This window comes from Marinagarivorans cellulosilyticus (assembly GCF_021655555.1).
Lineage (GTDB): Bacteria > Pseudomonadota > Gammaproteobacteria > Pseudomonadales > Cellvibrionaceae > Marinagarivorans > Marinagarivorans cellulosilyticus.
Genome location: NZ_AP023086.1, coordinates 3,567,301 through 3,624,971, shown reverse-complemented (window position 1 = coordinate 3,624,971; position 57,671 = coordinate 3,567,301). Strand labels below are relative to the sequence as shown.

General features: G+C 46.8%; 48 protein-coding genes (2 of these 48 only partly in view). 17 read left to right on the top strand and 31 right to left on the bottom strand.

Annotation, left to right across the window (positions count from 1 at the left end; all coding sequences use genetic code 11):
• From mltB to MARGE09_RS14600, 7 genes are all read right to left on the bottom strand, one after another.
• A protein-coding gene (gene mltB / locus MARGE09_RS14630; protein ID WP_236983082.1) for a lytic murein transglycosylase B crosses the window boundary here: on the bottom strand, nucleotides 1–522 show its 5' portion. 486 nt of this gene lie to the left of the window's left edge; 522 of the gene's 1,008 nt are visible here — the first part of the coding sequence; it begins with the start codon at nucleotides 520–522; its stop codon lies beyond the left edge, outside the window.
• Between the two features lie 59 nt (nucleotides 523–581).
• Nucleotides 582–1,736 (bottom strand): rod shape-determining protein RodA, encoded by a 1,155-nt coding sequence (gene rodA, locus MARGE09_RS14625; RefSeq protein ID WP_420828072.1) that lies wholly within the window; start codon nucleotides 1,734–1,736, stop codon nucleotides 582–584.
• Entirely contained in the window at nucleotides 1,733–3,640 is a 1,908-nt protein-coding gene (gene mrdA, locus MARGE09_RS14620) for a penicillin-binding protein 2 (protein WP_236983080.1), read from the bottom strand. Before mrdA ends, rodA begins: the two co-directional genes overlap by 4 nt.
• A 50-nt stretch (nucleotides 3,641–3,690) precedes the next feature.
• Complete coding sequence (gene rlmH, locus MARGE09_RS14615; protein ID WP_236983079.1) at nucleotides 3,691–4,158, bottom strand: 23S rRNA (pseudouridine(1915)-N(3))-methyltransferase RlmH; 468 nt, start codon at nucleotides 4,156–4,158, stop codon at nucleotides 3,691–3,693.
• Between the two features lie 30 nt (nucleotides 4,159–4,188).
• Entirely contained in the window at nucleotides 4,189–4,536 is a 348-nt protein-coding gene (rsfS, locus tag MARGE09_RS14610; protein ID WP_236983078.1) for a ribosome silencing factor, read from the bottom strand.
• Nucleotides 4,533–5,213: a nicotinate-nucleotide adenylyltransferase gene (gene nadD, locus MARGE09_RS14605; protein WP_236983076.1), complete on the bottom strand. Its 681-nt coding sequence runs from the start codon at nucleotides 5,211–5,213 to the stop codon at nucleotides 4,533–4,535. The genes rsfS and nadD overlap by 4 nt, the downstream gene beginning before the upstream one ends.
• 61 nt (nucleotides 5,214–5,274) lie before the next feature.
• Entirely contained in the window at nucleotides 5,275–6,528 is a 1,254-nt protein-coding gene (locus MARGE09_RS14600) for a glutamate-5-semialdehyde dehydrogenase (RefSeq protein ID WP_236983075.1), read from the bottom strand.
• Between the two features lie 201 nt (nucleotides 6,529–6,729).
• Here MARGE09_RS14600 and MARGE09_RS21755 point away from each other — a divergent pair, with 201 nt between their 5' ends.
• Complete coding sequence (locus MARGE09_RS21755; RefSeq protein ID WP_420828071.1) at nucleotides 6,730–7,812, top strand: methyl-accepting chemotaxis protein; 1,083 nt, start codon at nucleotides 6,730–6,732, stop codon at nucleotides 7,810–7,812.
• A 63-nt stretch (nucleotides 7,813–7,875) separates the two neighbouring features.
• Here MARGE09_RS21755 and slyD read toward each other — a convergent pair whose 3' ends face one another.
• The 12 genes from slyD to gyrA form a co-directional block, all read right to left on the bottom strand.
• Nucleotides 7,876–8,355 (bottom strand): peptidylprolyl isomerase, encoded by a 480-nt coding sequence (gene slyD / locus MARGE09_RS14585; protein ID WP_236983074.1) that lies wholly within the window; start codon nucleotides 8,353–8,355, stop codon nucleotides 7,876–7,878.
• Nucleotides 8,356–8,426: 71 nt separating this feature from the next.
• Entirely contained in the window at nucleotides 8,427–10,358 is a 1,932-nt protein-coding gene (acs, locus tag MARGE09_RS14580; protein WP_236983073.1) for an acetate--CoA ligase, read from the bottom strand.
• A gap of 143 nt (nucleotides 10,359–10,501) precedes the next feature.
• Nucleotides 10,502–11,473, bottom strand: a complete 972-nt coding sequence (locus tag MARGE09_RS14575; RefSeq protein WP_236983072.1) for a zinc transporter ZntB — start codon at nucleotides 11,471–11,473, stop codon at nucleotides 10,502–10,504.
• Nucleotides 11,474–11,527: 54 nt separating this feature from the next.
• Complete coding sequence (locus MARGE09_RS14570) at nucleotides 11,528–13,030, bottom strand: sensor histidine kinase (protein WP_236983071.1); 1,503 nt, start codon at nucleotides 13,028–13,030, stop codon at nucleotides 11,528–11,530.
• On the bottom strand, nucleotides 13,023–13,739 hold the full coding sequence (locus MARGE09_RS14565; RefSeq protein ID WP_236983069.1) for a response regulator transcription factor: 717 nt from the start codon (nucleotides 13,737–13,739) through the stop codon (nucleotides 13,023–13,025). Before MARGE09_RS14565 ends, MARGE09_RS14570 begins: the two co-directional genes overlap by 8 nt.
• Nucleotides 13,740–13,812: 73 nt before the next feature.
• Nucleotides 13,813–14,529 (bottom strand): spondin domain-containing protein, encoded by a 717-nt coding sequence (locus MARGE09_RS14560; RefSeq protein ID WP_236983067.1) that lies wholly within the window; start codon nucleotides 14,527–14,529, stop codon nucleotides 13,813–13,815.
• A gap of 8 nt (nucleotides 14,530–14,537) precedes the next feature.
• A complete protein-coding gene (locus MARGE09_RS14555; RefSeq protein ID WP_236983065.1) occupies nucleotides 14,538–15,248 on the bottom strand; it encodes a spondin domain-containing protein in 711 nt (236 codons plus the stop codon).
• Between the two features lie 207 nt (nucleotides 15,249–15,455).
• Complete coding sequence (gene cysN / locus MARGE09_RS14550; protein WP_236983063.1) at nucleotides 15,456–16,877, bottom strand: sulfate adenylyltransferase subunit CysN; 1,422 nt, start codon at nucleotides 16,875–16,877, stop codon at nucleotides 15,456–15,458.
• Between the two features lie 19 nt (nucleotides 16,878–16,896).
• Entirely contained in the window at nucleotides 16,897–17,820 is a 924-nt protein-coding gene (gene cysD / locus MARGE09_RS14545) for a sulfate adenylyltransferase subunit CysD (RefSeq protein ID WP_236983061.1), read from the bottom strand.
• A gap of 134 nt (nucleotides 17,821–17,954) precedes the next feature.
• Nucleotides 17,955–18,872 (bottom strand): prephenate dehydrogenase/arogenate dehydrogenase family protein, encoded by a 918-nt coding sequence (locus MARGE09_RS14540; protein ID WP_236983059.1) that lies wholly within the window; start codon nucleotides 18,870–18,872, stop codon nucleotides 17,955–17,957.
• A gap of 2 nt (nucleotides 18,873–18,874) precedes the next feature.
• Complete coding sequence (gene pheA, locus MARGE09_RS14535) at nucleotides 18,875–19,984, bottom strand: prephenate dehydratase (RefSeq protein ID WP_236983058.1); 1,110 nt, start codon at nucleotides 19,982–19,984, stop codon at nucleotides 18,875–18,877.
• A 3-nt stretch (nucleotides 19,985–19,987) separates the two neighbouring features.
• Nucleotides 19,988–22,549, bottom strand: coding sequence for a DNA gyrase subunit A (gyrA, locus tag MARGE09_RS14530; RefSeq protein WP_236983057.1), 2,562 nt, complete (start codon nucleotides 22,547–22,549; stop codon nucleotides 19,988–19,990).
• Between the two features lie 375 nt (nucleotides 22,550–22,924).
• On the opposite strand from gyrA, the gene MARGE09_RS14525 reads away from it, so the two are divergent.
• Together MARGE09_RS14525 and MARGE09_RS14520 are read left to right on the top strand one after the other, a co-directional pair.
• On the top strand, nucleotides 22,925–24,070 hold the full coding sequence (locus tag MARGE09_RS14525) for a DnaT-like ssDNA-binding domain-containing protein (protein WP_236983056.1): 1,146 nt from the start codon (nucleotides 22,925–22,927) through the stop codon (nucleotides 24,068–24,070).
• The gene (locus MARGE09_RS14520) at nucleotides 24,033–24,647 is read left to right on the top strand and encodes a replication protein P (protein WP_236983055.1); all 615 of its coding nucleotides are present in this window, start codon (nucleotides 24,033–24,035) and stop codon (nucleotides 24,645–24,647) included. Before MARGE09_RS14525 ends, MARGE09_RS14520 begins: the two co-directional genes overlap by 38 nt.
• Before the next feature lie 27 nt (nucleotides 24,648–24,674).
• Here MARGE09_RS14520 and MARGE09_RS14515 read toward each other — a convergent pair whose 3' ends face one another.
• The 3 genes from MARGE09_RS14515 to MARGE09_RS14505 all read right to left on the bottom strand — a co-directional run bounded on the left by MARGE09_RS14515 (nucleotide 24,675) and on the right by MARGE09_RS14505 (nucleotide 27,350).
• On the bottom strand, nucleotides 24,675–25,376 hold the full coding sequence (locus tag MARGE09_RS14515) for a spermidine synthase (protein WP_236983054.1): 702 nt from the start codon (nucleotides 25,374–25,376) through the stop codon (nucleotides 24,675–24,677).
• A gap of 215 nt (nucleotides 25,377–25,591) precedes the next feature.
• A complete protein-coding gene (locus MARGE09_RS14510) occupies nucleotides 25,592–26,260 on the bottom strand; it encodes a fused MFS/spermidine synthase (protein ID WP_236983053.1) in 669 nt (222 codons plus the stop codon).
• 349 nt (nucleotides 26,261–26,609) lie between these two features.
• A complete protein-coding gene (locus MARGE09_RS14505) occupies nucleotides 26,610–27,350 on the bottom strand; it encodes a hypothetical protein (RefSeq protein ID WP_236983051.1) in 741 nt (246 codons plus the stop codon).
• A 366-nt stretch (nucleotides 27,351–27,716) separates the two neighbouring features.
• On the opposite strand from MARGE09_RS14505, the gene MARGE09_RS14500 reads away from it, so the two are divergent.
• Nucleotides 27,717–28,445 carry an NAD-dependent deacylase gene (locus MARGE09_RS14500; protein WP_236983049.1) on the top strand — a complete coding sequence of 243 codons (729 nt, stop codon included), beginning with the start codon at nucleotides 27,717–27,719 and terminating at the stop codon, nucleotides 28,443–28,445.
• A 261-nt stretch (nucleotides 28,446–28,706) separates the two neighbouring features.
• Nucleotides 28,707–29,438, top strand: coding sequence for a fumarate/nitrate reduction transcriptional regulator Fnr (fnr, locus tag MARGE09_RS14495; protein WP_236983047.1), 732 nt, complete (start codon nucleotides 28,707–28,709; stop codon nucleotides 29,436–29,438).
• Nucleotides 29,439–29,482: 44 nt separating this feature from the next.
• Here the strand turns inward: fnr and MARGE09_RS14490 are convergent, their stop codons facing one another.
• Genes MARGE09_RS14490 through MARGE09_RS14475 form a run of 4 tightly spaced genes read right to left on the bottom strand, consistent with a single transcriptional unit; the run spans nucleotide 29,483 to nucleotide 33,051 of the window.
• Complete coding sequence (locus MARGE09_RS14490) at nucleotides 29,483–31,480, bottom strand: hypothetical protein (protein ID WP_236983045.1); 1,998 nt, start codon at nucleotides 31,478–31,480, stop codon at nucleotides 29,483–29,485.
• A gap of 18 nt (nucleotides 31,481–31,498) precedes the next feature.
• On the bottom strand, nucleotides 31,499–32,149 hold the full coding sequence (locus MARGE09_RS14485) for a PilW family protein (protein ID WP_236983043.1): 651 nt from the start codon (nucleotides 32,147–32,149) through the stop codon (nucleotides 31,499–31,501).
• Nucleotides 32,150–32,153: 4 nt separating this feature from the next.
• Nucleotides 32,154–32,573, bottom strand: coding sequence for a hypothetical protein (locus MARGE09_RS14480; RefSeq protein ID WP_236983041.1), 420 nt, complete (start codon nucleotides 32,571–32,573; stop codon nucleotides 32,154–32,156).
• Nucleotides 32,551–33,051: a prepilin-type N-terminal cleavage/methylation domain-containing protein gene (locus MARGE09_RS14475; protein ID WP_236983039.1), complete on the bottom strand. Its 501-nt coding sequence runs from the start codon at nucleotides 33,049–33,051 to the stop codon at nucleotides 32,551–32,553. The genes MARGE09_RS14480 and MARGE09_RS14475 overlap by 23 nt, the downstream gene beginning before the upstream one ends.
• 470 nt (nucleotides 33,052–33,521) lie before the next feature.
• Between MARGE09_RS14475 and MARGE09_RS14470 the strand changes: the two genes are divergently transcribed.
• Entirely contained in the window at nucleotides 33,522–34,514 is a 993-nt protein-coding gene (locus MARGE09_RS14470; protein WP_236983037.1) for an HDOD domain-containing protein, read from the top strand.
• A 285-nt stretch (nucleotides 34,515–34,799) separates the two neighbouring features.
• Here MARGE09_RS14470 and MARGE09_RS14465 read toward each other — a convergent pair whose 3' ends face one another.
• Nucleotides 34,800–39,620, bottom strand: a complete 4,821-nt coding sequence (locus MARGE09_RS14465) for an NAD-glutamate dehydrogenase (RefSeq protein ID WP_236983035.1) — start codon at nucleotides 39,618–39,620, stop codon at nucleotides 34,800–34,802.
• A gap of 250 nt (nucleotides 39,621–39,870) precedes the next feature.
• Between MARGE09_RS14465 and MARGE09_RS14460 the strand changes: the two genes are divergently transcribed.
• From MARGE09_RS14460 to MARGE09_RS14430, 7 genes are all read left to right on the top strand, one after another.
• A complete protein-coding gene (locus MARGE09_RS14460; protein ID WP_236983033.1) occupies nucleotides 39,871–40,833 on the top strand; it encodes an AAA family ATPase in 963 nt (320 codons plus the stop codon).
• A 2-nt stretch (nucleotides 40,834–40,835) separates the two neighbouring features.
• Nucleotides 40,836–41,804, top strand: coding sequence for a DUF58 domain-containing protein (locus MARGE09_RS14455; protein ID WP_236983031.1), 969 nt, complete (start codon nucleotides 40,836–40,838; stop codon nucleotides 41,802–41,804).
• Nucleotides 41,801–42,355 carry a DUF4381 domain-containing protein gene (locus tag MARGE09_RS14450; RefSeq protein WP_236983029.1) on the top strand — a complete coding sequence of 185 codons (555 nt, stop codon included), beginning with the start codon at nucleotides 41,801–41,803 and terminating at the stop codon, nucleotides 42,353–42,355. The genes MARGE09_RS14455 and MARGE09_RS14450 overlap by 4 nt, the downstream gene beginning before the upstream one ends.
• Complete coding sequence (locus tag MARGE09_RS14445; protein ID WP_236983027.1) at nucleotides 42,348–43,373, top strand: vWA domain-containing protein; 1,026 nt, start codon at nucleotides 42,348–42,350, stop codon at nucleotides 43,371–43,373. The genes MARGE09_RS14450 and MARGE09_RS14445 overlap by 8 nt, the downstream gene beginning before the upstream one ends.
• Nucleotides 43,373–45,250, top strand: coding sequence for a VWA domain-containing protein (locus MARGE09_RS14440; RefSeq protein WP_236983025.1), 1,878 nt, complete (start codon nucleotides 43,373–43,375; stop codon nucleotides 45,248–45,250). The genes MARGE09_RS14445 and MARGE09_RS14440 overlap by 1 nt, the downstream gene beginning before the upstream one ends.
• An 11-nt stretch (nucleotides 45,251–45,261) precedes the next feature.
• Nucleotides 45,262–46,944: a BatD family protein gene (locus MARGE09_RS14435; RefSeq protein ID WP_236983023.1), complete on the top strand. Its 1,683-nt coding sequence runs from the start codon at nucleotides 45,262–45,264 to the stop codon at nucleotides 46,942–46,944.
• A gap of 112 nt (nucleotides 46,945–47,056) precedes the next feature.
• Complete coding sequence (locus tag MARGE09_RS14430) at nucleotides 47,057–49,294, top strand: hypothetical protein (RefSeq protein ID WP_236983021.1); 2,238 nt, start codon at nucleotides 47,057–47,059, stop codon at nucleotides 49,292–49,294.
• A 61-nt stretch (nucleotides 49,295–49,355) separates the two neighbouring features.
• On the opposite strand, the gene MARGE09_RS14425 is transcribed toward MARGE09_RS14430, so the two are convergent.
• From MARGE09_RS14425 to cysK, 4 genes are all read right to left on the bottom strand, one after another.
• A complete protein-coding gene (locus MARGE09_RS14425) occupies nucleotides 49,356–49,721 on the bottom strand; it encodes a response regulator (protein WP_236983019.1) in 366 nt (121 codons plus the stop codon).
• Between the two features lie 108 nt (nucleotides 49,722–49,829).
• Nucleotides 49,830–50,414: a hypothetical protein gene (locus MARGE09_RS14420; protein WP_236983017.1), complete on the bottom strand. Its 585-nt coding sequence runs from the start codon at nucleotides 50,412–50,414 to the stop codon at nucleotides 49,830–49,832.
• A 10-nt stretch (nucleotides 50,415–50,424) separates the two neighbouring features.
• On the bottom strand, nucleotides 50,425–51,171 hold the full coding sequence (locus MARGE09_RS14415; RefSeq protein ID WP_236983015.1) for a methyl-accepting chemotaxis protein: 747 nt from the start codon (nucleotides 51,169–51,171) through the stop codon (nucleotides 50,425–50,427).
• A gap of 146 nt (nucleotides 51,172–51,317) precedes the next feature.
• Complete coding sequence (cysK, locus tag MARGE09_RS14410) at nucleotides 51,318–52,232, bottom strand: cysteine synthase A (protein WP_236983013.1); 915 nt, start codon at nucleotides 52,230–52,232, stop codon at nucleotides 51,318–51,320.
• Nucleotides 52,233–52,633: 401 nt separating this feature from the next.
• Between cysK and MARGE09_RS14405 the strand changes: the two genes are divergently transcribed.
• The 4 genes from MARGE09_RS14405 to MARGE09_RS14390 form a co-directional block, all read left to right on the top strand.
• Entirely contained in the window at nucleotides 52,634–54,709 is a 2,076-nt protein-coding gene (locus MARGE09_RS14405; protein WP_420828102.1) for a carboxy terminal-processing peptidase, read from the top strand.
• Between the two features lie 84 nt (nucleotides 54,710–54,793).
• Nucleotides 54,794–55,615, top strand: coding sequence for an exodeoxyribonuclease III (gene xthA, locus MARGE09_RS14400; protein ID WP_236983009.1), 822 nt, complete (start codon nucleotides 54,794–54,796; stop codon nucleotides 55,613–55,615).
• 30 nt (nucleotides 55,616–55,645) lie between these two features.
• Complete coding sequence (locus tag MARGE09_RS14395; protein WP_236983006.1) at nucleotides 55,646–57,601, top strand: S9 family peptidase; 1,956 nt, start codon at nucleotides 55,646–55,648, stop codon at nucleotides 57,599–57,601.
• 12 nt (nucleotides 57,602–57,613) lie between these two features.
• A protein-coding gene (locus tag MARGE09_RS14390; protein ID WP_236983004.1) for a flavodoxin domain-containing protein crosses the window boundary here: on the top strand, nucleotides 57,614–57,671 show its 5' portion. It continues 380 nt past the right edge of the window; 58 of the gene's 438 nt are visible here — the first part of the coding sequence; the start codon lies at nucleotides 57,614–57,616; its stop codon lies off the right edge, out of view.

The following is a 57,671-nucleotide window of genomic DNA, read 5'->3' as shown; positions in this document are numbered from 1 at the left end:
CTTGAAGGCTAACGGGTCTTGCTGCTGCTCTCGGGTAAGAAGAAAAAATTCTTCTAGCTGCTTACTAAAAAACTTACCTCGTTTAGGGTAATCAAAGCCCAAAGTGGTTAAAGCATCTACCACCCGATAACTTCCCATGTAGTTACCATAACGCGTTTCTACGCCAATAATCGCCACAATGATTTCAGCGGGTACACCAAATTCTTTTTCAACACGCGATAATATGTTGGCATGCTGCTGCCAAAATTTAACGCCGCCCTCAACACGTGCAGGCTTTAAAAAAATCTCTCGATATTCATACCAAGGTTTTGTTTTTTCTGCAGGGCGCGCAATAGCATCTAATATTGCTTGTTTCTTTTCGGCTTGCGCCAAAATACCCTCTACATAACCTTTTTCAAACTTGTGCTCTTTTACCATGCGCTCTACAAACGCTTTCGCTTCTGGGTGCTCGCTAAAGTCGCCAGCCATCACCGTTGTCACCGAGCTTATTAGGAATGCCCAGCTTAAAATAACGTATCTCATTTGCACTCCTCAGCGTGTGCAGTACCCATCTTTCTAACCGCATAGTGATCCGCGGCAAATTAACTTTGTGTTTTTTTCGGCTCTGTTGATATTGCCATCAACAAGCCAAACCCAGCCATTAGTGTGACTAACGACGTTCCCCCTAGGCTCACCAGCGGAAGTGGCACTCCGACCACGGGCAAAATACCTGACACCATGCCAACATTCACAAACACATAAACAAAAAAGGTTAATGTGATACTCCCGGCTAGCAAGCGCCCAAAGTGGGTTTGCGCCTTCAAGGCGATTACCAACCCTCTTATAACTATTGCTCCATATAAGGTTAACAAGAGCAGAACGCCTTTAAGCCCAAACTCTTCGGCTAATACGGCAATAATGAAATCGGTATGGCTTTCTGGCAAAAAATCGAGCTGAGACTGGGTACCTTTCATCCAACCCTTACCGGTTACGCCACCAGAGCCAATTGCAGTTTTCGATTGGATAATATTCCAACCAGACCCTAACCGATCGGCCTCTGGGTCTAGTAAAGTCAGCACCCGCTGCTTTTGGTAATCGTGCATCACAAAGTGCCACATCGGCAAGCTTGCCGCGCCAACCAACAAGATACTGCCTAATATATAGCGCCATTGTAAACCGGCTAAAAATAAAGCCAGTAAGCCAGAGGCTACAACTAATATCGAAGTCCCTAAGTCTGGCTGCTTGATAATTAGTAGTGCTGGTAATAACACAAGCAGCAAGCAACCAATAATATGCTTAAACTTCGGAGGCATCGCGCGCCGGCCCAAGTAAGCTGCAATGCATAGAGGCATTGCCAATTTAAGAATTTCGGAAGGCTGAAATCGAATAAAGCCTAAACTTAGCCAACGCTGCGCACCTTTCGCCCCGACGCCCATCAACAACACCAATACCAGCAAGACAATGCCTACTAAATACAACCATTTGCCCCCTCGCTCTAAAAAACCGACCGGGATTTGGGCCACGCCTATCATCCCGATATACGCTATAGAGAAAAAAATAACTTGCCGGCGAATCATAAAATCGCTAGTGCCGCTTGCACTGTATAAAATTGTCAGCCCAGCACCCGTTAATATCATGAGCAATAGCAATAGCCATGGATCAATATGAATTATTCGCCATAATGCTTCACCTTTTTTAAAGGCCGCCGTAGAGCCAGGCATATGCCGAACAAAGTCCCTACCGCCGTGCATTTTCATGGTGTCACTTCCGTAGCGATAATATTATTCATTTGCTGAGCTTTGCGGGCCGTTTCTATTTTGAACCAGTTATCAAATACTTTACGTGCAATCGGCGCCGCCGCACTAGAGCCGTGCTCGCCATTTTCAATCACAACTGCTAGTGCAATTTCAGGAGCATGTGCTGGAGCAAAAGACACAAATAAAGCATGGTCCCAATTGCGCTTATCGATTTTATCGCGGTCATATTCTTCATCTTGGGCAATACCAATCACCTGCGCTGTGCCTGTTTTACCCGCAATCCGGTACTCCAAGCCTTTACTAATCCCTTTGGCTGTACCACGATGACCGTGCACAACCGACTCCATTGCGCTGTTCACATAATCCCAGTTTTCTGCTTTGGCTTGTACCGCATCAGCGGGAGTCACTTTAATTAATTGTTCGCCAAGTTTGCTCACTAGGTGCGGCTCATAGCGTATCCCCTGATTGGCAAAAGTAGCGGTCATTACCGCCAGCTGAAGTGGTGTCGCTAACACATCGCCTTGACCAATACTGACATTTAGGCTGTCCCCTGGATACCACGGCAGTCGCCGATAGCGTTTTTTCCATTCGCGTGAAGGCCATAAACCGCTGCGCTCATTAGGAATATCAATGCCCGTTTTAGCGCCTAATCCAAAATGAGCGCCAATCGGGTGCATGCGATCAATCCCTAAGCGCACAGCCAGCTCGTAAAAAAACGTATCGCACGATTCTGTAATCGCTTTGTTTAAATCGACATTGTTTCCGTGGCCCCATTTTTTCCAATCGCGATACAAACGCTCACCTTCTGATAGCTGGTAAAAACCTGGGTCGTGAATACGGGTTTGCGGACTAATTAAACCACTTTCAAGCCCACCCAAGCCCAATATGGGTTTTAACGTGGAACCCGGAGGGTACTGCGCCTGAATCGTGCGATTATAAAGTGGCAGGTCTTTCGAGCGATTTAATGCGTTGTAATCTTGATAGCCAATACCGGTAACAAAAAGATTCGGGTTAAAGCTCGGCGTACTGACCATCGCAACAACGCCGCCAGTTCTGACATCGATAGCCACAACAGCGCCACGCCATCCCTCAAGGGCGTCAAAAGCGGCTTTTTGCAGATGTAAGTCTAAGTACAGATGAATATCTTTGCCCGGCGTAGGATCCTGCCGCTGCAGTACACGCAGCGATCGGCCATGGGCATTGGTTTCCATAAATTGGCTACCAACCTTGCCGAGCAGCTCGCGCTCATATTTTTTCTCGATACCGATTTTTCCAATGCTATAAGTCGCGCTGTAGTCTTTGCGGGCTTCCTCATCAAACGAGCCTAATTCGCGCTCATTAATACGTCCAACATAGCCAATCGTATGCGCTAACAATTCACCGTGAGGGTAATAACGAACAAGCTCAGCCTCTACCTCTACACCCTCTAAGCGATATTCATTAACACTGATTTTGGCAATTTCGTCTTCGCTTAAATCAAGTTTTAAAGGAATTGGTTGATACGGAGAGCGGGCACGGCGTTTAGTTTTTTTAAAGCGGTCGATATCTGACTGGCTTAGTTCAACCAAATCACCCAAGGTAGAAAAAAGCGCATCTAAATTATCAACGCGTTCAACAATAACGCTTAAACGGTAACTCGGGCGGTTGTCGGCCAGCAAGATGCCATTTCTGTCATAAATAAGCCCGCGTGTGGGCGCTACCGGCTGAACCTGTATGCGATTACGATCTGAGCGGGTGACAAAATCCTCGTGCTGGGTCACTTGCAAACTGTAAAAGCGGAACAACAGAATGCCCAGCATGACCAACATACCCAATAGCGCCACACCTATGCGGCGCTGAATTACGCGTCGCTCATGGCCTTGGTTGGCCATGCGCAAATCGTTATCACTGCCTAGTGTTGGCATGCGGCCCATCCTGCGCTAAGTTTTTGCTCGATAAACAATAGAACGCTCATTTATTTATGGTAAGGGTGTCCATTCAATACCGTCCAAGCCCGATATAATTGCTCAATAAAAACCACCCGAACCAACGGGTGCGGCAGTGTTAAATTAGACAGCGACCACTTAGCATTTGCACGCTCAAGAATGTCATCAGCTAAACCATCGGGGCCGCCAATCACAAAACTAATATTCCGCCCGTCCATTCGCCAATTTTCTAAATGACCTGCTAGCGCTTCGGTACTCCACGGCTTGCCTTGCACATCCAAAGCAACAACCCAATCGGTAGCAGGAATTGCTTGCAGTATGGCTTGCCCCTCACTCGCAATCGCTGCCTGTATAGAGGCGTTTTTAGCTCTATGTCCAGGGTTTAATTCAATTAAGGTTGGCGATAATTCCTTAGGCAGGCGCTTACCGTATTCCGAATACCCCTTTTGAACCCAATCAGGCATTTTGGTGCCTACGGCAATTAACTGTACTTTCATTGTGGCTTTTTACCAACCGTTGATCGCGTACTAATCACGCTCGGGAATTTGGTTTGCAGGCACTTTAGACCACAACTTTTCAAGCTCATAAAAATCGCGCGCATTTGGCAACATCACATGAACAACGACAGAGCCAAAATCAACAAGCACCCATTCGCCAACATCCATACCTTCCACACCAATTGGACGGAACCCTGCTTTTTTAGCATCATCCAATACGTTATTTGCCAATGACTTAACTTGGCGATTCGACGCGCCAGAGCAAATAACCAAGGTGTCTGCTACATCGGAGACCCCGATAACATCTATTTCGACAATTCTTTCGCCTTTGATATCTTCAAGGGCGCTTTTAACAATATCTTTTAATGGTTTGGTCATGATTTTTCGGTATCGCTCGTTAAATAAAGTTTATGTTGATTAATATATTCAGCCACGGCTTGCGGCACGAGCTGAGTAATCTGTAATGATGTTTCTTTGCACCGCCTTTGTTGCTCTATAAGCCGGCGAATAGTTGTTGAAGATAAATCCATTTCTTCTGTATTTAGCAGTATGCATTTACCGCAAGCACTACCGGCAATATCCCGCAGCGATGCGCGATGCTGAGCCCACCAATGCCCCAATACGCCGTCACTAGGTGCCAAATAGCCGGGCCGATTTACCACAGCAATGTGCGCATACTGCAAAAGTTGCTGCCAGCCATACCAGCGGTCAAGTGTTATTAAGCTATCCATGCCAATCAACCAAAAAAGCGGCGTATTGGCGCCATGCAATTGCCGTAAGTACTGCAGCGTATGTAACGTGTATGAAGAACGATCATGCTTGAGTTCATAATCTTCAACGTGCACATTCATCCCTGTAGGATTCGACGCGATGGTTTTTAATGCGCATTCAAGCATTGCCAAACGGTGCTGGCTACTGGTACGCGGCTGATCTTTATGCGGTGTAATATGGCAAGGCACAAAACCGACGTTAGCGACATTTAAAAGTTGCCCAGCGCATAACGCCGATTGCAAATGACCGTTATGAATAGGATCAAAAGTGCCGCCAAAATACAACCAGGACGCGCACGGCGTTTGACTAGCGATAACAGCAGTCCTTTAAGACAAAACCGACAACCTATCGAATATGGCCATCACCAAAAACAATCCATTTTTGCGATGTTAAACCTTCCAAGCCAACAGGGCCGCGTGCGTGTATTTTATCGGTAGAAATGCCAATCTCTGCACCTAGGCCGTACTCAAAACCATCGGCAAAACGGGTTGATGCATTGACCATGACAGAGCTGGAATCGACCTCACGCAAGAAGCGCCTTGCCGTGGTGTAATTTTCAGTGATAATCGACTCGGTGTGTTGCGAACTATACTGGTTAATATGTGCTATGGCCTCATCAATACCGGCAACCACTTTAATGGATAAAATTGGCGCCAAGTACTCTGTACTCCAGTCTTCTTCAGAGGCAGCACTGCACGCACTAATAATGCTACAGGTAGCCGCACACCCGCGAAGCTCTACGCCCTTTGCAATATAGTCTTCCGCTAAACGCGGGAGAATGCTCGATGCAACAGACTGCGCAACCAAAAGTGTTTCCATCGCATTGCAAACGCCATAGCGGTGGGTTTTAGAATTTAGCGCAACGCGATGCGCCTTATCTAAATCAGCATCGTCGTCAATGTAGACATGGCAAATGCCATCGAGATGCTTAATCACAGGCACGGAAGCCTCGTTGCTAATACGCTCGATTAAACCCTTGCCACCGCGCGGCACAATGACATCAACATACTCGCTGCTAGTGATTAGCGCTCCCACTGCTGCGCGATCTGTCGTTTCAATGACCTGCACGCAGGTTTCGGGTAAGCCGCTTTCAATCAAGCCGGCCTTTACCGCTGTTGCAATGGCTTTATTCGAATGAATAGCTTCGCTGCCACCGCGTAAAATAGCCGCATTACCAGACTTCAAACACAAGCTAGCTGCATCTATTGTTACATTTGGGCGAGACTCATAAATGATGCCGACAACCCCAAGTGGGACGCGCATTTTGCCGAGTTGTATGCCACTTGGACGGTAGCTCATATCGGTTATTTCACCACAAGGGTCAGGTAACGCGGCCACCTGTTTGAGGCCTTCAATCATCCCATCGATGCGCTCTTCGGTAAGCTCTAAGCGGTCGAGTAAGGCATCGTCTAAGCCGGCACTTCGGCCTGCGCTCATATCTAATGCGTTTTGCTGCAACAGCTGATCACGCGATGCATCTAACTGCTTAGCAATAGAGAGCAGCGCGGCATTCTTTTCTTGTGTTGTCGCCTTAGCGATGGCTCTAGACGCTTGGCGCGCATTGCGGCCAACATAGGCCATATAGTCTGAGATATTCATGTGCAGTCACTGGCTAAATAAAACCGAGATTATATCAGAGCCGGCAAGCTAGGTCGCTCAGACTATAACGCGAAGGAACAATAAACATAGCGAACTGGTTTAAACGATCTATAGTTATTCAGGTAATGATTTAAAACAGACAAGCAATAAATAACTTTTTGATCAAGGCCATATTACGCGCCAACACTGGAGGCACCAACCATGTTTTTTGCTCGAGGAAAACAAGAAGCGCTAGACGAATTAGAGCGAGAAAATCGCCAGCTAAAGGAAAGGCTTACCGACCTTCAGCAAGAGCTCTCCAGCGCACAAGAGTTAGCGCGCAATACTCCACCACCGGAGGATACAAGCCACCGCGACGAGCTTAACCAGCTTTGGCTACAGTCGAGCGGGGCTATTAATGCCATTCAACAAGACCTTGCACATTCTGCCGTTAACCTGACAGAGAGCCGCAACGAGTTTGAACAATCGCAAGCCATGTTCGATCAAATAATGGGATTGCTAGGCACCACCACCAACACCACAAGCACCATCAGCAAAGATACCACCGAGGTGGCGGCCGCAGTTAATAACCTCAAAAGTGTAACTGAAGGTATTAATGGCTTTGTATCGATGATTCAAGGCATCTCAGAACAAACTAACCTGCTAGCATTGAATGCTGCCATTGAAGCCGCGCGCGCTGGCGAGCAAGGCCGAGGCTTTGCCGTTGTCGCAGATGAGGTAAGAAGCTTGGCTCAGCGTTCAGCTGAAGCTACCAACGAAATTGCAGCACTGATCAACAAAGTGAATACGGAAATGGATAACGTCGTCGGCGGTATTGACCGCGTTGGCGAAAAGTCTCATACCGTTAGCAGCAACACTCAAGGCATTGAGGAAACAACCAGCAGCCTAGTACAGCTTGCCAAGAAAATGTTTGGCGTGATCGATGCCTCGACCGACGACGCTTTTGTACAAACCATTAAAATGGACCATATGGCTTGGAAGCTAGAAGTCTACAAAGTGCTTTTGGGGCAATCTCATTCACAAGCCAATGATTTTTCCGATGCCGACCAATGCCGCCTAGGCCAATGGTATAACAACGGCGAAGGCGCGAAGAAATATGCAAGCCAAAGTGCCTACAAAGCCTTGGAGAGCCCACACCGCGAAGTCCATACCCAAGGTAAAAATGCAGTCAATGCTTACCACCGCAACGACTTTTCAGGTGCCGTTGCCTGCGTAAGACAGATGGAAAATGCCAGCCAACAGGTCACCTCACAACTCGACAGGCTTGCAGAAAGCATGCGCTAACACGCATAAAAAAGGCTCCTAAAGGAGCCTTTTTACGTTTAACGTACTAGAGCGGCTATAAGTTTAGTGGCTGCAGCCTTCACCATGAATATGGCCATGCTCAAGCTCTTCTTGGGTTGCTTCGCGCACATCAACAACCTCAACATCAAAATTAAGCACTTTACCGGCTAATACATGATTGCCATCCACAGTGATGGTTTCCTCGCTAACTTCAGTAACCTCTACAAACTGCTCGCCCTGTGGCCCTTGTACTTGAAACTCCATGCCAACTTCAATGCTATCTACGCCCGAGAACATTTCGCGTGGCACCGCTTGCACTAAGTTTTCATCGTGCTCGCCGTAACCGTCCGCAGGCTGAACAGTAACGACTTTTTTATCACCCACAGCACAACCTTCTAGTTCACGCTCTAACCCAGGAATGATATTGGCGTGACCTTGCAGATAAGTTAAAGGCTCTGCGCCGGCTGATGAGTCGATAGTCTCACCGCTTTCGTCGGTGAGTGTGTAATGGATGGCGACGGCTAAATCATTAGCAATTTTCACAGAGTAACTCCGGCTGACAAGCAGCAAATAATAAATTAAGCGCGCACCCTAAACCAACGACCAGCCAGTGTCTAGCTTGACTGGCGATTTGCAATTAGGCTATCCACCACACTTGGGTCGGCCAGTGTTGAGGTATCCCCCAAGGACTCAAGGTCACCCTCGGCTATTTTGCGTAATATGCGACGCATAATTTTACCCGAGCGCGTTTTCGGCAAACCCGGTGCCCACTGAATAATATCGGGCTTAGCAATAGGGCCAATCTCTTGCGTGCAAACATCGATTAACGCTTTCTTTTCGACCTGATCCGCATCGACGCCTTGCATCAAGGTAACGTACGCATATATCCCCTGCCCCTTGATCGGATGCGGGTAACCGACAACAGCAGCCTCGGCCACGCTTGGGTGTGCCACCAAGGCGCTTTCAATTTCCGCAGTCCCTAGCCGGTGACCGCTGACATTCAAGACATCATCTACGCGGCCTGTAATCCAGTAGTAGCCATCTTCATCACGGCGCGCACCATCACTGGTGAAGTAATAACCTTTATAAGTGCTGAAATAAGTATCGATAAGACGTTGATGGTCGCCATAAACAGTGCGAATTTGGCTAGGCCAAGAGCTTCGAATGGCTAAATTCCCTTGGCAGGCTCCCGTTAGCTCAACACCATCAGCATCAAGAATTACAGGTTCAACGCCAAAAAATGGCAACGCAGCTGAACCCGGCTTTAGAGCCATGGCACCAGGTAATGGCGCCAACATATGTGCTCCGGTTTCAGTTTGCCACCAAGTATCAACAATGGGGCAGCGGGCATCCCCAACAACATTGTAATACCACTGCCATGCCTCGGGGTTAATCGGCTCACCTACTGTGCCCAACAGCCGTAGACTTTTGCGCGATGATGCCGTAACAAAGTCATCCCCCTGCCCCATTAGCGCGCGCAATGCTGTCGGGGCCGTGTAGAAAATAGCAACCTTGTGCTCATCAACCACATCCCAGCAACGAGAGGCCGTTGGATATGTGGGCACACCTTCAAAAATTAAACTCGTCGCACCCACAGCCAACGGGCCATATACACAGTAGCTATGTCCTGTAATCCAACCGACATCGGCCGTGCACCAGTACACTTCGCCAGGCTCATAATCGAAAACATATTTAAATGTCATGGCTGCTTGCAATAAATAGCCACCGGTTGTGTGAAGCACGCCTTTAGGTTTTCCGGTAGAACCGCTGGTGTATAAAATAAAAAGAGGGTCTTCTGCCGCCATGGCTTCAGGTGGGCAATCGGCGCTCTCGCAAGCTGTAGCCTCGTGATAGCACACATCACGAGGCTGCTTTGGAAGATCGGCCCCAGTATGCTTTAATACCAGAACATTCTGTACGCAGTCACAATCTGCCACGGCCTTATCAACATTGGCCTTTAAAGGTACAAGCCTGCCACCACGAACGCCTTCGTCCGCTGTAATAACTAGGCTGCACTCACTATCTAAAATCCTATCTTTTAGCGCTTCCGGCGAAAAACCACCAAAAACTACAGAATGTACCGCTCCAATTCTTGCACAAGCCAACATCGCATAGGCGGCCTCGCAAATCATAGGCATGTATATACAAACGCGATCACCTTTTCGAACACCCAAGGTTTTAAGTGCATTTGCCAATTTGCAAACCTGAAGGTGTAACTCTCGGTAGCTTACCTCAAAACTTTTACCTGGCTCGTCTCGCTCCATAATAAAAGCCGTGGCATCGGCTTTTTCAGTTAGGTGCCGGTCAATGCAGTTGTAAGCAACATTCAGCTCGCCATCAGCAAACCATTGCGCATGCCCTTTTTCAAAGTCGAACTCACGCACCTGAGTAAAGGGCGTTGACCAACTCAAAAAATTTGTCGCTTGCTCCGCCCAAAACACCTCTGGCTGCTCTATCGACTGGCGGTAAAGCAACTGGTACTGTTCAGCATTGATGTGTGAATCTTTTTCGAATGTACTAGGAACAGGGTAAGGAGTGGATGTCATTGAGGCTCCGAATCAAAGGCATAATTATTAGTAGTAGCAAATGCATAGTCTGCGGTTAATTGACTATCACACGCGTTAAATAAACGTGCGGGCCAGCACTATAACGCGTTCAAGTTTGGCTGTTAAGCGGTTAAAAACCGAAACTAAAGCCAACCCTTGCGTTTAAATATAATGACCTGGGTTGTTACCGTACAAACAAGTACCACCGACATAGCAATAGCACCATAAGGGTAGTCCGTCAGCGGCAAACCGCCAATTTGAAGATCAAAAATGCTTAGAATAAAGCTTAAGGGAAGAAAAAGCGCAGCCACCATCGATAAGATATACATACGGGTATTTAGTTGGTCGGCAACGCGGCTTGCCAACTCTTCTTGAACCACTGCTGCGCGATCTTTTATTGCATCGAGAGATTCCACATAACGCACTAATTGATCGGCGATATTTCGCTGTTGCATTCGTTGGCGCTCACTGAGCCACGACAATGGCTCGATATAGAGCCTAGCCAATGCCTCGCGCTGAGGGGCCAAATATCGCCGCAACAAAATGCATTTACGCCTCAATTCCATAACGTGCACTCGACGCTGCTTTTTGGCATCATCGAGAATGACTTCTTCCAAGGCATCCATTTTATCTTCAAGCGTTTCAATGGCATCGAGCAACTGCACGGTTAATTGGCCCGTAAGCTCTGCCAGCATCACCGCGACTGATCCAGGGCCGACACCATTGTGCATAGAAGCCGCGAGTTCGCGTAACGCTTTTAACGAGCGCCGGCGGGTTGTGATAATACGGTGCTCATCCGCATAAACTCGCACTGCCACCATATCTTCAGGGTCGGCATTGGGGTTGAGATTAATTCCCCGCAATGCCATCACTACCGAATTATTTTCACGCCAAACGTGTGGCCTAGTTTCCTCACACAGCAGAGTTTGAATTGCAACATCGCTCAAGCCGCTTTTAAGGGCCAGCCAATCGCGGGCAGCGGCTTCACGGATATCAAAATGCAACCATAAAAAACCCTGCTCGGGCTTCCAATTTGGAACATCCGCCAGATCAATAGGGGTAGAACGTCCTTGATCATCAACCACATAACCACAAACCAAACCAGACTCTCTCACGGCAACTCCACTTAGTAACTAAAGCACCACTTTACAATGCAAGCAGGCAACGATCTAGTTCCCAAACGGCAGCATAAAGCTAAAAGTGGTACCTCTATCGACATGGCTTGTGACTGATATTTCACTCTGATGAAGGTCAATGATTTTTTTAGTGATAGCTAAACCAATGCCGCCATGAGCGCTATTACCACGCACACTGTTACCCGCTTTAAAGTGCGCATTAAATATATGGGGGATATCTTCTTGTGGAATGCCAATACCCGTATCTTCCACATCAATAGCCACAAAGTGTCCATTTTTCGAGAGCCTCACCGTCACACTGCCATCAACGGGGGTATGACGAAGTGCATTTTCTATAAGGTTGGTAAACACCCGCTCAAGCTTTTCAATATCACCTTTGACCAGAATCGAGGTATCTTTAGGCTCGACCGATAACACAATATGTTTTTGCTGTGCCTCTATTGTGAATTTTTGTAAAACATCTTGCGCCAGCTCCGCTACCGAAAAGGTTTCGCGGTTGACCTGTACATTGCCAGAATCCAAGTGCGCCAACTCAAACAGCTGCTCAATCAAATTGGCAATCTTTTGAGCGTTGCGGGTGGCTATATCGATGTATTGTTCACTTTTTTCAATAGGTATTGTTTTGTGGTTTAAGGTCCAAGTCTCTAGGTAGCCCAGCAGGGATGCCAATGGTGTTCTTAAGTCATGGGAAATATGCGTTAACAGCTCTTTACGCAAATCATCAATGGTAATCACTTGTTGATATTGCTCTTCTAAACGCTCCAACAACGCTTTAAAGCTACTGCCCAACACGTGAATTTCGTTGCGGCTGTTCTGATCCCACCCCTGCAGTGTCAAACTCGCGTTACGCCCACCCTCTTTTGTAAAACCTTCGTCCCGAGCTTGCTGAATTGATTTGGATAATTTGCGTAAGGGCCGTGTAATCAGTGATATCACCACTAAACTTGCCAGCAAGCCAAAACAAAGACTAGAAATTACCAACCAAAACCCAGAGCGCAACATCTTACTTTCCGACAAGGACTCGTAAAATGCATCAAAAATATCGCTCCCCAATATGACATATAAATAACCAATCACTTGATCATCTTTAACAATCGGTGCCGCAGAGAATATTTTTTTTTGCTCTAGCGAACGCGGATTATCGCCCAAAATAGGGGAATCTATTTTTTTGCTGTCCATAAAATATTTTAACGGCGCGAGGTCAACCTGCTTGCGTTTAACAACCGAAGGGTCCGCAGAATACGCCAGCACTTGCCCTTCGGGATTCAAAACATAGAACTCAAAGTTTGGACCAAGCACCATCAGTTTCATAAAGATCATTTTGGCAGCATCTAAATCTAAGCCGGCATCGTTGAAAAGTTTGTATTCTTTATTGACAAGCTTTGCTAGATCGCAATGAAGATGTTGGGTTACCAAGCGCTGATGCGCTGTGGATGCATTAAATAACATGTTGGCGCTTAACGAACCCACAATCAAAAAAATTACCGTTAAGCAAAGGGCCAACTTGGCGTACAAAGTATTTGTTAATTTAACCATTGAATTTATACCCCACGCCCCAAACCGTTAATACATAAATAGGGTTGGCCGGATCTTCTTCGAGTTTTGATCGCAGGCGATTAATGTGTGAATTCACGGTGTGCTCATAGCCGCTGTGTTTGTAGCCCCACACGGCATCAAGTAAATCACCGCGGCTATAAACTCGCCCAGGCGAGCACGCCAAATAGAGCAATAAATCGAACTCTTTTGCTGTTAAATGTACCTCGTCTCCTCTAAGAGAAACCCGCCGCTTATTTCGATCGATTGTTAGCTCACCAAACGTATCCACCGTGTTAGCCACGGGGTCTTGGTAGTGATTAAACTGTACCCGCCGCAACATCGCTTTAACACGCGCTTGCAACTCTAAAATACTAAAGGGCTTTGATAAGTAATCGTCTGCGCCGACTTCTAGGCCAATTACACGATCTGCTTCTGAGTTTTTAGCCGTCAACATCAATATCGGTGTAAAATTTTTGCTTTGCCTTAGCCGTTTGCACAGTGTCAAACCGTCCATTTCCGGCAACATCACATCAAGAATCATTAAATCGAAACCACCCTCTACCGCCAGTGCTAGGCCCTCCCTACCGTTTTCACAGCTGGTGACGTTAAAATCTAATGCCTCTAAATTAAGACAAATCAGTTGGTTAATATCTTTATCATCTTCGACCAATAACAATCGTGGTTGCGATGGCATGTTTGACTGTGACATAAAAAATATCGTTAATAAGTAAAAAGTGAGGCACCTAAGATACCCCACCTATTAGAAAGACTAAACAGGTGAATTATTGAGTCCGTGTCACTTTCAGGTAAAAGCTACCACTATCAAAACGGTAGCTTTCATCCAATACGGATGTTGTTAGGCCACCGTCAAAGCTCACCACGCCTGCATGTCGAGTCACATAATTGTGAATATCATCGCGCTCAGCATCAAAGCCTTCACCACCAACATCGGGGCCCGGCAGTGTGTTGAGCGATTCTGTATTGGCCTCAGTACCGGCATCGTATACCGGTACCGCCATGTGCATAGACTCCCCCAGCATCAAACTGCTGACATCAATATTTTGCAGTCCTACAAAACCATCGTTGGTATAAACTGGCATCGATGCAAAAGAAATATACGCCGGCATCGACGCGGGTAAAGACAAAATAACAGCATTACTAGCGCCTGCTGCCGTTGGACCTGCCGATGCACTATCACTCGCCAGCACACTTGCAAGCAAGGCATCTGGCGAGCCGCTTTCGGCAAGTTGCTCCAGTGCTGGCGATGCTGGCGAGCCAATAGCCCACAGGTTTAGCGGTTGGGTATTTAATAATACCGCTGCCGGCGCTAACAACTGTTTTGCACTGCCATTTGTTATTGAAACTTGGTATTGCGCCATTGTCGTTACTGGAGGCTCATAATTGTTACTCCCTCCGCAAGCCACCAATAAGGCGGATAGCGATAGCGGAGCAAAAGTACTTAGGGCTACATTAAATCGTTTTATCTGAAAGTTATGCATAACCCCTCCTATTTGACAATTACTGTGACTCGGGCAACCGGATTCAACCAGCGATGCACGCTATTATTCAAGTCGCTAATGCCGCCTGTTGTATCATCGTCGCCTAAGCTTCCTCGGTGAATATGAACAAATGGCGCATCTTCGGTAGTAACCCCCATACCATTTACCCCACCTTGTTGCGTTGGATCACCAGGCATATTTTCGTCGCCGTCACCAAGCAACTCATTATTCGCCTCCGTTCCGGCATCGTAGGCATTTAGCATCACATGATAGGTGCCTTTATCGGCAGGGATTTTCCAGCCATTCAAACCAATAAAACCGTCATTTGACGGTAAAAGCATTGCTGTAACACTGAGGTAATCATTGCTGCCAGTATTAATATCGACCATGGGTGAGGTTTGGCCTGAAGGTAAAAAATTTGCCTCGCCCACAGGGTTTAACGCATTAACAGCGCCCATGTCACTAGTATATGTATCGAGATCGCCGATCATACCGAGCTCTGCCATTTTTTCTAACGCCGGTGAAGCCACTTGCCCCACCTCAAATAAAGAAACGGATTCGTTATGTGCGCTAATAAATAATGGGGTGAAATACATACCATAGGTTAAGTTGGTTACGCTAACGGATATCTCGGCAGAGTGAGAGTTAGAAGAAACTCCGGCACCAACAGCAAATAATACAGGCAGTGCGGCGGTAGTCATTAGGCGTTTGAATTTCATGATATTTCCTTGATAAATGTAATGTTATGGTTTTAGGCCCAGCACAATTAGTGCGTAGAGCCAGTCTAAAACCTCAAGATCACATAAATTTCACAGGTCTATCACGTTTTTATCACATCGTCCGAAAAACCTTTTTTCGTCGCACCTTTTATACAGGCACAAAAAAAGGGCTCGTTTGAGCCCTTTTTTATCGGGAAACTACACGTATTATTTTTTGAGTAGCTCGCTTAAGTCTTTGGCATCCCAATGTGGGAAGTGCTTACGCACGAGCGCATTAAGCTCAAGTTCAAAAGCACTGAAGTCAGTTTCAACAACCCCCTTACCTTCTAGCTTTTGGGTCACCATACCTGCACCGACAGTCACGTTAGATAACTTATCAATAACAATAAAGCCGCCTGTTGCACGGTTTATTGTGTAAGGGTCCACAACAACACTTTGATCAAGTTGCAAATCCACAAGCCCGATATCGTTTAAGGCGAGCGCATCGGCTTTGCTAAGCTCTTGCGTATTGACGTCTATACGGTGGCTTATTTTACTGACAATACCATTGGTAACCTTGCCAGCGAATTTGAATTGGTACTCCCGGCCAGCAACTAAAGATTGCTCTGCCATCCATACTAAGTGCGCCTCTAAATGATCAGCAACAGCGACATCATCGTCCACTTTAACAATCATGTCGCCGCGGCTAATATCGATTTCGTCCTTTAGCGTTAATGTAATGGCTTGACCAACAAATGCGCGATCTAAATCGCCGTCGTGGGTAACAATACGGTCTACAACGCTGGTCTTGCCCGAAGGTAATGCTTTAATCGCATCACCTGGCTTAACTTCGCCGGAAGCAATCGTGCCGCAGAACCCGCGGAAATTTAAATTCGGGCGGTTAACCAACTGCACAGGGTAACGGAAATCGGTGATATTTTTATCACCCGCAATTTGCACCGATTCTAAAATTTCCATTAAAGTTTGGCCATCGTACCAAGCACAGCGCTCGCTACGATTAACCACATTATCGCCTTCCAATGCAGACATAGGCACAAAGAAGAATTCATCGACATTCAAGTTTTTCGCAAATTCTTGATAATCTGATTTGATCTTGTTAAATGCTGCCTCGTCAAAATCCAGCAAATCCATTTTGTTCACCGCAATGACCACATGCTTAATGCCTAACAGTGAAGCAATATATGAGTGGCGGCGTGTTTGTGTGACCACACCATAACGAGCATCAATCAGGATAATCGCCATATCACACGTCGATGCACCAGTGGCCATGTTACGCGTGTATTGTTCGTGCCCAGGAGTATCGGCAATAATAAACTTGCGTTTAGCTGTAGAAAAATAGCGATAGGCAACATCAATGGTAATGCCCTGCTCTCGCTCGGCTTGCAAACCATCGACTAACAGCGCTAAGTCTATTTTTTCACCTGTCGTACCGTGCTTAACCGAATCAGACTTTATCGCATCCAATTGGTCTTCATAAATCATTTTGGAATCGTGTAATAAACGCCCAATTAATGTGGACTTTCCATCATCGACAGATCCGCACGTTAGAAAACGCAGGAGCTCTTTGCGCTCGTGTTGAGCGAGGTATTCATTAATATCTGTAGAAATTAAATCGGATTGGTGACTCATAATTGCCTCTAACTCAACCTTAGAAATAGCCTTCTTGTTTTTTCTTTTCCATAGAACCAGAACTATCGTGATCGATAACTCGGCCTTGGCGCTCTGAGGTTGTTGTTAACAACATTTCCTGAATAATCTCCGGCAAAGTGGTCGCATGAGATTCGACTGCCCCCGTTAATGGGTAGCAACCCAAAGTACGGAAGCGAACCATTTTCTCTTCAACCTTTTCGCCTTCGGCAATAGGCATACGGTCATCATCGACCATAATTAAGGTGCCATCGCGTTCTACAACCGGTCTTTTGGCGGCAAAATATAAAGGAACCAAGGGAATGTTTTCTAAATGAATGTATTGCCAAATATCTAATTCTGTCCAGTTAGATAGTGGGAATACGCGAATACTTTCACCTGGATCTACTTTGCTGTTGTAAACATTCCATAATTCGGGACGTTGATTTTTAGGGTCCCAGCGGTGGTTTTTGTCGCGGAATGAATAGACGCGCTCTTTAGCGCGAGATTTTTCTTCATCGCGACGAGCGCCACCAAAAGCAGCATCAAATTTATATTTGTTTAACGCTTGCTTTAACGCTTGCGTTTTCATGATATCTGTATGCTTGGCGCTGCCATGGGTAAATGGACCGACCCCCATATCAACACCTTCTTGGTTGGTATGAACAATCAAATCCCAACCTAAATCTTTCACCATTTGATCGCGAAAAGTGATCATTTCTTTAAATTTCCATGTGGTATCCACATGCATTAATGGAAATGGTGGTTTCCCTGGTGCAAAGGCTTTTTTAGCCAAATGCAGCATCACGGCAGAATCTTTACCGATAGAATACATCATGACGGGGTTATCAAATTCAGCCGCCACTTCGCGAATAATATGTATGCTCTCGGCCTCAAGCTGCTTGAGGTGAGTGAGCGTGTAATCGCTTAAGTTATTACTAGACATCGTATTGTTGAGTCCTAAAATCGCTTACAAAAAATTGTGTCCACGGCATTATACGTTGCTCTGCATCAGCCATTAACAAATAAAAAACTCTAAACTTATAACCGTTTGATCAACACAAGCGGAAAATAGAGCCGTTAGCTCTTTTGCTTGTCCATAACATGGGTAAATTGATCCCGAGCCTGCTTGGCTCGGCTAAAAATCTCTGTGAGTTCATCAGAATCTGATTCGGCAATGGTCTTTCGCAATACTGCCAAATTACTGGAGAATAAATCGATAGCTTCGAGTACCGCATCGCGGTTGGCCAACATAATATCGCGCCACATCACCACATCGCTGGACGCAATACGTGTAAAGTCGCGAAAACCGCCGGCTGCATACCGAAAAATATCTTCGTTATGGCTATCGTGGGCAAGGGTATCGACCAGCGAAAAAGCAATCACGTGCGGCAAGTGGCTTGTCGCACCCAAGATAGCGTCGTGGTTTTCAACATCAAGCTCAAGCACCTCAGCACCAACAGCCCGCCACATATCGGCGACTCGGTCTTTATGCTGATCAGAAGTTTCTTCGGTAGGCGTAAGAATAATGCGGTGATTGGCATAAAGCCCTACCCTCGCGGCCTCTACGCCACTTTGCTCCGAGCCTGCAATAGGATGCCCTAGTACCAGCTGCTCTGGAACTTTGCCATAAACGGCCTTCACATCTTCTAACACACTTCCTTTAACGCTTGCCCCATCTGTAACAGTTACCGTAGCAGGAACGCAGCCTTTTACGCTTTCTAATACTTCGCGAATGGCCAGCGTTGGCACAGCGATAAAAACAACATCGCCCTCACCTAACTGTGCGGCAACATCACCAATAGATGCATATGATTCATCCACCATTCCCCGCTCGATGGCACGCTGGCGAACCAAAGGATCTGGCGCAATGCCAACCACCCGCTTACAAGCTCCAGCCGACTTAAGACTTAACGCCAAGCTACCGCCAATCAAGCCCAGACCAATAACAACAAGGGTATTAATTGGCTGCAAAGCTACTACGTCATCAGCGCTCATAATTAGAGAACGCCCTTAGGGTAGGAACCCAAAATTTTAACATCGGCGGCACGCCTTGAAACTTCCTCAAGCGCTGTTTGAACCTTGGGCGTTTCAACGTGACCATCAAAGTCAATGAAAAACACATAATTCCAATTACCGGTTCGCGAGGGTCGGCTTTCGACACGCGTCAAATCGACACCTAAACGATGAAATGGCTCCAAGATATCATGCAAGGCGCCAGGCTCGTTTTTAACGGCAATAACAACCGAGGTTTTATCATGACCGCTAGGTCCAACATCTTGTTGTCCAACGATTAAAAAACGTGTTGAGTTGTCTGGCATATCTTCAATTTTGTCAGCCAAAACCGTTAAACCATAAAGCTTGGCCGCAGCTTCACCGGCAATGGCGGCAGCATTCCACTCGCTACGCATGCGCTTTGCCGCTTCGGCATTACTTGGCACTGCAATGCGCTCGGCATTAGGGTAATGAGCGTCCAACCATTTGCGACATTGCGCCAAAGACTGCGCATGCGAATATATGCGAGTAATGCTATCGGTTTTGGTTACATCAGAAACCATAAGGTTATGGTGAATACGCAATACCACTTCACCGCAAATATTTAGGTTAGAACTCATAAAAGAATCTAGCGTATGAGTCACTACACCTTCTGTCGAATTTTCAACAGGCACAACACCAAACTGGCAAGCGCCAGATTCTACTTCTCTAAAAACCTCATCAATGGCTGTCATGGGTGCGACTTTTGCGCTGGCGCCAAAATGTTTTAATGCAGCTTCGTGAGTAAACGTACCCTCGGGGCCCAAAAAGGCCACTTTAATCGGGTTTTCAAGCGCTAAACATGCCGACATTATTTCGCGAAACAGGCGCGCATATTCTTCATCAGACAAAGGTCCTTGGTTTCTCGCCATGGCCTTGCGCAACACCTGAGCCTCGCGCTCTGGACGATAAAAAATAGGGTCAGAACCATCACTATATCGACCCTTAACTTCTGCTACAGACTGGGCGCAAACGGCACGCTGGCTAATCAGCGCACCAATTTTTTCATCAATAGCATCGATGTCGTCGCGTAACTTGCCAAGCTCTTTGGCTTCTTCAGAGGAATTATCGACCACGAATTATTCCCCCTCGGCTTCCGGCGCTTCTACGTCGTCCTGCTCTTCGATCCGGCCCAAGCTTACAATATGCTCGCCAGCTTTCGTTTTAATCAATCGAACACCCTGAGTATTTCGGCTTAAAATAGATACCTCATCAGCACGTGTACGTACCAAAGTACCTTGGTCCGAGATAATCATAATTTCGTCACCTTCAAACACCTGCACGGCGCCACGCAATAAACCATTGCGCTCTGAGGTCGCCATCGCGATAACACCCTGGCCACCACGGCCTTTGGTCGGGAAGTCCGCTTGCTCAGTGCGCTTACCATAGCCATTTTCGCTAATAGTCAGCACCTTGCCGCCTTCTTGTGGAATGATCATGGATATCAGGCTTTGGCTGTCATCAAAGCGCATACCGCGCACACCACGAGAAGTGCGCCCCATGGCTCGAACATCGGCTTCCTTGAAGCGCGTTGCCTTACCGTTAGACGCCATTAACAGCACGTCGCAGCTGCCGTCTGTAATCGCGGTGCCAACCAGGCTGTCCCCTTCTACAAGATCTAGCGCAATCAAACCACTGCTTCGCGGGCGTGCAAATTGTGACAAGGCTGTTTTCTTAACTGTGCCATTAGCAGTCGCCATAAAGATAAAGTGATCTTCGTCAAATTCTTTAACCGGCAAAATCGAGGTAATGCGCTCTTCAGCTTCTAATGGCAACAAGTTAACAACTGGGCGCCCGCGGCTTGTGCGGCCGGCAATTGGAATTTGGAAAGTTTTTAGCCAATAGACCTTACCGCGATTGGTGAAGCATAAGATGTAGTCATGGGTGTTTGCGATTAATAGATGCTCGACAAAGTCTTCGTCTTTTACTGAGGTCGCACTTTTACCCATACCACCGCGGCGCTGAGCTTGGTATGCATCTAATGGCTGGCTCTTGGCATAACCACCGTGTGAAATGGTTACCACACGATCTTCTTCGTTGATTAAATCTTCTACGGTTAAATCGGCGCGGGAGGCTTGAATTTCGGTACGGCGCGGGTCGCCATAAGACTGCTCAATAACTTCAAGCTCTTCCCGGATAACTTCCATTAAGCGCGCAGGGTTAGCCAAAATTTCTAGATATTCAGCAATTTGCTCAAGCTTTTCTTGGTACTCAACAAGTAGCTTGTCGTGTTCCATACCGGTTAAACGGTGTAAGCGAAGCTCTAAAATGGCTTGCACCTGTGCTGGCGATAAGTGATACACGCCATCATGCAAACCAAATTGCTCTTCTAGGCCGTCTGGGCGGCAAGCGTTAGCACCGGCACGCTCCAAGAATTGGCTCACTGTACCTACCGGCCAACCTTTGCTTAACAGAGCATCTTTAGCATCTTGCGGCGTTGCAGAGTTTTTGATGGTGGTAATAATTTCATCAATATTCGCAATTGCAACAGCCAAACCTTCTAGCACATGGCCGCGCTCACGCGCTTTGCGCAATAAATATATTGTGCGACGCGTAACAACTTCGCGGCGGTGCTTAATAAAATACTGCAGCAATTCAAGAAGGTTAAGCAGCCTTGGCTGGTTATCAACAAGAGCAACAGTATTAATGCCAAATACGCTTTCCATTTGCGTTTGAGCAAATAGGTTATTTAAAACAACCTCGCCCATATCACCGCGCTTAATTTCGATAACAACGCGCAAACCATCTTTGTCTGACTCATCGCGGATTTCTGAAATCCCTTCAAGCTTTTTATCTTTAACAAGCTCGGCAATCTTTTCAATAAGACGCGCCTTGTTCACCATATAAGGCACTTCAGACACAATAATCGATTCGCGATTGGTTTTCTCATTCACTTCTACAGCGGCTTTAGCGCGCACATAAATGCGGCCACGGCCCGTGCGGTAGGCCATTAATATGCCAGCACGGCCGTTAATAATGCCGCCAGTAGGAAAATCAGGACCAGGAATGTATTCCATAAGGTCGTCAATCGAGAGGTCGGGGTTATCTATAAGCGCCAAACACCCTTTAACCACTTCCGCCAAATTATGGGGGGGAATATTCGTCGCCATGCCCACCGCAATACCGCTTGAGCCATTAACCAAAAGGTTAGGCACGCGCGTAGGCATAACCTCAGGGATCATTTCTTGGCCGTCATAGTTCGGCACAAAGTTAACGGTTTCTTTATCTAGGTCGGCAAGTAAGTCGTGCGCAATTTTGCGCATACGAATTTCCGTATATCGCATAGCTGCCGCGCTATCGCCATCGATAGAACCAAAGTTACCTTGTCCATCGACCAACATATAACGCAGCGAAAACGGCTGCGCCATTCGAACAATCGTGTCATATACAGCAGAATCACCATGCGGGTGATATTTACCAATCACATCACCGACAACACGGGCCGACTTCTTATAAGGTTTATTCCAATCTAGATTCAGCTCATTCATGGCAAATAGCACGCGACGATGGACAGGCTTAAGGCCGTCTCTTACGTCTGGCAATGCTCGGCCAACAATGACACTCATCGCATAATCGAGATAAGACTGTTTTAACTCAGTCTCAATATTGACGGGTAAAACTTCTTTAGCGATATCACCCATAAGATGGCATATTCCTTAGTATTGGTTTGACTCATTATTGTATTAACGCGAATACTGTCTCAGCACGCGGCTTGGCAGAAACGGCTCAGAATGCGTTTTAAGGCTGCGCATGCTACCACACACACCATGCTCGCGCACACCTATTCCCTCTAGAAGGCCCTCAGGCGCCCAACAAGCGCTTTTTGATGGCAAAGAATGGGTTTTGGTCAGCTGTCAAGCCCCTCTCGGTTATTACATTTAGACCAGTAGCGCAGCGAGAAAGCCTTGAGACTGATACAATAAGCGCCACACCGAACTGCCGCCAGGCCACTTAAGTAATGCACAAATGTACAGCATTAACTGGCGCCTAACGCCTTGCTCGAACTGCATTTTTATATGAACAGCTACCCGCAAACCGCAAATAGGCCTGCAACCACAGCGCCGCAAATACTGCCCGAGATTCCGCTAACATTGTCGCCATCGCTCGCGGCAAAATTAGGCGTAGAAGAAGCTTTAATGGTAACGGTATTGCAGCAATTATCACTGCGCCTTGCCGGTCAAAACCAACAAGGCTTTACGTGGTTTACTGCCTCGCAAGCTCAGATTTTTGCTATTGCGCCTTTCTGGGCAGACAAAGACGTGCAGCGCCTATGCACAAATTTACGCGAAGCCAATATTGTCGTGATTGCGTCAGCCCCGTTTAACCAAAGCCAGATGCTTAAATTTGCCTTTAAAGCCAATAGCGATAACCACGCTCAACCCACGGCCAATAACCTACAAACCGCCACAACGGCTTCGCCCACACCAACGCACGCAGTAAGCCCCAATATTATTGCCCCTCACTGGCAGCCCGAGCGCGACACGCTTAACCAGCTTGCTCAACACAACATCCCAGACACCTTTGCACTTAATCAAGTCGGTGAGTTCATTACCTATTGGCGTGAACGCAACGAACCTGCGCGCTCTTGGGAGTCCAAATTCTTTAATCACGTTATTCATAAATGGCGCGACTTTCAGTCGCAAAAAAATCAGCGACCGCAAGTTACACTGATGCACCCCGATTGGCGCCCCAGCGAAGACGCTATGGATGTACTAACCCGCCACGCAGGTATTCGCCGAGAATTTATTGAGGATGCCGTGCCGGAGTTTGTACTTTATTGGCGGGAGCAAGGCAGCAGTTGCGATAACTGGAACCGCCGTTTTCGCGATCACGTAAATCGCCAGTGGGCACGGTACAGCTCTACTTTAGAGCACGACACAACTCCTAAGCGCATACCCGAAGGCTGGCAACCCTCGCGCGATGTTTACGATGTTTTGAGACTTGCAAACATTGAATTACAATTTGCCCACCAACTTATTCCTGAATTTGTCATTTATTGGCGCGATAGCAATCAAGCGCACAGCTCTTGGAATACACGCTTTTTGCAGTACGTGAAGCACCGTTGGGCACAACGCTCCGCAGAGGCTACCGCCATCAACCATTCATCAACACGAGATATGTCCCTTGAAGCACTCGTTACCGACAGAAGCTGGGCAGACTAAAGAAGCCCCTAAACGCGAACACTATATTGATGCTATTAATCAGGTTTTTGCGTTATTTCGCCTGAATTACCATGCCCAGTTTTTTAAGGCATTTAGCACCGAAGCAGAGCTTACTCAAATCAAAAAACTTTGGCTGGGCGAGCTCGCGCGCTTCACACCCGAGACTCTACTGCGCGCAGCAAAATCCATTCTAGAAAGCAGTGATTTTCTACCCACGCTCCACACTATGATTCGCCACTGCGAAAGTCATAGCGACACCGCCAAACTGCCGGACCCGCATAGCGCCTATATCGAAGCTTGCCGCGCGCCCTCACCTAAAGCACGCTATCGCTGGAGCCATCCGGTGGTCTATCACGCAGGCAAAGCTTGCGATTGGTATTTCCTGCAAACCAGCGCAGAGAGTGTTGCCTACCCAGTATTTAAGCGCAAATACCAAGATTTTTGCGAGCGCGTACGCGCGGGTGAAGAGCTTGCACTCGAGCTGGAAAACGTTATCGAGCACAAGCCCCAAACACCTCTCAATAAGGCTGAAAATATCAAGCGCTTGAATATGCTACGTGAAAACCTCGAACTGTAACTAAAAACTCTTAATTAAGCCTGCAACTCACTGTACATTATATAAATTTGCAGGCGAAAATTCGTCCGTAAATACCTTAGCACTCACATTCCAATCTTTTTTATCGGTAATGCTATTGACGATACCTCTAGCATTCCGAATATAGGGAGCAAGAGCTACGAGGTTTCGCTCAACATCCTGCTTAAGCTTCTCTGCATCGCACTTAGAGCCATTGAATGCTACCACCGTACGGGCACCTGCGGATTTAAAAGCACAGAAATCGGGGAAGACCGCTTCGTATGTAACAGACTCCGAATTATAAAAGTCTCGAAAGGAAAATGTATTGGATAACAATAGGCCATTCGGGGAGAGAATCTTTTTGACTTCCTCCAAGAATTCTCGTGTCGTCAAGTGCTCCGGGATGTATTCGCCATTAAATGCATCAAGCAAAATAACGTCATATTTTTCTTTGGCGAAGCCTTGCTTGCGAATAAAATAACGTGCGTCTTGAATCACCACTCGATTATTATCTGCCTGCTTAAAATGCATAAACTCTTCCGCAGCTTCGAGCATTTTTGAATCCAGCTCGACGGTAGTGACATGGGGGGATTTAAAATAACTCATAATGGCTCTTGGCATGGTGCCGCCACCTAAGCCCACACTTAAGACCCTGACATCGTCCTTTTGCGTGCTAAGCGCAGCCATCATCGCTTTAGAATAGAAGAACAGAAGCTCGTCAGGCTTCGCCAAACTTAAGCAGCTCTGGGAATTGAAGGGGTTCTTTTTATTCTTTAGCCGAACGCATCGACTATGCGGCGTTTCTATAACAGTGACATTTCGGTAAAGGGACTTATACTCTTTCAGCACAACAGGCTGTGCTAACGCGCCAAATGATTGAAGCCCCCCTACAAGAAACAATATGCACGAAAGCCAACCTCGGCTGCCAACAAACAGTAATCTCAAAATCATTTAACTTCCCCACGCCTATTACCGAGCAAACAAAGGCTAGCAGCCAACATCAGAGCCACTGCATTACCAAACATAATGGATTTAACCTCGAACAAGGCTACCAACCAAAAAGCCGTGACAAGAGTTCCTACCGCCGACCCCAGTGTTGACACCAGATAGAGGTTCCCTGCACTGTTTCCAACCTTATGAATGTCATGGGAAATTGTCCTAATCGCAACTGGAGACAAAGTCCCTAAAGTTGCCGTCGGCAGTAAATAAAGCGCGAGCGCTGCCAACAAAGAGCCGGATCGGGGGTCGCTAGTTTGGCTAAATGCAATACCCAATACCCAATCTGAAGAAAATTCCACCAACAGCACCTGCAAAGCAGAAAAGCATAACAAGGCGCCCAATATCTTTATCCCATAAAATCGAACAGATAGGCGCCCACCAACACCATAACCTAGAGAGAGGCCGACCATAAAAGTAAATATCAGGCTACCCCATACGTATACGCTACCGCCAAAATAAGGAGCCAGTATCCTGCCCCCAAGCATCTCTACGCTCATCACTGAAAAGCCAGATATGAATACCATGCAAAGCACTAACATATTAGATCGGACAAATACCATACGTAACCAAATATCTTCAGAAGAAATTAAAAATGAATGCAGCTTCCCAAATGACATCCGGCCAACACTTAGGCGGATGCGAAATGGGTTTTACATACCCAATCCACATATGCGCCGATTCAGCAACGCAATATAGATTTAAGAGGCAAATAGCCACACATAACTGAGCCTTAGTAGAGCAATCGCGCAATTGGAAGACCCCAACGGCGGCCCTCGGGCGAACAGCATCATACGCTAAAGCATTGTGTGCGCCCACACCAAATATTGGCGCTTTGTGAAGACGTCGAACTAAATAAAAGCAGGTTCAACTAAATAAAAAAAGAGGGGGGGATAGCAAGGAAATAACAACAATTTAATAGGAGATAAGTCAGCAGCTATGCTGCTGACTTATAGGGCCATACAAAATCTATGGTGCTAAGTAGTAAAAACGTGAACGTGAACCGTCGTGCAACATATTCATAATATCGAAATTGCTATTTGTCGGGACTAGATCCAAATCTATAACACCAGGTGAATCAAAGCCAAACTGATAAGAGCCGCCATTCCATGCAAACCCATAAATTTTGTCCGTTACACCTTGCTTCGCGAAGTATAAACGGTAGTTTTGGCCATCATGAAGCATTGCCCAGCGCGATTTATCAGCATCAGAAGGGGCACCGGTAATTGATATTGTAGGTATTGATCTATGGCCGTATTGATAACTAGAACCATTCCAACCAAACTGGTAAACCTTAGTTTGATCGTAACTTAGCATATAAAGACGATAAACCGACCCGTCATGAAGCATTGCAAAATCTTCAGGGTTAGCATCTGATGGCTTATTGGTAATTCGTAATTGCGCAATTGAATTGTGCCCGTACTGATAGCTACTACCATTAAAACCGAATTGATAGAGGGTGTCTTCACTCCCCTCCTTAAAGAAATATAAACGGTATGTAGACCCATCATGGAGCATTGCACTACGATTGTAATCTGTATCCGAAGGTGCATTGCTTATTTGGATATTTGGGATAGAGGCGAAACCAAACTGGAACGTCTCGCCATTAGCCTGCAGCCCAGCCTGATTAAGACTCTCCGCGTACGAAGTAGATCCAACTAGCATTAATGCTGCGCTTAATCCGCAGGCTTTTAAAAGTCGTAAGTCCATAACTATATCCTTTGTTGAGAAACTTAATGAACATGATATATGCTCGACGGGAAAGCTAACGAAGAGGAGGCAAACGGTCAATGAATGCGTTGCATGAGACGACACGAACCCCCAAAAAAACAAAAACTGTGACGCACTCCACAACTATTACACCAAGAATCCTCGCAATAACTCCCAGCCGCAGTACTACTCATAGCTACGATCGCCTGGTCGCAAGCAAATTATGACGAAATTGCTACTTTTATAGGCATTGTTACTTCCGTTAGCCAGCCACATTGCTAAAACTGCTTTTTTTGCGTTAACACAAAATGTTCTCACGCCGTTTACGGTAAATTCATGCTTCTACATATGTGCAAGGTATGAATTATGGAATCTATCGTAGTCCTAACAGGGGCGGGTATTTCGGCAGAATCGGGGCTGGCGACTTTTCGGGATGCCGACGGATTATGGCAGGGGTATAAAATTGAAGAAGTGTGCACGCCAACTGCTTTTAAGTCTGACCCAGCTAAAGTACAAAGCTTTTACAATCAGCGAAGACAAGAACTCCAAAATAACATTCAGCCAAATGCAGCCCATATCGCACTTGCCGAATTTGCTCGGCAATACCCCGGTCGCTTTACCCTTATAACTCAAAATGTCGACAACCTACACGAGCGCGCCGGTAGCGAAAAGGTGTTACATATGCACGGCGAGCTATTAAAAGTACGCTGCCAGCGCACCTTCAGGGTTTACCATTGGACGTCCCCCATCCTCCCATCAACCCCCTGCCCTTGCTGCAATCAAACAAAAACTTTACGACCGCATATTGTTTGGTTCGATGAAATCCCCTTTTATATGCTCGATATTAACGAAGCATTACAGCAATGCGACCGTTTCATAGCCATAGGTACCAGCGGTCAAGTACAACCTGCGGCCAGCTTTGTCGAAATGGCAAAAAGTTGTAACGCTCAAACCGTCTCGCTGAATTACGCCCCCGCAAATGGCGACTTTGAACAACACATTCAAGGCTTGGCCTCTCAAATAGTACCGGACTATTTCGGACAACTGCTCTCACACGCCGTGTCGCAAAAAAGCCATAAACAGCATCTAATGTAGCAATTAGTTAATCACGCCTTTTGTCTATGCGCCAAGCCTTGTAAAATGCCCGCAAATGAGTCATTGATTCAACCTAGAGATCGCAGTTTAGAGTCAAAAAGCCCCGCATTACCGGGATGCGCATGGCGTGTAGTAAAGTGTGTAGTCACCTTATTGGTGATGAATTATTTTTATCGCGTCAGGTGCACCCAGTGAATGCGGAGACTTTGCTGGTTTAACTGCGGTTTCCAGGTTCAACCTCAAGCGGACAAAGAGACAGCGATGAAAGCACACTGCAACACCGGATCACAAGTCAATTGCGGAGAATGCCGCTTAGGGGATCTTTGCCTACCCATTAGCCTTCTGCGTAATGATATCAACCAACTGGACCAAATCGTTCAGCGCGGCCGCCCACTGCAAAAATCAGACAAACTCTACTTTGCCGGTGACGCTTTTAGGGCTGTTTTTGCGGTGCGTTCTGGCTCGTTCAAAACTGTGGCCGTCTCCACAGATGGAGAAGAGCAAGTCACGGGGTTTTATTTACCCGGTGAAATCCTCGGCATGGATGGCATTGCCACCAACAACCACACCAATACCGCCATCGCTTTAGAGACGAGCTCGGTCTGCGAAATACCATTTAACCAACTAGAAGATCTCAGCGTTAAAATTCCAAACTTACAACGTCGCTTCTTTCAAATCATGGGCAAAGAAATTGCCAGTGATCAAGAGCTTATTAGCCTTCTTAGCAAAAACAGTGCAGACGAAAAAATGGCTTTTTTGCTGCTTAGTATCTCGCAGCGCAACAGTCAACGTGGGCTATCAGCTACGGAATTTTATTTGCCTATGGCGCGGTCTGACATTGGCAATTACCTAGGCTTAACCATAGAAACCGTAAGTCGTGTGCTTGGGCGCTTCCACAAGAGCGGTTTAATTGCTCTCGATAAAAAGCATGTTGTTATCCTTGATATCGATGAGCTTAAAAGGAAAGTTAGCGGCGGCAAAAACACCCCATAGGCCGAGTTTCAGCTCGCCCTCAATGTTATATAGTTAGAGCCACATTACAGATAGCGCGACCACAAAACATCAACGCCTTCCGTGGGTGGCGAGCACGAACTTGTACATGAGCCACCATCAAAATCTGGCACCTCATTGGGCCGGTAAGTTGATGGTAGGTTTTCCAAATCAATTACTGTCTTACCCGCCAAGTCATTAGTTCCAGAGCCACTGCCATTAGCTGCAGCAGAAATATAACCGTGCACAATAGTATCGCCACCCGTATCTAGGTTATTTCCGGCCAATACGGTGCCGAATAATTCATTTGAAGCGGCCAACGTAATATCGCCACCTTGATAAACCCCGCCAGCAAACGGGTTGTTCCCCCCCGCCATAACAACGATATTGGCCAAGGGTAGATAATTCATTACCGCCAAATCTTGATCACAAAGCTGCTCAGGGTAAAGATCTGCAAAGTCTGCAGTTGGGGAAAGTGGATAAGCGAGGGTGCACACAGCGTTGTAACCGACAAAGTTGGGGGCATAGGTTTTCATCGCGCCCGCAGTAGTAATATTGCCGGTAGCTGCAAAAGTGTTGTAATACTCGCCGTTAGACAACACTAGATTGCCTTCAAACCATACAATACCCGGCGCTATATTTTTCCCTCCAATGGTCCATGTTTTACTGGCATTGTCATAACTAAAACAGCTGTTAGCATCGGTATAGCCTTGGCATATTGTTTTTGTCCGCGCCACAGGTGATGTACATTGCCCCATACCATTGATGGCATCGCATAGATAATCTCGATGGTCGCGTAATCCGTCATAGGGGTAACTGCCCAAAAAATATGTTCCGTCAGCAATGCTGTTAACATTTTTTACCGTTACGCGTATAGCACCGCTGACATACTCGAAAGCATAATTGGCGTCAGCTTTAACCATCCAAGCATCAATTTGCGGTTTTGTTCTGCTAAAGGGTTCCAGCTCTTCCATTAGCGGCACATTAACCTCTGTGCCTTGAATCGTATTCAATGAAAGCTCAGGGCAGTTAATTAAGGCAATTTCAGCGACAAGGGAATCATACAAATTCCAGCTTGAATTCGGGCAAGTGATTGATTTTTTCGAAGCAATATCTCTCGCATCTGCCCACGCCCGCAATATAACATCACCGCGTGTGTGTACCTTTTCAACTGGGGCAGCTATATCCACATCCCCCTGCGCCATAATTGTTCCGTAAAATGCCCACTGAGTTACATCTACTGAACCTAGCGTATTCGCAACGCCAACCCTTCCCCCACCAAAAGCTAAACTGCCATTTGCATAAATTAACTCAGCTGTCCCCGCATTTTTTAATGTCACAGTTCCTAAAGCTGATGCTTTATCAACATTTGCTGCACCATCCAATAGTAAATCGCCATTGGTGTACACTTCCTCTAACGGAACTGCACTACCAAGAGTAACGTCGCCAGTAGCATTTAAGTAGGTCACACCTATCAGCGATATACTTAAAGCATTAACATCGCCATCAACATTCACTTTAGTCGGTGTATTTGCTGGGACCTTCATTTCAATATCCCCCCCTAAAATGGTATCATCGAATAAATCGATGTTCGCATCAAGTAACTGGCATAAATCACACACAGCATTAATAACCTGATAAACCACTTGTATGGACGAAGTCGCTTTTGCCCTAGCATCGTAAGCTTTTATATTCGCCGTTACTCGAATACCTTCACTATCTTTCAAACTATTATCGATAGAAACAATAGCGGCTGATAACACTTGCGCTGACCCTGTCACCGCCATTGGAATAGCTGTATCTATCGGCATTGCAGCAACATGGTCGTAATCCAACGTTTTAAGGTATTCCTTGAAAATATGAACCGCAGACCAAGCAGCAGATTGCGCGTGCGTTGCAGCATGCACTGCAGTTTGTTTATGCTGAGTACTTTTAACTGAGCGCGCCAATCCCATGGCCATAGCAGTCATAGATACACCCACCAACAATACAATGAGTACAGTCGCCAATCCCTGCTGCTTATTTAATGTTTGTAGATTTCTCACACCAGCACCTCAAACTATTTATGCGCTACGAATATTGGGAAGGCAGAGTTTTAACTCCGTATTTTCTAGCGGGTTACCATTGGCAATAACACCAGTAATATTGGCCGCCGTACGACCAGACAAGGTTAAAACATAAAAATTACCCGAATCATCCATGCCATATGGCGAGCACGATTGTTGCGTCAAAGCAAAATCAACAATGTCGGTAACATTTTTTGAAAATACAGATATTGTCGAAGACGACTGCCAAGCCATCGTGTTTAAAGCCGCTTCGTCCGTACAGCTGTTACCTGCTGCAGTGATATAATCCAGTGCAAAACCATCGATACCGTTGACAGTTCGCACATACCGCCGCAGCCCCTCGCAAGTCGTTACGCCATCGACTTTGTAGCGCCAATACAAATGTTTTTCATCGTTAACTTCTGTAATGTCAATATTGGATGAATTAGTATCTAACCCAAAACCGGCGTTTTGAACTTTTAGCTGAATTGCTAATAATGTGGTCGCCAATTGACCATCGTGCATGGCATCGACTTTTGCTTCCGTAGCGACAGACACTAAGGTTTTGTACAAACTTAGGCTTGCTAAAATGCCCACTACCGATACCAACAAACCAATCATCAGCCCGATTAGTGTAGTGCCTGCCTGACGCCTAAGAATCCGTCCCATCGAATTACCCTTCTTCTGTTACTAAGGCACCACCAACATTAATTGTGCCCATGCTTGGTGACTCCACAGACAATACGATGGGGGTTTGCACACTATTGATTTCAACGCCTCCAACACTGGCAACCGCATTAGCCCCGCAACCACTGACCTTAACCCGCAACACTTCATCATTCGGCAAATAAACATAAGGAGTTTGATCACAAACATCCGAGCCCGAACCATTTGCTAGCAACATCCCGCGCAGTTCACCAATCACTATTTCTTGCATCGCCATATCGTGCTGGCTAACAGAAACCCTCGAGGTCACAAAGGTAACACCCGCGCCCACAATCCCCATTAGTAATACGCCAATCATGGCTTCAATCAGAAAATCCCCAGCCATTCGGGGGGGCATTGCAGTATTAATAAATCTCAATCGAGTCACTGATACCTCCAGCACTTAGAGCAAACGTTGTGTTCGTTGAACAAGCATTACAGCTACCAGCTTGCGTAAACTGGGCCTTGGCATCAACACAAAGGCACGCAAAATCATTATTCTGTACTGCAATATTTACATTACCCGCCAGGGTTAATTGCCATATTTGACTGGAACCGCCACCGCAATTTGCCGGCGAGCTATCATCCGCCGCTTCAACAACCGTTAACCGATCATTGCTATAACACACCGCCGTTACTGCACCGCCATTAATAATACCCTCAGCATTCCTAAGCGCTTTTGCCTTTGCAAAACCTAAGGCCTCAACCAAGCCAGACTCAGCTTCAGTTACCCTAGCGCTGTTAACCCAATCCATAGTAAAAGGAATGCCTTTCACTAAAGCTAAGCCCATAATCATTATGACGATTAATAGCTCTATGATGCTAAACCCTTGGCTCTGACGATTATGCTTACGGTGAATGATCATCGAAGTAACTCGCTTTTTATTACGATTTAAAGATATAAGACCGCTTAGCATTCAGCGAGCTTATAAAGACAACTGGGCAGAATTGAAGATGGACGCGGAGCGCATTTATAAAGAACCCCAATAGAGTGTCAAAATAATAGCGTATGCATTTTGTTAGATATAAAAACGTAAAATAGCCATTTTCCCATCACGAATTCACTTATAGCTTTTGCAGCAGAAACTCGCCCTTTATCCCATAATCGAGCTAGACTTAAATTGTTAGAATAAGTATTGGAGCTGCGTCGGCCAGAGATATTGTTTCTGACATGAGAGCACCTCTAAAACAGTGATTTTTTGTGCATGCAAGGAAGCACCTTGATTAGACATTGCAGGCACAATGTCGAGGAGCAAAAACCTGCAAGCCGCTATCGCGGAAAAAGTGCACTTATAGAGACGCCCATTAAAATATTCACCGTATCTGAGCGATTACCATGTCTGTTGGCAGTTTACTTAGGAAATTACTTCATAAGAATGCTGATAACGTCAATGCAGCAGCAACGAAATACGAAGTTATTGAAGCGGGCGAATACACTCTTGCCCGCTGCAAGCACATGTACTACCAATACCTCTTTGAGGGCAGCAATGATTCCGAGCTAAACATCCCACAAAAACTTGTCATTGAAGTGGTTATTAATAGCTTAAGAAAAAAAGAACAACGCGCGCATGCTATTCCCCGATTGCCCTCCGTAATACCCAAATTACTGCGTAGCTTAAGGGACCCAACCAGCTCAGCTAAAGATTATGTCGCCATTATTATCAAAGACCCTGTGATGAGCGCTGCCGTACTTAAATTGGCCAACAGCGTTTATTTCAACCCCGTCGGGGCACACATCGATGAAATTGACCGAGCAGTCGTCAAGCTTGGCATTCAAGGGCTGCGATCAGTTTTGTCGGCAGCGGTTATGCAACCCATTATCCAACGCGAATCCCCCTACTTTAGCCAAACCGGGCAAAGGCTTTGGGTACACTCACTCAATTGCGCCGTGGCTTGTGAAGTGATTGGTCAAAGCAGGCAGCTCGACAGGTATAAGGTTTACTTATTGGGCCTAGTCCACGACATAGGAAAAATCACCCTATTTAGTGAACTGTGTAAACAATTTAAATTGAACGAAACAGCCGATGCGCCAGGCCATAGTGCCTTTGCCCCAACGATGAAGAAAATATCTGCGCATCTAAGTTACATTATCGCCTGCGACTGGGATTTGCCCGAAGATATTTGCGTTGCATTAAAACAACAAATAGGTCTACATCAACATACTGAGCTTACAGCTTATGGGCATCTGTTATACCAAGCTAACCTAGCATGTGAGATGTATGCCGTAACGCCTAAATCTCATCGCAGCAAACTGGCCCCCATTCTTACCGAATTTAAGTTGCCCAAAGATTTATGGAACACCCTGGACGCAGTAGACACACAAATATAAAGGCAGCTCTAAAATTAGACTTTTCCCGCGATAGCAGCTTACAGGTTTTTTCTCCTCGGCATCCAGCACCGATGCATTGCGCTACACCCGGAATCCATTAAGTTGACCGGGCGGTACTTAAGGCCCAAGGACGAAGAGAATGCAGAAAGTTGCCTGAATCAGTTGTTGCCCTCGCTTGCACAAAAAATCACTGTTTTTTAGAGACGCCCATAATAAGAAGTTTAAAAGTTACCGTGGATATGCAAGCCCAGCCAAAATATCAGGCTGGGCCCCCGTTTATACGCGTTAGCCCTCGCGGCCTTCGGGCATGGCCACAACGACCGCTTCCGTTAAATTGACGAGCTGACGCAAACTAACATGAAATAGCGAGATATCTTCTTGATCTTTTTCTTGCGTTAAGTCCGACAACCAACCCCACCACTTATCAACCGCTTGATTGGGCAGCATTGCTTCCAGTTGTGGCATAATAGCTTGTTCGCTATCAATGCTATGTACTAAAGCCTCTGTCATTGAGCGTAGTTGGATTTCAATATCTTCCAGTAATGTTTCTCTCGACATTGCCTGCCAAGGTGAATGCACGGCCATATCCGAAACAGCACCTGCAAACTCCCTAATTCGCAAATGATTATGTAATCCATAAAATACGCGCGAACACAATACGGCCTCTTTGCCAGTATTTTGTTGAATACTGGCCACACCGAGTCCTGCAAACAGATTACCAGGCATAGCCAAAATTGTGGCCCAATGATGATTTAAGCCCAATTGAATATGATTATCAAAACGCTGCGTCCAAGAGTCTTTAAGTTCGCCAACCAACGCAATTTCAATGGAACTTGCGATTTCATTAAGCAACGGTTTTAACCGGTCAATTTTTTCTTGTGTACTACCACTGTGTGCATTGCGTAAAAACCAGCGCACACCGCGGCGAACACGCCGAACCATACTGGATTTAAGTGCATACAAGGTTTCTTCAGGTACTTCATTGCACAGGCTTTGCAAATAATCGTTAAATGACTGCAAATCAAAGACTTCCCGGGTAATAACATACGCGGTAAACACATCATCTAAGTGCACATTATTTGATGAAAGAAAACGGTAAGCCGCCGTAATACCTAAGTTATTAATAAAATCATTTGCGAGCTGCGTGCTGACGACTTCTTTTAACAAGCGATGCTCTTTCACTTCTGCGCTAAAACGCGCGCCAGCAGCTTTAGGAAAGGCCATAAATACGGTATCGCGCAATGTTGGGTCTTCAACAAGCTGCGTTTTTGATAACTCTTCTTTTAACATAACTTTGGCGTAACTGAGTAGTACAGCCAGTTCTGGGCGAGTTAACGATTCACCGCGTTCGTAGCGCTTACCCAACGCGTGGTCCTCTGGCAAAAATTCGAGCGCACGATTAAGGCCACCGTTTTTCTCGAGGTAACCGATAAATTTACGGTATTCACCCGCCCGCTTATCGACCTGCCGCTGAGCAAGACTCAAGCACTCCGTTTGTGCAAAATTATGACTTAAGACAATGCTCGATATTTCATCGGTATATTCTTTAAGCAGCTGGTTGCGCTGTTTCTCTGTTAATTCGCCATTGTCCATTACCCGTTGCAACAAGATTTTTAAATTCACCTCGTGGTCAGAACAATCGACACCGGCTGCATTATCAATAAAATCAGTATTACAGGCTCCTCCATTCAAACAAAATTCAATGCGCCCCAATTGCGTCATCCCTAAATTACCGCCTTCACCAAAGACTTTACAGCGAAGCTGATTGCCATTTACTCGCAACGCATCATTGGCTTTGTCGCCCACATCTGCATGGCTTTCTTCTGTACTTTTCACATAAGTACCAATACCGCCATTCCAGATAAGATCGACATTCGACTTCAATAGCGCATTCATAAATTGATTGGGCGTCAATGATTTTGCGTCGATGGAAAAGCGCTTACGGATGGCATCGTTCAATACAATGGACTTAGCCTGACGAGAAAATACTCCGCCCCCCTCAGAGATCAACGTTTTGTCGTAGTCTTCCCAAGAGCAGCCTGGGGTATTAAATAAGCGCAGACGTTCCTTAAAGCTAGCGGCAGCATCAGGGTTTGGATCAATAAAAATATGTAAGTGATTAAAAGCCGCCACTAGCTGTATATGCTCAGAAAGCAACATACCGTTACCAAATACATCGCCGGCCATATCGCCAATACCCACGACTGTAATGTCTTGCTGCTGAATATTAATATTGCTTTCACGAAAGTGGCGCTGTACAGAAACCCAAGCACCTTTAGCCGTGATACCCATTGCTTTATGGTCATAACCTTGGCTGCCGCCAGAAGCGAAACCATCACCTAACCAATGGCCGTATTCGACAGAAATCGCATTGGCAATATCTGAAAATGTCGCCGTACCTTTATCGGCCGCAACAACTAGGTAAGGATCGGATCCGTCTATTGCAACAACACCATCTGGGCAAACGGCGCTGCCTTCTACTAGGTTATCTGTAACAGATAAAAGCCCGCGTATAAATAATTGATAACAAGCAATGCCTTCTTTTTGCATTGCGCCGCGATCGCTAAAGCGATGTAATTGCTTGGCAACAAATCCACCTTTTGCACCACTGGGTACGATAATCGCATTTTTTACGGCTTGCGCTTTTACTAAACCGAGCACCTCAGTGCGGTAATCATTTAGCCTATCCGACCAGCGCAGGCCACCACGAGCAACCATGCTCGTGCGCAAATGCACCCCTTCCACACGTGTTGAGTAAACAAAAATTTCGTATTTGGGCTTAGGCGCTGGGACTTCCAACATTTTTGCCGGTGAAAATTTCAGCACCAAAGTATCTTCACAAACACGAGCACCTGTACGCTGGAAAAAATTTGTTCGCAAGGTAGCCTTAAAAGCATCCAGATAACGCTGAAAAACCCGGTCATCGTCTAAGCTGCTCACCCCATCAAGCGATGCGCTAATGGTGTTAATTAAGGCCTCGCAGCGCTGATTATTATCATCGTTATTTTCCTGCTGGGCAGGATCAAAACGCAAATAAAACCAGCGAATTAATTGCTGTGTAATATCACCGTGGCGCAATAACGCGCCAGACATAACGTCCATATCCAGTGGAAATAATGTTTGTTTAAAATAAGCTGCATATGCCCGCAAGACAACAATATCCCGCCAAGGTATTTGGGCGCCAAGTACCAAGCGATTGAACGCATCGTTATCGATTTTCCCGTGCCAAGCGGCATAAAAGGCTTCACTAAAACGGGTTTTGAAATTTTGGTTAAGCTCTATGTCGGTTTGCAATAATTGCAACGTGAAGTCATGCAACCAAATGTTATTTTCATCTTCTTTGGCGCGAATACAAAATGGGTTTTCGCCCAACACACGCACACCGAGATTTTCCAATATCGGGATAACATCCGATAACGCTAAAGCCTCGCCTTTGTTCACCACTTTAAAACGAAGCTGATTTTGCGCATTACCTTGGGGTTTAAAAACATGCATGGCAATATCGCCAGAGCTTAGGGTTTCCTCGAATAAATCAATATCCCCTACCGCAGCACGCGCATCGTAGGCATCTTGGTAAGCTAACGACAGCAACCCGCTGTAGCGCCGGTATAGCGGTAAACCGTATTTGTCACCCTTCGCTTCGATCAATGCTGTTTCAAGCCGTTCTAGCCAACCGGTTGCGATGGTACTTATCGCGTTTTGAAGCGCTGGAACATCAACATCTTGCTGCACATTAATAATCGTGCCTTCTGGCAACTTAAAGACACAATAGGCGCGAGCTAAAACCGATTCGGAAAAAAACGTCGTAGATTCAACCGCTTCACTGCCTAAAGCGGCCGATAATATTTCCTCGATTTTGACCCGTACCCGTGTGCTATAAACGTCACGCGGAACATAAACTAAGGCCGTCACAAAACGGCCATAGGGGTTAACCCGTAAAAACAAGCGCACCTGTTTTCGCTCGTTAATACGACACACCCCGAGCAAAGTATTTGTTAACTCTTCTGATGACGCTTGGAACAGTTCGTCTCGCGGGAAGCCCTCAACAACGCGTCGCAAGGTTCGATAACCGTAGGTGTTTTTAGGCAAGCCGCTGGCTTTGGTTACAAGCTTGAGCTTTTGCCGAATCCATGGAATCGTTGAAGGCGCCGCCTGTCCTACCGCATATGTAAAAAAACCGACTAAGTGGCCTTCGCCAACCAGCTCTTTTTTGTTATTAAAAAGCTTAATCACAATGCAATCGGGGTAAACAGCGCGGTGCACTTTAGAAATACGGGGCGATTTGGTGAAAATTAGCGCATCCTTACATACATCCCCCGAACAAAATGCGGGTACAGGGGTATCGCATGCAGGCGAACTACTCGCCCCCTCGGTATTGCGGCATAAGCCTAATCGTGTTTTTGATTTTTCCTTAACGCTTGCAAGGCTGCCTGCGGTATAACTAAATTCGCGATACCCTAAAAAGGTAAAATGAGAGCCTTCCAGCCATTTGAGTAATGCTGCGGCTTCTTGGCTGTCGGCGCTGCCTTCATTTACCAGCTGCTCTTGCAGTGCCTGTGTTTTTTTAACCAGCTTCGGGTAATCCTCTACCACGCGCCCGAGCTCTGCCAAGGCACCGGCAAGTACGCCTTTAAAATCATCGCCCTCTTGCTCTGTTAACAAACCTAGTTCGGCGTACACCACCGCTCTATCACCACTTTTGTGGCTAATTACAGCGCTAGCTAAAAGATGAAGGCTAATCCCCAGCTCATTTAACGTCATGCGTAAAGTATCAACAAGGAAGGGGCTATCGGGTAATACCAAGTGCATAACGGTTCGGTGACAAGCCCAGCCTTCCTCTTCAACACTGGGCACTTTCAGCGACATAACCGGCTCTTGTGCAACAAGCGCCTTTTGGAAGGCCAACCAAGCACCGTACAAACAATGGCCGTGATCTTCAGTGCTGCGGTCATGTGTTTCATCAACAGGCCAAGCTAAACGCATCTTATTTAAAAATGCCGCCAAAGCCTCTTCGTTGTCGCCAATATCGTAATGCGCCGAAATTGTGGCAAGGACATCCTCATGCAATCCATGACCCGTAGATGAATTCGTTCTGGCCTTCGACATATAAACCTCCGCTCATCAAGAGCATTGAGTGTTGAATTTGTTACTAAGCGCCCTCAAATACCACAACCTGTTAGCGCTAATACGTTGTAATAGCGAGCGTTTGTATAGTTATAAGCATAGCTAACGTAAGGGAACTCGCGCCAATATTGCGAGTCTAGTGACCCCGCGGATGCATCCGCCACACGTTAAGCGCCCTTTATTGACATAACTACTTGATAAAACTTCTTTTAGATCACAGGATTTTCGCGCCATGTCAGAGACACAAAACGCCATTAAAGCCCTAAAAAGTTGGTTAAATAGCCAAATTGTTGGCCAACCACAGCTGGTAGACAGGCTATTGATTGCGATACTTGCCGATGGACACCTATTAGTTGAGGGCGCGCCGGGGTTAGCCAAAACCAAAGCAATTAACAGCTTAGCCAACGGCATTGAAGGCGAGTTCCACCGCGTACAATTTACTCCCGATTTACTCCCATCAGATGTCACTGGGACGGATATTTATCGCCCAGAGACCGGCGAGTTTACGTTCCAACCTGGGCCTATTTTTCACAATTTAGTACTCGCCGATGAAATCAACCGCGCACCTGCGAAGGTTCAATCGGCCTTACTCGAGGCAATGGCAGAACGACAAATCAGTGTGGGTAAGGCAACCTATAAATTGCCCGAGCTGTTTTTAGTGATGGCCACTCAAAACCCGATTGAACAAGAAGGTACCTATCCGTTACCGGAAGCCCAGCTCGATCGTTTTCTTATGCATGTGCGGGTCGGCTACCCCGACATCGCCAGTGAACGTGAAATTCTGCGCCTTAACCGTAGCGAAGCCCGCAAAGATCCCGTCGAAAAGCCTGACATTATCAGCCAAGTACGCCTTTTTGATGCCCGCGACGAAGCCCTGAGTTTGTACATGGCCGAAAACGTCGAAGAGTATTTAGTACAGCTCGTCGGCGCTACGCGTAACCCCGCAGCATACGATGCACAGCTGGCCGAGCACATTGAGTTTGGCGTGAGCCCGCGCGCTACCATTAGCCTAGACCGCTGTGCTCGAGCACACGCGTGGCTTGAAGGTAAAGATTATGTCAGCCCAGACAACATTCAATCGGTGCTGCACGATGTTTTTCGCCACCGTATTCTGCTGAGCTTTGAAGCCGAAGCTGCAGGCATCACCACAGACGCCGTTATAGACCGCCTAATCGACTTAGTACCAGTTGCTTGATAATGATGAGTGAGCCACTCTTTAATAACGCCGCCATCTATTGCCAAGCAGAAGATCTTTTTGCCCTGCGCCCACTAGGGCAAAAGCTGCTGCTAGGCCAAGCTCGAGCTAGTCAGTCGATAATGGCCGGCGACGTGCGTACACGCTACAAAGGGCGCGGCATGAGCTTTGCCGAGGTAAGGCCCTACCAAGCCGGCGATGATATTCGCACTATCGATTGGCGGGTCACCGCACGTACTCAAAAGCCCTATACAAAACTATTTGAGGAAGAGCGCGAGCGGCCGATTTTTTTAATGGTTGATATGCGCTCGTCCATGTTTTTTGGTAGCCAACATCAATTCAAATGCGTGTACGCCGCGCGAATAGCTGTTGCTATGGCGTGGGCCGCTTGCGCCGCTGGCGACCGCATTGGCGCGATGATATTAAGTGATCACGGCGAATGGGATTTACGCCCAAAACGCGGCAAAAACGCTGTACTTGCTTTAATCCATGCGCTTGTCGATGCCAATAAGCAGTTATCTAACCCAGCACAAAGCTCAGGCCGCTCGCTCGCCCAGTTTATTGAGGATGGCAAACGCATTATTCGGCCTGGTGCGATGGTCTATCTCATCTCTGATGGTCACGATAGCCAGGGTATTAACGCCCCGCTATGTACACTCGCACGGCACGCAGACATCACCTTTATGCATGTTTACGACACCATGGAAACTCAACTACCCGCTAAAGGGTTGTTCACTATTAGCGATGGCGAAAATCGCACCACCGTTAATAGCAAAGCGATTAACCAGCGCTACGGCGCTTATTTTGAGCAACAACAAAAAGCCTTAAAAACAGCGTGTATACAGGCAATGGTGACCGGCATTAACGCACCGGTTAGTGGTGATTTAGACAATTGGCTTTTAGATGTACTAGGTAAGCGTAGCGCCGCAAAACATAAACACGCCATGCAAACGTCAGGAGGGCAACAATGACAACAGCCGCCCCCCAAAGTATGCCCCAACCTACAGGCAGTTCACTCGACCCACAAATGCAAGCGCAAATTAAAGCGCAAATGGTCGATATTATAGAGCCCTCGGCCATCGGCATTTGGCCTCTCGCGTGGGGCTGGTGGGCGCTTATCGCGCTGGCTATTGCCGGTATTAGTGTGACAACTGTGCTTATTATTCAGCGCCAAAAACGCAACCGGTACCGCCGCCAAGCTTTAAAAACATTGCAAGATCAACGCTTCGATAACGCATTAAGCCAAAGCCAATTCTTAATGCGGTTAAGCAAACAAGTTGCACTTGCTGCCTACCCACAAGAAAGACAACATATTGCCAGCCTAAGCGGCGAACGTTGGCTGCAATGGCTAAATGGCAAAACTGCCGCCCCGCTTTTTAACACCGCTAGCGCGAAGCAGTGGCAAGCGTGCCTGTATGCACCAGGCACGCAACAAGCGCCGGACAACGCATTAACAATTGCCTTAAAGGCTTGGATCAAAAACCATCGCGCGCAACCAAAAGGAGGAGCAGCACATGTTTGAATTTGCTTACCCGCTAATCCTCGCTTGCTTACCACTGCCTATTGCCGTGTATTTCTTATTACCACGCGTAGAAGTGAAGCAAAGTGCGCTTAAAGTTCCTTTTTACCACGCCCTTGCCCAAATGGCTGGCCGCGGCACGTCACCCAACGGCAGCAACTTAACGCAAAAAATTATTGCTATTAGCCTCTGGGTTACATTGGTACTTGCGGGTGCCAAACCACAATGGATTGGCGACCCTATACCATTGCAAAGCGAAGGCCGCGACATGATGCTGGCCGTTGACTTGTCCGGCAGTATGAAAATACAAGATATGCTATACCGCGGGCAGAATTTTCGCCGAGTCGACGTGGTAAAAAGCGTGGTTGCCGACTTTGTAGAGCAGCGCCAAGGCGATAGGTTAGGTTTGATTTTGTTTGGCGATAACGCCTATTTACAAGCGCCACTAACATTCGACCGCAATACCGTAAAGCAGCTACTTGAAGAGGCGTTTTTGGGTATGGCCGGCAATAGCACCGCCATTGGCGATGCTATTGCATTGGGCATAAAACGCTTAAAAGAGCGCCCCGACGCTGCGCGGGTTTTAATTTTACTCACCGACGGTGAGAATACCGCCGGAGAAACCAGCCCTATTCAAGCGGCCGAGCTTGCCGCTATTGCCGGAGTAAAAATTTATACTATTGGCGTTGCCAGCGACCAACTTATCGAAGATGGTTTTGGCTTCTTTTCCAACACCAAAAAAGCATCAGCGGATCTCGACGAGAACACCCTTCAAGTCATTGCCGACAAAACCGGCGGCCAGTATTTTCGCGCCAAAGATACCCAAGGCCTTAGCGCCATTTACGAGACACTCAATAAAATCGAGCCCGTCGACCAAGATGCTCGCGTATACCGCCCAGTGCAAAGCCTGATGCATTGGCCTTTGGCACTCGCCATGTTGCTGAGCTTATTGCTGGCATTATTGCGCTGTGGTGTTATTAACCATTTACCCGCAATAAAGCGAAAAGGAGGCGCAGCCTAATGGCACTGTTTATTGAACAATTCCATTTTATGCGCCCATTATGGCTATTGGCGCTGTTACCAATTGCAGCGTTACTGGCGCTACTGTGGCGCAGCCATTACCAAAGCCAGCAGTGGCATAAGCACATTGCCCCGCAACTGCTACCGGCGCTATTAGAAGGCGGCTTGAGCCGTACCAACCGTGCTGTATTTTTTGCAATAGCTTTAAGCTGGCTACTGGCGTGCCTTGCACTCGCCGGCCCTACATGGCAAAAACAGCCTTCGCCTGTCGTGCAAAATACCGAAGCACTGGTTATATGCTGGGACTTATCACCATCCATGCTGGCCGAAGATATCAGCCCTTCGCGCTTAGCGCGCTCGCGGCTAAAAATTATCGACTTACTCAAAAGCCGGCCAGACGGTCAAACAGCATTAATCGCGTTTTCTGGCGAGGCTTACACCGTAACGCCACTGACAGACGACATTCAAACGATTATCAACCTGCTGCCCGCGCTTGCCCCAAACACGTTACCCACACTGGGCAGCAATCCAGAAATGGCCTACAAACAAGCCAGTGAACTGCTGAACCAAGCCGGCATACTGCAGGGAAAAATCGTTATGATTACCGACGAAATCCCGAGCGATGCGCTTAGCACGCTTAGCGATCTCGTCGCGAACAGCTCCCATAAACTCACTTTATGGGGCATAGGCACAGCCAACGGCGCTCCCATTCCTTGGGGCAAGCAGGGGTTTGCAAAGGATAGCTCCGGCGCAATTGCCTTAGCCAAACTTAACGAGGACGAGTTGCGCAACTTTGCAGTCCAAACCGGTAGCTATTACGTGCCTGTCGTTAATGACAACTCCGATATTGCCGCACTTCAGTCGTTGTTAGCTGACGCACCGTCAGAAGCAGAGTCGAAAAGTACAGAGCAATTATTTGATCAATGGCTCGAACAAGGCCACTGGCTGGTATGGGCCTGTTTAGTGCTGCTATTGTTTGGCTTTCGTCGCGGCTGGCTATTATGTGCAGCCTTTGTATTACCTAGCACGCTATTACCAACTGACGCCCACGCATCACCGTTTAAAACTAAAGACCAAACCGGTTTTGAGGCCTACCAACAAGAAAACTACGAACAAGCCGCCTCTGCTTTTGAAGATAAAAGCTGGCAAGGTGCCGCCAACTACCGCAACGAAAACTACGCCGCGGCGGCGCAAGCATTTGCACAGCAAAATACGGCCAGTGGTAAATTTAACCAAGGCAATGCCGAATTGCTGCAAGGTGACTTTGAGCAAGCCATAAAAACGTATGACAAAGCCCTAGAGCTAGACCCAAACCTTGAGGCCGCACAAAAAAATAAGCAACTTGCACAAGCTTTAAAACAGCAACAAGAAGAGCAACAGCAAGAATCAAATCAAGAAAGCTCCGACGATCAGGAGCAATCTGACGAGCAAGAGCAGTCGCAAGAGCAACAATCTCAAGACGGTGATTCTGAAAACCAAAACTCCAACGAGCAGCAATCGGAAGAATCCGAGCAACAGTCACAGCAGCAAAATGCAGAGCAAGGAAACTCGTCTTCTGCCGACGCTCAATCTGGCATGCAAGGGTCATCGTCTGAAGAATCGCAAAGCTCGGCTGCGGCGCAGCAAGGCGAAGCGACAAGCAGCGATGGCGAAAACTCTTCTGAGGCGGCAGCCGCACAACAGGCGCTAGAGGCCGAAAAAACTGAAGAGCCGCAAAGTGAAGAGCAGCAAATGCTCGAGCAAGTATTACGTAAAGTCCCCGATGACCCAGCCGGTTTATTGCGCGCTAAATTTCAGCACCAATTCCGGCAACGCCAGCAAGAATTGAGACGCGGCGGCGATTTTGACGACACCAAACAAGCCGAACAACGATGGTAGGAACACGTTTAATGATCACGCTTTTACGAAATAGCATTACGGCTATACTACTGACGCTATTACTCGCTAACAACGCAGTAGCCGAGCGCTTAAGCGCAACGGTAGATCGCAGCACCGTGGCGGAAAACGAAACATTCACGCTCACGGTAAAGTATGAAGACGGCAGCAGCAAAAGTGCGCCAGACTTCACCCCAATTAGCTCGAATTTCGACATTCTGGGCAATAATCAGTCTAGCCAATATATGAATAACAATGGCCGCATAACCAACTTTATACAATGGACGCTAACCTTAGCACCCAAACAACCCGGCAAAGCATTAATCCCTCCTCTGAGCATAGGCAAAACGCAAAGTCGCCCCATTACAATGACGGTCACCAAAGCGCAAGATGTACCACGCAGTGCAAAAGTGGTTTTTATGGAAACCGACATCAGCACACAAGAAGTGTATGTGCAGGAAGAGTTTGCGGTCACCATCAAGCTGTTTTTTAAAGAGAATATTACTGATGTTAAAGCTGCCGACTTCGCCGTGAAAGGAGCCTCAATTGAAGAGCTACCTAGGGCGCAATACCAAACCAGCATTGGCCATTCAAATTATCAGGTCATAGAACTACGCTTTGCGGTAACCCCCGAAAGTAGCGGGCAACTCCATATCCCTAGCTATCTGTGGAATATTCGCACCTCTAATGCACCCAGTAATCGCTTTGGTATGGGCTCTGGACGCTCGACACTGCACCGGCTAAAAACGGAAGAATTTAATGTTACCGTCAAGCCCCGCCCCCCCGAATACCCTGCGGCTGCCTCTTGGCTACCGGCGAAATCACTGACTTTAAGTGAAGCCTGGAGTGATAACCCTCCGCGCTTTACCGTAGGCGAACCTGTAACACGCTCAATCACTATTACTGCGCGCGGCCTAACAGGCGAGCAACTGCCCCCTATTACCGCTAACTTAACCAGTAATGATTTTAAGTTTTACCCGGACCAACCCGAAATTACGAGCGATACCGATGCACAAGGTAAGCTTGGTGCGCGTAAAGAAAGCATGGCCATTGTACCTACCCGCGCCGGTGAGCTAACCTTGCCAGCCATCGAAGTCACTTGGTGGGATACTCAAAGGGACCAACTCCAAAACGCAACCCTACCCGCCAAAACCGTGACCGTTGCACCGGCCACCGCTAAACCAGAACAAAGCTTATCGGCCGTGCTGCCCACCAGCCAACTACAGCCCCAAGCTCAAACAGGGGAAGCAACAATTGTTTATAAAACACAAGCCGGCTACTGGCCCTGGTTATGCGGCGCATTAGTCATTTTAAATTTGATACAGCTAGGTTTATGGCTCAAGCATTTGCAACAACGCACCAACAATCAAGAAACTAAAACGGCAACAGCCCAGCCAAACCTAAGTTTGAAAGCCGTGATTCAAGCCGCGAAAAGCAACGACGCAGCAGCTTGCCGACAAGCTATAGCGAAATGGTGTCGCCATCAAACCGATAGCACCAATAATGCCCGAGAGTTTTTTACCCGGAATGGCGGCTCTAAAGCGTTACTTAATGCAATTGACGAGCTGGATGCGCACCTATACCAAGCGGCCAGTAATAGCTGGAACGGAGGGGACATCGCATCAGCCCTTCAGGGGTGGAAGGCAACGCAGTCCAGCTCTAGCACGTCACCACTGCCAGCGCTCTATCCTGCGTAAGCCGATAATACTAGCCACATCAGGTGGCGGCCCGTAAAATGGCCGCCCTCCGACTTTACTTTGACTACGAACCCAGCTTACAACCTGCGGTTCGATTAGGAATATTGCTCTTATGCGCCTTAGCACGCTTTTTTTGCTGTTTTCAATTTCGCTAGCAACCGGTTGCGGTAGCGATAATGACGAATCGACCACCAGCTCTAGCTCACCCACCTACCCACCCATTACCCAAGAACCAGCCAACGACGTGGTGTTAAAAGCGGGGGAGTTTTATCGCCCCACCGCATTTGTGGACGATGCAGCCAACGATCGCTGGCTTATTGCAGATAGAATGCAGGGCATTATTGCCGTCAATAAAACCAGCGATGCACGCAGTATTCTCACCCCGCTAAGTAGCGATGAAACGGGACTGCAAAACATAACGGATATGGCGCTAGACCCCGCCACAAATACACTTTACATATTAGATACCACCGCAAAAAATATTGCTGTGATAGACAGCGATGGTGATATTACAGCAACACTCGATAGCGACATATTTGACGATTTAGTAGACGCAGGATGGGGAGCCCCAACGTCTTTGTTTTTTGACACTTCAAATCAACGGCTTTTAATTGGCGATCGAGCCGGGTTAGAAATAGAAAACTCTAATGGTGATACAACGTATGCCTTTTGCGTATTTATTTACACTCCGGCTAATGCCAACCTCAGCATTATGTCTGAAGTTGATAGCCGAGAAAGCCCACGTTATTCCATTTACGACATATATTACGATCCAGAAAACGAGCGTCTGTTAGCATCGGGGCTTATATACCTGAGCAACAGTTCAGTCTTTTATGCAGCGCAGATAATTCCTGAAAACGATTGGGGTTCGGCAAGTTATTTTTATATAAAAACAGATGAGAGCATATCCAGTACAGCAGTTTTGCATAATGTTACTTACGACCCAGAAAATACCGCCGCTTACATAGTGGATAGTGATGATAATACTGTTTATGGTTTCAACTTAAGCCTCTTAAGTGACACCACAATAGCGCTAGAAAGAACAGCAATTACCGATGGGAACGACGGTAAAGCATACCCGTTTCAACGCTCCACAAGCATTAGCTTTAACGCTGAGCTCGGGCTACTGTTAATGGACGAAACTAATAGGGCCTTAGTTTCTATCGACCATGTCGAGCTGCCTCAAACGCCCCCAGGTGAACCCGAGGGTGATGAGGCTACCGAAGAGACTGAGTCTGAAGACTTTTCAGCGGCCCGAAACCTACTAATAGCAGGGGTTCCGCTATCAAGCACACCAGAAACCTTTCTTCAGTTTCCTTACGATATTCTCATCGAGCCGATAAGCGCGGCTTTAGTCATTACAGACAGAGCTGACGCCCAACGCAACGCTATTGAATCTAACGCGAATGGTTACACTCCCTGGAGCTTTACCTTTAACGTGGATTCAATTACACCCTACAACGTGAACTATGACTCAAGCGAAGATGCGCAAGTCCCTGCCCCGCCCTCAGTCACAGAGCCTAAGCCCATATTGCTTGCCAAAAACCAGCGCGACGATATGTTCATGTACGCATTATCTTTTAACACACAAAGCGATGATGAATATGTCCATCACCGCTACCCGGCGGGCATATATCAGCGCTTAGGCAGCGAAGGTGGCGATGCTGACTTCGTCCCTATTTCAACATTTGACATCACCACGGATGATGAAACCAAAACGTATATGCAAGATTTTTCAGGTCTTTTCGCCCCTAGCGAGCTTCGTGATTTTGCTGTTACGCAAGATGGGATTATTTTTCATTACGAAAGAAGCACCAATACGGGGACGCGCTCTTTTGTGGCATTTTGGCAAAGAAGCCAAAATGCGCTAATTACGATTTCGAGTAGCTCGACCACATATAATCCGCGTAATGTAACCGGTATGACTCTAAGCCCAAATGAAGATACCCTATACTTCACAGACGCATACCACGACGCGCTAATTTCTGTCGCGTTAAGTAACCTTGATGACACACCAAACTTTGAGTTCACTGTTGTTAGCGGTCGCCAGCACGACGGCGATTATATGGCCCTACCGGCTGGCTTAGCGTTAAATCAAGCAACGACCAAGGCTTGGGTTTTTGATAACGCGACTAGAGCAATAATCGAGATCGACTTAGAAACAGGAAACCGAACACGACTTGATTCTAGCGTTAACTACATTCAGTCCATAAAAAGCGTAGAGCTGAGTGAAGATGAAACGACGCTGTACTTAATTGAAAAAACTTTAAACCGTGTAATTTCAATAGACCTTATCGAGGACTACCCACAAAGCTGGCTAACTCCAACAGGCGAAAGCAGCGCAGAATAAACCAAAAAAGGGGGGCGTTTAGAAAACGCCCCCCCTTTTTTTTCAATCTGCTACTCCGCAGCTACTTGCCAATTAAAGATTTAATCCCCCCCAATGCTGCTTGGCCATTAAAAGGTTTAATAATCCAACCTTTAACACCTGCGGCCTTACCCCTCTCTTTCATACTGGGGTCACTTTCTGTCGTTAGCATAATAATCGGCAGCGCTGCATTACCACTTGCCCGTACCTTCTCACACATTGTAAGACCGTCCATTCTTGGCATATTCACATCACATATCACCAATTTCAGGCCGCCATCGGCTTGGATTTTCCCCAAGCCATCTTGGCCATCACAGGCGGTATCCACGTTAATACCTTGCGCCGCCAAGAAACCACTTACTTCGTTGCGTACTGTCGCAGAATCGTCAACAACCAACACTTCAGCCATTTTTAGCCCTCCAATTAGGCAATTACTTCATCAATTACAAGTCATACTTATGCAGGCACTGCAGGTAAACATTCGCTAAGTGCCTAACGCTAGCAATTAAACTAGCCTCTAAAAAAATTCTAGCTCACCTGTGCCTTCTTGCTCGGCAAATTGTGAATCATCGAGATCTAATTCCACATCTGTTTTACCGTATACAAAAACACTGCCGGCCATCACCGGCGCGCCAGCCTGTTCAAAACGCACATGTCCCTCACACTGCAAATCCGCATTGTGCATATCTTTTAATGTTGTTGTGGCAGACAACACACAAGGCGTAGACATACCCAAGTGGTCAAAGCTCTCATAACACAACCTTTTAGCCTCCCCGCAAAAACGGTTTCCCATCTCCAAAAAATAGGCATCAAGCTCTTCGCTATCATCGATAATATTATTAACGCCGCCTTCTTCGTTGGCCGCCGATTTAATGACCGAACGAATAAGTTCGTCATCTCTATAATGCAGTAAAAAAGTAATGCGAAAATCAATGCCGGCAATAGTCAGCATAATTCTAGACATCTTCACCTTGGCTAAATCTTCATCGTTGGCAGCTGCCTCAAGCAAACTACTTGAAGAAAAGATATCGCTCGCCGCTGTCTTTAAAGAATGACATAACACCTTATTGAAGCACTCTTGCGAACGCGTAGAAAATGCCATAACCGGCTCCCTATAACTGAATCTGGTTTAAGCGGCTAGAGAAGTTGTTAATAGCGGTTAGTATCAGCTGACTACTGGCCTGAATATCCTGAAAGGTCGATATCGTAATGACCTCGTTCTTTGAAAGGTGCGACTTATACTCATTGTTAAGGTCTTCCGATTTCACCGCTAAAGACCTTACCTCGTCCGCAACAACCGCAAAGCCTCGGCCATACTCACCTGCCCTAGCGGCTTCAATACTGGCATTTAGCGCTAAAATAATGGTTTGTTTAACAATCGTACTGAAGTCTTCGTTTTGCGCTTGCATCATTTTGTTGTGATCAATTAACGATGTTAGCTCTAAATTCCAGCGTTCAAAAGTTAATAAAAGGTCTTTCAAACGCTGCATTTCTTTCACCAAACCCTGCAAAATGACTTCATTATGATTTTGGTGATCATTAAAGCGCGTAAGGTCAGCCTGAGAGGCTCTAAGGGCTTGCTCTAACTGGCTTGAGCGAGAGGCTATTTCATCTAATTGGGCGCGAAGGTTGCTGTTTTGCTTCTCTAACTCAGAAACTTCGGCTTGTAATTCGCTAGTTTTTAAATCGGTAGCTTTGGTAGATTCCAACTGGCTAAACGCATCGTCATATTGCATGCGTAACTGCTCAGCTAAATGCTCTTTGTCGGCAAGCGCGGTGCGAGCCTTAGCCGCCTGTACGGCGAAGAAAATGCTGACAACTAACAAAACAGCAGCCACCAACAATAAAAGATAAAGCATAACCACAGCCATCATTCAATATTGAGTTACTTTTCAGTGTAGCCCAATTTTTAGGCTGCGATTATCGGATCAAGGTTTATGCAACAATGTAACCCGCAAGCTTGGGAGCACGCCGGTTACATCATCAAAACACCAAAGGTGCGCAATTAATCGAACAAGCCTTCCATTGATAGGTAACGCTCGCCTGTATCGTAGCTAAATACCAACACCTTAGACCCCGTAGGTATGCCGCCCAAACGGTTTTTCACCGCCGCTAGGCTGGCGCCAGAAGATATACCAACAAACAAGCCTTCCTTCGAAGCTGCTTGAGCGCACATAGAAAAAGCTGCTTCTTCGCTAACCAACTCAGTGCCATCAAGCAACTCCGTATTGAGGTTTGCAGGGATAAAGCCAGCGCCAATACCTTGTAATTTGTGTAAACCCTTTTCTCCACCACTGATAACTGGTGACTTTTCCGGCTCAACGGCAATCACCTGAAGGGCTGGGAAAGCTGCCTTTAGCACCTCGGCACATGCCGTTATATGTCCTCCAGTGCCAACGCCTGTGATCAAGTAATCCAAGCCTTCGGGGAAATCTGCCAAAATTTCTTTTGCCGTTGCCTTGCGATGCGCGTCAATATTGGCTGGGTTTTCAAATTGCTGTGGCATCCAAGCGTTGTTGGTTTGCTCAACCAGTTCCGCCGCCTTATTTAAAGCACCTCCCATCCCCTGCTCTTTTGGCGTCAAAATCAACTGTGCACCATACGCCTTCATTATTTTACGGCGCTCAATCGACATAGATTCAGGCATAACCAACACCAACTTATACCCTTTGACCGCCGCAACCATGGCTAAGCCAATGCCAGTATTACCTGAAGTTGGCTCAATTATCGTCGAACCCTCAGTAATCAACCCATCCTTCTCTGCTTGCTCTATCATTTCTAGGGCAATGCGATCTTTAATGCTCGCTCCAGGGTTAAAACGCTCGACCTTCATCCACACCTCATGTTGATCCCCAAAGAGCTTATTAATTCTTACATGTGGCGTATTACCAATCGTATCGAGAATGGAGTTGTATTTCATTAGTGTCGCTCCTATGCGGTATTGATGTTTTTAAGGTAGTAAGTGGTAGTACTGTTAACGAGTGATAAATGTATCACGAATATAAGGGGGCTTCTGATTTAGCCCTGTAGACATAGAGCGTAAGTTACCAATAAACCGCCGTGCATAAAATTTAGCGGTCAACGAAACAAAAGAAGCACATCCATGTCTGAAGTTTGCTTGCTCGCTAAGTTTGATATATGTTTTATCTTTCTGGGGTTCCATTCGTAAATGCCCTATAAAACGAACAAGTCGATGGTTATGCGCACATATTGAGTGGTTAGCTTGCCTGTAGTTTCAACACCTAACCACATCGCGACCGTGTAGGTCTCTATTTCAGGGGTAGTATTTTGTTAAAACAGCTTATCGTTACTGGATGCCTAATGGGCTTGAACTTGGATTGTTTGGCAATTACAGCCGAAAAAGCCATTGAACCCACTAAAATGCAGTCAGTCACCACCAAAAAACTTGTCGAGATGCTCAGTAGCCGGCACTACCGAGAACAAGCCGTTGATGATGCCCTATCGCAAGCATTCCTTGAAAAATACCTCGCGAGCTTAGACCCCGCCCGGATGTTTTTTTTAGCCGCTGATGTTGAAGAGTTTTTGAAGCACAAAAACAAGTTTGATGACGATTTCAAGTCTGGCGATCTCACTTATGGTTTCACCATCTACGAGCGCTACCGCCAACGGCTAACAGACCGTCTAGAGAAAGTCGTCGCAGCCCTAAGCGACCCGAAGGTCAAATTTAGTTTCGACAAAGAAGAACTTGTCGAAATCGATCGTGAAAAATCCCCTTGGCCCACAACAGCTAAAGAAGCCAACGAGCTATGGGATAAGCGCCTAAGACTCAGCCTATTAAACCAAAAGTTATCAGGCAAAGAACCCGAAAAAGCGCGCGAAACGTTGCTTAAGCGCTACCAAAATCAGCTCAAGCGAGTAGCGCAACAAAGTGCGGCCGATGTTTACGAGTCGATGATCAACTCATTGACCTTATTGTACGATCCCCACACCAACTATTTTTCGCCCAGAACCTCCGAAAACTTCAACATTAATATGTCGTTGTCCCTTGAAGGCATCGGCGCAGTATTGCAATCCGAAGACGAGCATACAAAAGTCGTACGCTTAGTTGCTGGGGGCCCAGCCCATAAGCAAGGTCAGCTCAAACCTACAGACCGCATTGTCGGTGTAGGGCAAGGCGATAAAGGCGAGGTGGTAGACGTTGTAGGCTGGCGTCTAGACGAAGTTGTCGATCTAATTCGCGGCAAAAAAGGCACTATCGTAAAACTAGAAGTACTTACTGAAAAAGACGAAAGTAGATTTGTATCAATCAAGCGTGATCAGGTTAAGCTTGAAGATCAAGCGGCACAAAAAGCCATCCTAGATGTTACCGAGAACGGAAAAACGCATAAAGTTGGCGTTATCGATATTCCCGCATTCTATATAGACTTCAAAGCTGCCCGCGCAGGAGACCCTAATTACCGCAGTACAACACGCGATGTTGCCCGCTTGGTAAGTGAGTTAAAAGCAGATGGCGTTGAGGGCATAGTGTTAGATCTACGCAATAATGGCGGCGGCTCACTACAAGAAGCCACTCAGCTTACCGACCTATTTATTGATCAAGGCCCAGTGGTTCAAATTCGCAGCTCAGATGGCCGAGTCGCTCGCGACCACCGGGCTTACTCTAGCGCGCTATACAGCGGCCCACTCGTTGTACTCATTAATCGCTTGAGTGCCTCGGCTTCCGAAATTTTTGCAGGCGCAATCCAAGACTACCAACGCGGCCTAGTGGTCGGTAGCCAATCGTTTGGCAAAGGCACCGTACAACTCTTAACCCGCATGCCTGAAGGCGAGCTAAAACTGACCGAATCCAAGTTTTATCGCGTCTCTGGCGAAAGTACCCAGCACCGCGGTGTGGTTCCGGATATCCACCTCCCCATCATTGTTAATCATGACGATGTGGGTGAATCCGCTTATGATAATGCGCTCCCTTGGGATACCATTCACGCCGCAGCTCATGCACGATATTTCGATTTCTCCAATATCCTGCCGTCGCTCACCAAAAAACATAATGCGCGAATCAAAGACAATCCCGATTTTATTTTTATTAAAGAACAGTTCGCTTTAAGCAATAAAAATAGTGAACGTACGCATATTTCTTTAAACGAAAAGACGCGTAATCAAGAGAAAAAAGCAATTGAAGAGGAAGCGCTAGCGATTGAAAACAAACGGCGTATAGCGAAAAAAGAAACGCCCTTTAAAGATGTTCAAGCTTATAAAGATTTTCAAGAAGCCGAAGAAAAAGAGCGTGACGCAAATTATGGTAGCAAGGATAGCCAAATAGATGTCAAAGACGATGCGCTATTGACAGAAGCCGGCTTCATTCTTCTGGATCTTGCCACCGCGCTGTATAGTGAAGCCATTGCAATTAGAACGCCTTTGCAAAAGAAAAAACAATAGGCCTCTTTAACCATATAAACAAAGGGCCACCTTCGGGTGGCCTTTTTGTTATTACCCTTCAACACTCCAAGCCTCCTGCCCCTTATGAAAGTAATCTCTTTTAATGTAAATAGCGCTCGAATGCGCTTACATCAGCTGCAAAATGTTATCGATACTCACAATCCAGATGTCATTGGCCTACAAGAAACCAAAGTAACCGACGAGGACTTCCCGCTCGCGGATATTCAAGCCATGGGTTATAACGCCGTTTACATCGGCCAAAAAACACACTACGGCGTGGCGCTTCTTATCAAGGCAAGCCTTGCCTTCGACAACATTGTTAAAGGCTATATAACGGATACACCAGAAGACCAAAAACGTTTTATTGGTGCGCGCATTATTTTTAATAACAACCGATACGTCACAGTACTTAACGGCTATTTCCCCCAAGGGGAATCGCAAGACCATCCGACGAAATACCCGGCAAAAGCCAAGTTCTATCGCGATTTACAAGACCACTTAAGGCAAAACCACTCCCCTGATGAAGAACTTATCGTTATGGGCGATATGAACATTTCGCATCAAGATATCGATATAGGTATCGGCGAAGACAATCGAAAGCGTTGGTTAAGGACCAAAAAGTGTAGCTTTTTGCCAGAGGAACGTGAGTGGCTTGACCATTTATTGAACTGGGGCTTAAGCGACACGTATCGCCATCAAAAGCCGGACGACAACAGCTTTTATAGCTGGTTCGACTACCGAAGCAAAGGCTTTGAGCGCGAACCCAAAAGGGGCTTGCGCATTGATTTAATCCTTGCCACTAAACCCTTACTGAGCAAGCTCAACAATACTGGTATCGATTACCCAACACGCGCAATGGAAAAACCTTCTGACCACTGCCCTATTTGGGCCGAGTTTTCAGCTTAAATTTAATGCCTCTCAGCAAAAAGCGATAAAATGCACGAAGAAAAAAACACCCAAAAGAAAACCAGCGCGCCCTACGGCACTTGGCCCTCGTCACTTGATGCGCAAACATTGGCTAGCGGCAACATTCGCTTCGGTGAGCCCAAATTAACCCAACAGGGAATAGTCTGGCCCGAGTCACTGCCCTGCGAGGGTGGCCGCACAACATTGATGTATGCCCAAACCTCGAGTGTCGAGAAAAATGCTTTAACCGCAAAACAGCTTTTGCCTGCACCTTGGGATATTCGCTCTAAGGTACATGAATATGGTGGCGGTGCTTATGCCATCACTGAACAACTGTTGTTTTTTGTACACGCTGCTGACCAACAAATTTATCGCTACTCCTTAGATAAAAGTTCACCGCCTACACGGCTGACTAACAGCCCCGAATCACGCTACGCCGACTTAGTCCTTCACCCTTCTGGTGATTGGCTGTTCTGCGTTCGCGAATCGTTTCATAGCACACAGCAAGAACATCCAAGTGCAAGCATTATTGCCATTTCTACACAACAAGAAAATTACACTATTGAAATAGCACAAGGCGAAGATTTTTATGCATCGATTTGCTTAGCACCAGACGGACAAAAAGGCGCTTTTATTTCTTGGCGCCACCCGAACATGCCGTGGGACAATACCAGCTTGTGGGAATTCAACTGGCCAACAGCGCAACCTCAAGAGCCGCGCCGGTTAATTAACGGGGAGGAAACACAGCAATCCATTATTCAACCCAAATACTCCCCCGACAACCAACTATTTTTTGTTAGCGACTTATCTAACTGGTGGAATTTATACCGGTACGACAACAACGGCAATATAACCCCCGCCATTATTAACGATTCGGAGTGTGCCACACCGCAATGGACATTTGGCATGAGCAACTGGGGCTTTTGGGATAGCAATAATGTATTGCTTGCCGAAACAAAAGACGGCTGCTGGTCGCTCAGTCAATACGATTTAATCAGTCATAAAAAAAATGTTATATCCGTCGAGCAAACGGTGTTTAGCCACCTCCATTGCGAAAATCAAAGAGCCACCTTTCTTTGTGGTACCCCCTACGCTGCAGCAGCTCCTAGCTATATTACAAATCCACAAAACGCATTAATGGTCACAGGCGTTTATAACCACAACAGCCCAATCAATGAGCGTGATATTAGCGCACCGGTAAGTCACTGGTTCAATACGAGTAAAAATGAACGCGCACACCTTTGGTATTACGCCCCGAACAACCAACATTTCTGCGGCGACGAAGAGCAGCTACCACCATTGATTATCTTGGGCCACGGCGGGCCTACTGGGGCAACAGAAGCGGCGCTTAACTTGAAAATTCAATACTGGACTAACCGTGGTTTTGCAGTAGCTGATGTTAACTACCGCGGAAGCACTGGCTTTGGGCGACAATACCGGCACAGGTTAAATCTAAACTGGGGCATATTGGATGTTGACGACCTTTGCTTGGCTGCACAGTATTTAGTTGATAAAGGGCTTGCCCACCCAAAGCAAAAAATTATTAAAGGCTCCAGCGCCGGAGGCTTTTCAGTACTTGCCGCACTGACGCAACACAATACCTTTGATGCCGGTGTTAGCCTTTATGGTATAGCCGACCTAGAAGCCCTAGCTAAGGACACCCATAAATTTGAAGCCCGCTACCTAGACCAACTTATTGGCCAATATCCCGAAGCAAAGGCAGAATATATTCAGCGCTCCCCCATTACACACATCAATGGGTTAAATTGCCCACTTTTGGTTGCTCAGGGGCTAGAAGACAAAGTGGTTCCACCAAGTCAAGCCGAGCTTATTGTTAATGCAGCTAACGCAAAGGGTATCCCCGTTGAATACTTAACGTTCGAAAATGAAGGCCATGGATTTCGCCAACCCGAAACCATCATCCAGCTATTTAAGGCCGAGCACGCCTTCTACTGCCAAACATTTAATTTAACGCCATCACAATAAACAACTAAAAATATGACTAGCATTCAAATTATTGTCGGCACCGTAATGGGCACAGCACTCGATGTTGCAG

Bases quoted from the DNA above. Each gene is read 5' to 3' on its own strand.
- MARGE09_RS14500 (WP_236983049.1), top strand. From the start codon at position 27,717: ATGGAATCTATCGTAGTCCTAACAGGGGCGGGTATTTCGGCAGAATCG.
- MARGE09_RS14465 (WP_236983035.1), bottom strand. From the start codon at position 39,620: ATGTCGAAGGCCAGAACGAATTCATCTACGGGTCATGGATTGCATGAG.
- MARGE09_RS14485 (WP_236983043.1), bottom strand. From the start codon at position 32,149: ATGGGACGGATTCTTAGGCGTCAGGCAGGCACTACACTAATCGGGCTG.
- xthA (WP_236983009.1), top strand. From the start codon at position 54,794: ATGAAAGTAATCTCTTTTAATGTAAATAGCGCTCGAATGCGCTTACAT.
- rsfS (WP_236983078.1), bottom strand. From the start codon at position 4,536: ATGACCAAACCATTAAAAGATATTGTTAAAAGCGCCCTTGAAGATATC.
- rlmH (WP_236983079.1), bottom strand. From the start codon at position 4,158: ATGAAAGTACAGTTAATTGCCGTAGGCACCAAAATGCCTGATTGGGTT.
- MARGE09_RS14420 (WP_236983017.1), bottom strand. From the start codon at position 50,414: ATGGCATTTTCTACGCGTTCGCAAGAGTGCTTCAATAAGGTGTTATGT.
- acs (WP_236983073.1), bottom strand. From the start codon at position 10,358: ATGACATCCACTCCTTACCCTGTTCCTAGTACATTCGAAAAAGATTCA.
- fnr (WP_236983047.1), top strand. From the start codon at position 28,707: ATGAAAGCACACTGCAACACCGGATCACAAGTCAATTGCGGAGAATGC.
- cysN (WP_236983063.1), bottom strand. From the start codon at position 16,877: ATGAGTCACCAATCCGATTTAATTTCTACAGATATTAATGAATACCTC.
- cysD (WP_236983061.1), bottom strand. From the start codon at position 17,820: ATGTCTAGTAATAACTTAAGCGATTACACGCTCACTCACCTCAAGCAG.
- MARGE09_RS14405 (WP_420828102.1), top strand. From the start codon at position 52,634: ATGGGCTTGAACTTGGATTGTTTGGCAATTACAGCCGAAAAAGCCATT.
- MARGE09_RS14435 (WP_236983023.1), top strand. From the start codon at position 45,262: ATGATCACGCTTTTACGAAATAGCATTACGGCTATACTACTGACGCTA.
- MARGE09_RS14555 (WP_236983065.1), bottom strand. From the start codon at position 15,248: ATGAAATTCAAACGCCTAATGACTACCGCCGCACTGCCTGTATTATTT.
- MARGE09_RS14445 (WP_236983027.1), top strand. From the start codon at position 42,348: ATGTTTGAATTTGCTTACCCGCTAATCCTCGCTTGCTTACCACTGCCT.
- MARGE09_RS14540 (WP_236983059.1), bottom strand. From the start codon at position 18,872: ATGAGCGCTGATGACGTAGTAGCTTTGCAGCCAATTAATACCCTTGTT.
- MARGE09_RS14440 (WP_236983025.1), top strand. From the start codon at position 43,373: ATGGCACTGTTTATTGAACAATTCCATTTTATGCGCCCATTATGGCTA.
- MARGE09_RS14570 (WP_236983071.1), bottom strand. From the start codon at position 13,030: ATGGTTAAATTAACAAATACTTTGTACGCCAAGTTGGCCCTTTGCTTA.
- MARGE09_RS14430 (WP_236983021.1), top strand. From the start codon at position 47,057: ATGCGCCTTAGCACGCTTTTTTTGCTGTTTTCAATTTCGCTAGCAACC.
- MARGE09_RS14510 (WP_236983053.1), bottom strand. From the start codon at position 26,260: ATGTCATTTGGGAAGCTGCATTCATTTTTAATTTCTTCTGAAGATATT.
- MARGE09_RS14560 (WP_236983067.1), bottom strand. From the start codon at position 14,529: ATGCATAACTTTCAGATAAAACGATTTAATGTAGCCCTAAGTACTTTT.
- MARGE09_RS21755 (WP_420828071.1), top strand. From the start codon at position 6,730: ATGTTTTTTGCTCGAGGAAAACAAGAAGCGCTAGACGAATTAGAGCGA.
- MARGE09_RS14455 (WP_236983031.1), top strand. From the start codon at position 40,836: ATGATGAGTGAGCCACTCTTTAATAACGCCGCCATCTATTGCCAAGCA.
- MARGE09_RS14415 (WP_236983015.1), bottom strand. From the start codon at position 51,171: ATGCTTTATCTTTTATTGTTGGTGGCTGCTGTTTTGTTAGTTGTCAGC.
- MARGE09_RS14600 (WP_236983075.1), bottom strand. From the start codon at position 6,528: ATGAATATCTCAGACTATATGGCCTATGTTGGCCGCAATGCGCGCCAA.
- MARGE09_RS14425 (WP_236983019.1), bottom strand. From the start codon at position 49,721: ATGGCTGAAGTGTTGGTTGTTGACGATTCTGCGACAGTACGCAACGAA.
- MARGE09_RS14475 (WP_236983039.1), bottom strand. From the start codon at position 33,051: ATGATCATTCACCGTAAGCATAATCGTCAGAGCCAAGGGTTTAGCATC.
- MARGE09_RS14565 (WP_236983069.1), bottom strand. From the start codon at position 13,739: ATGTCACAGTCAAACATGCCATCGCAACCACGATTGTTATTGGTCGAA.
- rodA (WP_420828072.1), bottom strand. From the start codon at position 1,736: ATGAAAATGCACGGCGGTAGGGACTTTGTTCGGCATATGCCTGGCTCT.
- MARGE09_RS14450 (WP_236983029.1), top strand. From the start codon at position 41,801: ATGACAACAGCCGCCCCCCAAAGTATGCCCCAACCTACAGGCAGTTCA.
- MARGE09_RS14460 (WP_236983033.1), top strand. From the start codon at position 39,871: ATGTCAGAGACACAAAACGCCATTAAAGCCCTAAAAAGTTGGTTAAAT.
- MARGE09_RS14395 (WP_236983006.1), top strand. From the start codon at position 55,646: ATGCACGAAGAAAAAAACACCCAAAAGAAAACCAGCGCGCCCTACGGC.
- mrdA (WP_236983080.1), bottom strand. From the start codon at position 3,640: ATGCCAACACTAGGCAGTGATAACGATTTGCGCATGGCCAACCAAGGC.
- MARGE09_RS14525 (WP_236983056.1), top strand. From the start codon at position 22,925: ATGAACAGCTACCCGCAAACCGCAAATAGGCCTGCAACCACAGCGCCG.
- gyrA (WP_236983057.1), bottom strand. From the start codon at position 22,549: ATGGGTGATATCGCTAAAGAAGTTTTACCCGTCAATATTGAGACTGAG.
- cysK (WP_236983013.1), bottom strand. From the start codon at position 52,232: ATGAAATACAACTCCATTCTCGATACGATTGGTAATACGCCACATGTA.
- MARGE09_RS14505 (WP_236983051.1), bottom strand. From the start codon at position 27,350: ATGGACTTACGACTTTTAAAAGCCTGCGGATTAAGCGCAGCATTAATG.
- MARGE09_RS14470 (WP_236983037.1), top strand. From the start codon at position 33,522: ATGTCTGTTGGCAGTTTACTTAGGAAATTACTTCATAAGAATGCTGAT.